This window comes from Streptomyces sp. NPDC059248, assembly GCF_042753905.1.
In the GTDB taxonomy this organism is placed as follows: Bacteria; Actinomycetota; Actinomycetes; order Streptomycetales; family Streptomycetaceae; genus Streptomyces.
Genome location: NZ_JBHYZV010000040.1, coordinates 1 through 42,502, shown reverse-complemented (window position 1 = coordinate 42,502; position 42,502 = coordinate 1). Strand labels below are relative to the sequence as shown.

General features: G+C 72.6%; 33 protein-coding genes. 9 read left to right on the top strand and 24 right to left on the bottom strand.

What is annotated here, in order from left to right:
- Positions 1 to 74 precede the first annotated feature (74 nt).
- From infB to rimP, 4 genes are all read right to left on the bottom strand, one after another.
- Positions 75 to 3,224: a translation initiation factor IF-2 gene (gene infB, locus ACFXG1_RS18835; RefSeq protein ID WP_384743676.1), complete on the bottom strand. Its 3,150-nt coding sequence runs from the start codon at positions 3,222 to 3,224 to the stop codon at positions 75 to 77.
- Positions 3,225 to 3,371: 147 nt separating this feature from the next.
- Positions 3,372 to 3,668: a YlxR family protein gene (locus ACFXG1_RS18830; RefSeq protein ID WP_384717876.1), complete on the bottom strand. Its 297-nt coding sequence runs from the start codon at positions 3,666 to 3,668 to the stop codon at positions 3,372 to 3,374.
- A gap of 133 nt (positions 3,669 to 3,801) precedes the next feature.
- Positions 3,802 to 4,815: a transcription termination factor NusA gene (nusA, locus tag ACFXG1_RS18825; RefSeq protein ID WP_384717874.1), complete on the bottom strand. Its 1,014-nt coding sequence runs from the start codon at positions 4,813 to 4,815 to the stop codon at positions 3,802 to 3,804.
- Between the two features lie 2 nt (positions 4,816 to 4,817).
- Complete coding sequence (rimP, locus tag ACFXG1_RS18820) at positions 4,818 to 5,315, bottom strand: ribosome maturation factor RimP (protein WP_384717872.1); 498 nt, start codon at positions 5,313 to 5,315, stop codon at positions 4,818 to 4,820.
- Positions 5,316 to 5,574: 259 nt separating this feature from the next.
- On the opposite strand from rimP, the gene ACFXG1_RS18815 reads away from it, so the two are divergent.
- Genes ACFXG1_RS18815 through ACFXG1_RS18805 form a run of 3 tightly spaced genes read left to right on the top strand, consistent with a single transcriptional unit; the run spans position 5,575 to position 7,432 of the window.
- Positions 5,575 to 6,051, top strand: coding sequence for a hypothetical protein (locus ACFXG1_RS18815; RefSeq protein WP_384743672.1), 477 nt, complete (start codon positions 5,575 to 5,577; stop codon positions 6,049 to 6,051).
- Entirely contained in the window at positions 6,048 to 6,506 is a 459-nt protein-coding gene (locus tag ACFXG1_RS18810; RefSeq protein ID WP_384717869.1) for a ferritin-like domain-containing protein, read from the top strand. The genes ACFXG1_RS18815 and ACFXG1_RS18810 overlap by 4 nt, the downstream gene beginning before the upstream one ends.
- Before the next feature lie 17 nt (positions 6,507 to 6,523).
- The gene (locus ACFXG1_RS18805; RefSeq protein ID WP_384743669.1) at positions 6,524 to 7,432 is read left to right on the top strand and encodes an aminoglycoside phosphotransferase family protein; all 909 of its coding nucleotides are present in this window, start codon (positions 6,524 to 6,526) and stop codon (positions 7,430 to 7,432) included.
- A gap of 471 nt (positions 7,433 to 7,903) precedes the next feature.
- Here the strand turns inward: ACFXG1_RS18805 and ACFXG1_RS18800 are convergent, their stop codons facing one another.
- The 11 genes from ACFXG1_RS18800 to ACFXG1_RS18750 all read right to left on the bottom strand — a co-directional run bounded on the left by ACFXG1_RS18800 (position 7,904) and on the right by ACFXG1_RS18750 (position 24,616).
- Positions 7,904 to 9,601: a proline--tRNA ligase gene (locus ACFXG1_RS18800; RefSeq protein ID WP_384743666.1), complete on the bottom strand. Its 1,698-nt coding sequence runs from the start codon at positions 9,599 to 9,601 to the stop codon at positions 7,904 to 7,906.
- A 78-nt stretch (positions 9,602 to 9,679) separates the two neighbouring features.
- Entirely contained in the window at positions 9,680 to 10,249 is a 570-nt protein-coding gene (locus ACFXG1_RS18795) for a GNAT family N-acetyltransferase (protein ID WP_384712816.1), read from the bottom strand.
- Between the two features lie 85 nt (positions 10,250 to 10,334).
- Positions 10,335 to 11,180 (bottom strand): GNAT family N-acetyltransferase, encoded by an 846-nt coding sequence (locus ACFXG1_RS18790; RefSeq protein WP_384712813.1) that lies wholly within the window; start codon positions 11,178 to 11,180, stop codon positions 10,335 to 10,337.
- Between the two features lie 249 nt (positions 11,181 to 11,429).
- The gene (gene ispG, locus ACFXG1_RS18785) at positions 11,430 to 12,587 is read right to left on the bottom strand and encodes a flavodoxin-dependent (E)-4-hydroxy-3-methylbut-2-enyl-diphosphate synthase (protein WP_384712810.1); all 1,158 of its coding nucleotides are present in this window, start codon (positions 12,585 to 12,587) and stop codon (positions 11,430 to 11,432) included.
- A 177-nt stretch (positions 12,588 to 12,764) separates the two neighbouring features.
- Positions 12,765 to 14,066, bottom strand: a complete 1,302-nt coding sequence (locus ACFXG1_RS18780) for a M50 family metallopeptidase (RefSeq protein ID WP_384712807.1) — start codon at positions 14,064 to 14,066, stop codon at positions 12,765 to 12,767.
- Positions 14,063 to 15,319 carry a 1-deoxy-D-xylulose-5-phosphate reductoisomerase gene (gene dxr, locus ACFXG1_RS18775; protein ID WP_384712804.1) on the bottom strand — a complete coding sequence of 419 codons (1,257 nt, stop codon included), beginning with the start codon at positions 15,317 to 15,319 and terminating at the stop codon, positions 14,063 to 14,065. Before dxr ends, ACFXG1_RS18780 begins: the two co-directional genes overlap by 4 nt.
- Positions 15,320 to 15,476: 157 nt before the next feature.
- On the bottom strand, positions 15,477 to 17,426 hold the full coding sequence (locus ACFXG1_RS18770) for an acyl-CoA dehydrogenase family protein (RefSeq protein WP_384712801.1): 1,950 nt from the start codon (positions 17,424 to 17,426) through the stop codon (positions 15,477 to 15,479).
- Positions 17,427 to 17,685: 259 nt separating this feature from the next.
- Entirely contained in the window at positions 17,686 to 19,131 is a 1,446-nt protein-coding gene (locus ACFXG1_RS18765) for an aldehyde dehydrogenase family protein (RefSeq protein ID WP_384718526.1), read from the bottom strand.
- A 215-nt stretch (positions 19,132 to 19,346) separates the two neighbouring features.
- A complete protein-coding gene (locus ACFXG1_RS18760) occupies positions 19,347 to 20,321 on the bottom strand; it encodes an EamA family transporter (RefSeq protein ID WP_384718528.1) in 975 nt (324 codons plus the stop codon).
- Positions 20,322 to 20,473: 152 nt separating this feature from the next.
- Positions 20,474 to 22,057 (bottom strand): PucR family transcriptional regulator, encoded by a 1,584-nt coding sequence (locus tag ACFXG1_RS18755; protein WP_384718530.1) that lies wholly within the window; start codon positions 22,055 to 22,057, stop codon positions 20,474 to 20,476.
- Positions 22,058 to 22,240: 183 nt separating this feature from the next.
- The gene (locus tag ACFXG1_RS18750; RefSeq protein ID WP_384743659.1) at positions 22,241 to 24,616 is read right to left on the bottom strand and encodes an ATP/GTP-binding protein; all 2,376 of its coding nucleotides are present in this window, start codon (positions 24,614 to 24,616) and stop codon (positions 22,241 to 22,243) included.
- A gap of 377 nt (positions 24,617 to 24,993) precedes the next feature.
- On the opposite strand from ACFXG1_RS18750, the gene gabT reads away from it, so the two are divergent.
- On the top strand, positions 24,994 to 26,328 hold the full coding sequence (gene gabT / locus ACFXG1_RS18745; RefSeq protein WP_384743656.1) for a 4-aminobutyrate--2-oxoglutarate transaminase: 1,335 nt from the start codon (positions 24,994 to 24,996) through the stop codon (positions 26,326 to 26,328).
- A gap of 477 nt (positions 26,329 to 26,805) precedes the next feature.
- On the top strand, positions 26,806 to 27,393 hold the full coding sequence (locus tag ACFXG1_RS18740; RefSeq protein WP_384714289.1) for a phosphatase PAP2 family protein: 588 nt from the start codon (positions 26,806 to 26,808) through the stop codon (positions 27,391 to 27,393).
- Here the strand turns inward: ACFXG1_RS18740 and ACFXG1_RS18735 are convergent.
- The 8 genes from ACFXG1_RS18735 to ACFXG1_RS18700 form a co-directional block, all read right to left on the bottom strand.
- Positions 27,344 to 29,158 (bottom strand): chitinase, encoded by a 1,815-nt coding sequence (locus tag ACFXG1_RS18735; protein ID WP_384714307.1) that lies wholly within the window; start codon positions 29,156 to 29,158, stop codon positions 27,344 to 27,346. The two genes, ACFXG1_RS18740 and ACFXG1_RS18735, sit on opposite strands and share 50 nt — an antisense overlap.
- Positions 29,159 to 29,348: 190 nt before the next feature.
- A complete protein-coding gene (locus ACFXG1_RS18730; RefSeq protein ID WP_384714292.1) occupies positions 29,349 to 29,867 on the bottom strand; it encodes a hypothetical protein in 519 nt (172 codons plus the stop codon).
- Positions 29,868 to 30,107: 240 nt separating this feature from the next.
- A complete protein-coding gene (locus ACFXG1_RS18725; protein ID WP_384714295.1) occupies positions 30,108 to 31,559 on the bottom strand; it encodes an NAD(P)/FAD-dependent oxidoreductase in 1,452 nt (483 codons plus the stop codon).
- 93 nt (positions 31,560 to 31,652) lie between these two features.
- Entirely contained in the window at positions 31,653 to 32,453 is an 801-nt protein-coding gene (locus ACFXG1_RS18720; RefSeq protein WP_384714311.1) for an ABC transporter permease, read from the bottom strand.
- A 5-nt stretch (positions 32,454 to 32,458) separates the two neighbouring features.
- Positions 32,459 to 33,421, bottom strand: a complete 963-nt coding sequence (locus tag ACFXG1_RS18715; RefSeq protein ID WP_384714298.1) for an ABC transporter permease — start codon at positions 33,419 to 33,421, stop codon at positions 32,459 to 32,461.
- The gene (locus tag ACFXG1_RS18710) at positions 33,418 to 34,629 is read right to left on the bottom strand and encodes an ABC transporter ATP-binding protein (RefSeq protein WP_384714301.1); all 1,212 of its coding nucleotides are present in this window, start codon (positions 34,627 to 34,629) and stop codon (positions 33,418 to 33,420) included. The genes ACFXG1_RS18715 and ACFXG1_RS18710 overlap by 4 nt, the downstream gene beginning before the upstream one ends.
- A 123-nt stretch (positions 34,630 to 34,752) precedes the next feature.
- The gene (locus ACFXG1_RS18705) at positions 34,753 to 36,000 is read right to left on the bottom strand and encodes a spermidine/putrescine ABC transporter substrate-binding protein (RefSeq protein WP_384743650.1); all 1,248 of its coding nucleotides are present in this window, start codon (positions 35,998 to 36,000) and stop codon (positions 34,753 to 34,755) included.
- A 44-nt stretch (positions 36,001 to 36,044) separates the two neighbouring features.
- Positions 36,045 to 37,550 carry a gamma-aminobutyraldehyde dehydrogenase gene (locus tag ACFXG1_RS18700; protein ID WP_384743647.1) on the bottom strand — a complete coding sequence of 502 codons (1,506 nt, stop codon included), beginning with the start codon at positions 37,548 to 37,550 and terminating at the stop codon, positions 36,045 to 36,047.
- Between the two features lie 276 nt (positions 37,551 to 37,826).
- Between ACFXG1_RS18700 and ACFXG1_RS18695 the strand changes: the two genes are divergently transcribed.
- The gene (locus ACFXG1_RS18695; RefSeq protein ID WP_384720225.1) at positions 37,827 to 38,459 is read left to right on the top strand and encodes an NADAR family protein; all 633 of its coding nucleotides are present in this window, start codon (positions 37,827 to 37,829) and stop codon (positions 38,457 to 38,459) included.
- Between the two features lie 141 nt (positions 38,460 to 38,600).
- On the opposite strand, the gene ACFXG1_RS18690 is transcribed toward ACFXG1_RS18695, so the two are convergent.
- Positions 38,601 to 39,161: a DUF4190 domain-containing protein gene (locus ACFXG1_RS18690; RefSeq protein ID WP_384743644.1), complete on the bottom strand. Its 561-nt coding sequence runs from the start codon at positions 39,159 to 39,161 to the stop codon at positions 38,601 to 38,603.
- A 352-nt stretch (positions 39,162 to 39,513) separates the two neighbouring features.
- On the opposite strand from ACFXG1_RS18690, the gene ACFXG1_RS18685 reads away from it, so the two are divergent.
- The 3 genes from ACFXG1_RS18685 to ACFXG1_RS18675 all read left to right on the top strand — a co-directional run bounded on the left by ACFXG1_RS18685 (position 39,514) and on the right by ACFXG1_RS18675 (position 42,379).
- Positions 39,514 to 40,548, top strand: coding sequence for an adenosine deaminase (locus ACFXG1_RS18685; RefSeq protein WP_384720219.1), 1,035 nt, complete (start codon positions 39,514 to 39,516; stop codon positions 40,546 to 40,548).
- Between the two features lie 132 nt (positions 40,549 to 40,680).
- Positions 40,681 to 41,469, top strand: a complete 789-nt coding sequence (locus ACFXG1_RS18680; protein WP_384743641.1) for a glycerophosphodiester phosphodiesterase — start codon at positions 40,681 to 40,683, stop codon at positions 41,467 to 41,469.
- Between the two features lie 85 nt (positions 41,470 to 41,554).
- Positions 41,555 to 42,379, top strand: a complete 825-nt coding sequence (locus ACFXG1_RS18675) for an SAM-dependent methyltransferase (RefSeq protein WP_384717188.1) — start codon at positions 41,555 to 41,557, stop codon at positions 42,377 to 42,379.
- The last annotated feature ends 123 nt before the right edge of the window (positions 42,380 to 42,502 follow it).

Below are 42,502 nucleotides of genomic sequence, written 5' to 3'. Positions count from 1 at the left end.
CCCTACCCCGCCGGGCCGGGGCCCCCCCGCCGTAAATATACTTCCGTCGACCGGCCCCGGCCGACCGCACGGCATCAGCCGCGCGGCTTCTCGCGCATCTCGTACGTCGCGATGACGTCGTCGATCTTGATGTCGTTGAAGTTGCCGAGGTTGATACCGCCCTCGAAGCCTTCGCGGATCTCGGTGACGTCGTCCTTGAAGCGGCGCAGACCCTCGATGTTGAGGTTCTCGGCGACCACCTTGCCGTCGCGGATGAGACGGGCCTTGGTGTTCCGCTTGACCTCGCCGGAGCGGATGAGAACACCCGCGATGTTGCCCAGCTTGGACGAGCGGAAGACCTCGCGGATCTCCGCCGTGCCCAGCTCGACCTCTTCGTACTCCGGCTTGAGCATGCCCTTGAGGGCCGCCTCGATCTCCTCGATGGCCTGGTAGATCACCGAGTAGTACCGGACGTCGACGCCCTCGCGCTCGGCCATCTGCGAGGCCCGGCCGGCCGCGCGGACGTTGAAGCCGATGACGATCGCGTCGGAGCCCATGGCCAGGTCGATGTCCGACTCGGTCACGGCACCGACACCGCGGTGCAGCACCCGGATGTCGACTTCCTCGCCGACGTCCAGCTGGAGCAGCGACGACTCCAGCGCCTCCACCGATCCGGACGCGTCGCCCTTGATGATCAGGTTGAGCTGCTGGATCTCGCCCGCCTTGAGGACCTTGTCGAGGTCCTCCAGCGACACGCGGCGTACCCGCTTGGCGAACGCGGCGTTGCGCTCACGGGCGGCGCGCTTCTCGGCGATCTGGCGGGCGGTGCGGTCCTCGTCGACGACGAGGAAGTTGTCGCCCGCGCCCGGGACGTTGGTGAGGCCGAGGACGAGGACCGGGGTCGAAGGACCGGCCTCCGCCACGTTCTCGCCCTTGTCGTCGAGCATGGCGCGCACCCGGCCGTAGGCGTCGCCCACGACCATCGTGTCGCCGATACGGAGCGTTCCGCGCTGGACCAGGACGGTCGAGACGGCGCCGCGACCGCGGTCGAGGTGCGACTCGATCGCGATGCCCTGCGCGTCCTGGTCCGGGTTGGCCCGGAGGTCGAGGGACGCGTCGGCGGTGAGGACGACGGCCTCCAGCAGCTCCTCGATGTGGAGGCCCTGCTTGGCGGAGATGTCGACGAACATGGTGTCGCCGCCGTACTCCTCGGCCACCAGACCGAACTCGGTGAGCTGACCGCGCACCTTGGTCGGGTCGGCGCCCTCGACGTCGATCTTGTTCACCGCGACCACGATCGGCACATCGGCCGCCTTGGCGTGGTTGAGCGCCTCGATCGTCTGGGGCATCACACCGTCGTTGGCCGCCACCACGAGGATCGCGATGTCGGTCGACTTGGCACCACGGGCACGCATGGCGGTGAACGCCTCGTGACCCGGGGTGTCGATGAAGGTGATCCTGCGGTCCTCGCCGTTGACCTCGGTCGCGACCTGGTAGGCACCGATGTGCTGGGTGATGCCACCGGCCTCGCCCGCGACCACGTTGGTCTTGCGGATCGCGTCGAGCAGTCGGGTCTTTCCGTGGTCGACGTGACCCATGACGGTGACGACCGGCGGACGGGAGACCAGGGACTCCTCGCCGCCCTCGTCCTCGCCGAACTCGATGTCGAAGGACTCCAGCAGCTCGCGGTCCTCCTCCTCCGGGCTGACGATCTGAACCGTGTAGTTCATCTCGCCGCCGAGGAGCTGGAGGGTCTCGTCGGAGACCGACTGCGTGGCCGTGACCATCTCGCCGAGGTTCATCATGACCGCGACCAGGGACGCCGGGTTGGCGTTGATCTTCTCCGCGAAGTCGGTGAGGGACGCACCGCGCGACAGGCGAATGGTCTCGCCGCCGCCGCGGGGCAGCATCACGCCGCCGACCGACGGGGCCTGCATGGCCTCGTACTCCTGGCGCCTCTGCCGCTTCGACTTGCGGCCACGGCGAGCCGGGCCGCCGGGACGGCCGAAGGCGCCCTGTGTGCCACCACGGCCACCGGGGCCGCCGGGACGGCCACCGAAGCCGGGACGACCGCCGAAGCCGCCGCCACCGCCGCCGGGGCCACCGCCGCCGGGACGACCGGCGAAGCCGCCGCCGCCACCGGGACGACCGCCGCCACCGCCACCGCCGGGACGGCCGGCGAAGCCGCCGCCACCGCCACCGGGACGACCAGCACCGGCACCGCCGGGACGACCGCCGCCGGGACCGCCGGGACGACCGCCACCGCCGCCGGGACCCGGACGGGGGCCCGCGGCCGGACGCTGCGGCATCATGCCCGGGTTCGGGCGGTTGCCCGCGGGACCGCCGCCGGGGCGGGGAGCCTGCGGACGCGGCATCGCGCCGGGCGTGGGACGGGCACCGCCCTGGCCCTGCGGACGCGGGGCGCCGCCGGGGCCGCCCTGCGGGCGGGGAGCGCCACCGGGCGCGGGGGCACCGCCGGGACGGGCGCCGCCGGGACGGGGCGCCTGCGGGCGCGCCATTCCGGTGGAGCCGCCGGAGGTGAAGGGGTTGTTGCCCGGACGGGGACCGGCCGGACGGCTGCCGCCGGGGCGCGGGGCGCCCTGGCCGGACGCGGGACGTCCGGGGCGGTCGCCGCCGCGTCCGCCGTCACGTCCACCGTCGCGTCCGCCGTCACGCTGACCGCCGGACTGGCCGGGGCGGGCGCCGGGACGCGGGCCGGGAGCTCCCGGCCGCGGACCGGACTGGCCGGACGGAACGGGCTGACCCGACGGGGCGGGCTGCGCGGACGGCTGCGCCGGGGCCGGGGCGGAGAACTCCGCCGCGGGGACGGGCGCGACCGGCCGGGCCGCGGGCTTCGGTCCCGGGCGCGGGCCCGGGGCCGCCGGGGCGGCCGGAGACGCGGTGGTGTCGGGGGCCTCGGCGGCGGCCGGCTTGGGGGCCGGGGCGCCGGGCTTGGGGGCACCCGGACGGGGCGCGGCCTGCGAGGGCGCGCCGGGGGTGGGGCCGCCCGGACGGGGCGCGGCGGGGGTGGGCGCGGCCTTGCGGGGCGCGCCGGGCTTCGCAGCGGTCTTACCGGCACCCGAGCCGGACCCCTGCAACGCGTCAGTCAACTTGCGCACAACCGGCGCCTCGATCGTCGAGGACGCCGAACGGACGAATTCACCGAGTTCCTGGAGCTTGGCCATGACGACCTTGCTCTCAACTCCGAACTCCTTGGCGAGTTCGTATACCCGGACCTTAGCCACTTCGCTCCTTTTAGGTCCGGTTACCGCCGGACCGTCGCTACTTCATGGGCGTACTCATCGCGTACTCATCGAGTGCTCATCGCAATCTCGACCTACTTCCGACTCGCGAGGTACCTGACCGCACGGGGTCCCGTGCCGTACTTCTTCTTACACATCCTGCTCCGCCGCCCGTTCCGTCTCCGATACGCGAAGGCGCAGTCCGGCCGTGTCGAGCGGTCCCCCGACCCGGAAGGCCCGGAGGAACGCCCGGCGTCGTACCGCCAGATCGAGACAGACCACAGCGGGGTGTACGTACGCACCCCGGCCGGGCAGCGTACCGCGATCATCGGGGACGCATTCGTCCCCGATCCTCACGATGCGCAGCAGATCACTTTTGGCCGCCCGCTTGCGGCAACCCACACACGTGCGCTCTGGGCATACGCCGTCACGCGTCCGGCCAGACACGGCTAAGTCTACCTCCCCGTAGCGACCTCACCCCTTTGGGGCAAAAATCGAACACTCATCTGTCTTGATCGGCTACGACGGGTGGCCGTGCGACCCGGTGAACGCGCCCGGCGCACGCGGCGCGCGCGCCGGGTCAGCGGGCGTTCGGCTCCCCGGACGCGTCGCCGGTCTGCTCGGTGTCGGGACGGATGTCGATCCGCCAGCCGGTGAGCCGGGCGGCGAGGCGGGCGTTCTGGCCCTCCTTGCCGATGGCCAGGGACAGCTGGTAGTCGGGGACGGTGACCCGCGCCGAGCGCGCGCCCAGGTCCACGATCTCCACCTTGCTGACCCGGGCCGGGGAGAGCGCGTTCGCCACCATCTCGGCCGGGTCGTCCGACCAGTCGACGATGTCGATCTTCTCGCCGAGCAGTTCGGCCATCACATTGCGCACCCGGCCGCCCATCGGGCCGATGCAGGCGCCCTTGGCGTTCAGCCCCGGCCGGACCGAGCGGACCGCGATCTTGGTGCGATGACCGGCTTCCCGGGCGATCGCGGAGATCTCCACACTGCCGTCCGCGATCTCCGGGACCTCCAGCGCGAAGAGCTTCTTCACCAGATTGGGGTGGGTACGCGACAGGGTGACGGAGGGACCCCGTACCCCCTTGGCCACCCGGACGACATAGGTGCGCAGCCGCAGTCCGTGGGTGTACTGCTCGCCGGGGACCTGCTCCTGCACCGGCAGGATGGCCTCCAGCTTGTCGTCCAGCTTGACCAGGACGTTCTTCGGGTCCTTGCCCTGCTGCACCTGGCCGGAGACGATATCGCCCTCACGGCGGGCGTACTCGCCGAACGTGACGTCGTTCTCGGCGTCCCGCAGCCGCTGCTGGATGACCTGGCGGGCGGTGGTGGCGGCGATCCGGCCGAAGTCGGTGGGGGTGTCGTCGAAGTCCTTGGGCTCCTGCCCCTCCGGCACGTCCGACGGGTCCTCCTTGGCCCAGACGGTCACATGGCCGGTGTCGCGGCTGAGCACCACCCGGGCGTGCCGGCGGCTGTCCGGAGTGCGGTGGTACGCGATGAGGAGGGCCGACTCGATCGCCTCGACCAGCAGGTCGAACGGAATCTCCTTCTCCTGTGCCAAGCCCTTCAGGAGTTTTACGTCGATGTCCACGGCTACGCCTCCTCTTCCTTCTTGTCCTTGCGGTTGAACTCGATCTCGACACGCGCCTTCTCGATCTCGCCGAAGGCGATCCGGCGGGCGGTCGGCTTGCGCCCCTTCACCCCGGGGACCTCCGTGTCCAGCCCCTCCTCGTCGACGACGAGCACCCGGGCGGCGAGGTCGCCGCCGTCGTGCAGCCGGAACCTCACCAGCCGGCCGGTGGCGCGGACGTAGTGGCGGAGCTGGGTCAGGGGGCGGTCGGCACCGGGGGAGCCCACTTCGAGGGTGTACTCCTCGTCGCCCATCACATCGGACTCGTCGAGCCGGACGGAGATCTCACGGCTCAGCTCGGCACAGGCGTCGAGGGTGAGGCCCTCGTCGGAGTCCACGACGATCACCAGCTGGCGGCGGCGGCCCGCACGGGATACCTCGATCCCTTCCAGATCCAGTCCCGCGGCGCTGACGAGCGGTTCCAGCAGCCCGCGCAGCCTCTCGCTCTGGGTGGTGCTCATCCGGGTGACTCCTCGGCCGCGTGTGCTGTTGTGGGTCCGTCGCGTCCGTGTCGGGTGCCGTCACGGATGGTCGCGTGTCAGATCAAAGGGTATCCGGTCCGGAAGGGTGTTGCCGTCCATCGCGGGGGCCGCCGCGGGTACGCTCGCCTGCGGCGATGATCATGACGAAGCCGCCCGCCGAACGAGGGAGAGACGCGTGAGACCCCCGGGTACGACGAGACGGCGTGCGCTCGCTGTGACGGGCGCGGCAGCGGGTGCGGTGGCGACAGGGGCGCTCACCGGCTGTTCGGGTGAGCCGTCGGAGACCGGCGGGCGCGACCGGGCGCGAGGTGCGCAGGGGGCGCGCGAACAGGCGAACGCGCCGGACGCACGGCTGCGGAAACGGTTGGCCTCGTCCGGCGGGGTCCTGCGGGACCGCTACGACGCGGTGCTCGCCGCGCATCCGGCGCTGGCGGCCCGGCTCACGGACCTCAGGACCGCGACGGCGGCCCACGTCACGGCCCTCGGCGGCGCCGCGCCCGGCGCCGCCGGGACCGCGCCCGCGGTCCCGGCCGACCCCGCGCGGGCGCTGGCGGAGCTGGCCGCCGCGGAACGCCGGTCCTCCGCCGCGTACACCGCAGCCCTGGAGGGCGCGGGCCCCGAGCTGGCCCGGCTGCTGGCCTCCGTCGCCGCGGCCGGCGCGGCCCACGCCTATCTACTCTCCCGGCCCACAGGCGACCCGGGGACGGGCCGATGAGCGGGGGCGGCCGGGAGCCGCTGACCGCCCTCCAGGCGGCGCTCTCCGCCGAGCACGCGGCCGTGTACGGCTACGGGGTCGTCGGCGCCCGCGTCGCCGCGGGCCGGCGGGCCGAGGCGCGGGAGGCGTTCACCGCCCACCGGGCCCGCCGGGACGTCCTGATCCGGGCGGTACGCGACCTGGGCGCGGCCCCCCTCGCCGCCGCGCCGGGTTACGCGCTCCCGTTCCCCGTACCGGACGCGGCGGCGGCTGTCCGGCTCGCCGCGCATCTGGAGGACCGGGTCGCGGGCGCCTGCTCCGATCTCGTCCGGGCCGCGCGGGGGCCGCAGCGTACGGAAGCCGCGGCGGCGCTGCGGGAGGCGGCGGTGCGGTCCGTCCGCTGGCGGGGCACCGGCGTAGCCTTTCCTGGGCTCGCCGAGCGGTCGGCGACGACCGGCCGACCGGCCGACCAGTGAGAGGAAGTCGCGTAGGCATGGATTTCGAAGCGCCCCGGCGTCTGGTGCGGGCGCTCGCCGAGGACGGCCGCGCGCGGGAGGACGGGCCCTGGCTCGACGAGTTGCCGAAGCTCCTGGCTGCGGCGGTCGACCGGCGGGGCCTGGAGGTGGAGCGGGTGGTGGCACCCGGGGGCCGCGGCAGCCTCGTCGTCCTCGTACGCCTCCCCGACGGCACCCCGGCCGCGCTGAAACTGGCACCGCCGTCGGCCGGGCCCGCCCTGGAGCTGGCGGCGCTGGAGCGCTGGGACGGTTTCGGCGCGGTCCGCGCGCTGGGCCCGGTGGACGGGCCCGGGGCCGGTCTGCTGCTGGAGCGGCTCCACCCCGAGGTGTCCGTACGGTCCCTGCCCGAGGCGAAGGCCGTCCTGGAGGCGGCGGGCACGCTCCGCAGGCTCTGGGTCGAACCGCCCGCGGACCACGGCTACGGCTCCGTCGCGGACCGTACGGCCGCGGCGGCCGCACGGCTGCGGGCGGGCGCTGACGGTGATGTCGTGGCACCGCTCGCCGCGGCGGCGCTGGAGGTACGGGACGGGCTGCTGGCGGACGCCCCGGACGAGGCTTATCTGCTGCACGGCTGCTTCCACCAGGGCAAGGTCCTGGCGGGCGACCGGACGCCGTGGCTGGCGGTCGGGCCGGCGCCGCTGGTGGGCGAGCGCGCCTACGACCTGGCGCGGCTCGCCCGGGACCGCGTGGAGGACCTGGTCGCGGTCTCCGCGGGCGCGACGACCGGACGACGGCGGGTGGCCCGGCTCGCGGACTCCCTGGACGTCGACCCGGAGCGGGTACGGGGCTGGACGCTGTTCCGCGCGGTCGCATCGGCGGTCTACGCCCTCGACGCCGCCCGCCCGCACTCGGCGGAACCCCTCCTGGAGTTCGCCTCCTGGCTGTAGCCCCAGCCGGGCGCCCGACCCCCCGCCTTGGCCACCCGTGGCCGGGGCCAGGACCGGACGCGTCCGGCGCCCTCATCTAGTTTTCGGCCCGCGGCCCGGTGGTGGGCTTGTCGCGCAGTTCCTCGCGCCCCTGGATGCCCATGTGATCGCCCCCGCAGAGGCATCGCCCTCCGGGCGGGGCTTGCTCAAGACATCTCCGGCGGACCGGGCCCCTAAAAGATCTCGGGCTCGCCGGTCATGTCCGTCGTCGTGCGGAGGGTGGATCCGGGGTGGCCCCCGCAGCCGTCGGCGGGATGCAGCGGTCAGCGCCGCCAAGGCCCCGAGTTCCGCCGACGGCGAGGAGGTGACCCCGGAGTCGCCCGACCTACCCGCGCCGCACAGGCAACCCGCAGGGTCCTGGAGCAACGCCCAGCCGACAAGAAACACCAAGCCCCCGCGCCCGAAACCCCCTGGCCCCCCAGCGGGAGGCGGTCAGGCGGTCAGGCGGGCGATCGCCTCCGCGAGCGGCAGCTCCTCCCGCTCCCCCGTGCGGCGGTCCTTCAGTTCCACGACACCCTCGCCCACGCGCCGCCCCGCGACCAGGATCTTCGGGACCCCGATCAGCTCCGCGTCGGTGAACTTGACGCCCGGCGAGACCCCGGCGCGCTCGTCGACGAGGACCCGCAGGCCCGCCGCCGCGAGCTGGTCGGCCGCAGCGAGGGCGAACTCGATCTGCGCGGCCTTGCCCGCGGCCACCACGTGGACGTCGGCGGGGGCGATCTCGGCGGGCCAGCACAGGCCCTGCTCGTCGGCGGTCTGCTCGGCGAGGGCGGCCACGGCGCGGGAGACCCCGATGCCGTACGAGCCCATGGTGACCCGCTCCGGCTTGCCGTTGCGGCCGAGGACGTCGAGCTGGAAGGCGTCGGCGTACTTGCGGCCGAGCTGGAAGATGTGCCCGATCTCGATGGCGCGGTCCAGCTTGAGGCCGGTACCGCACTTGGGGCAGGGGTCGCCGTCCTCGACGACGACCACGTCCACGTACTCGTCGATCTCGAAGTCGCGGCCGGCGACGACGTTGCGGGCGTGGAAGCCCTGCTTGTTGGCGCCGGTGATCCACGCGGTGCCAGCGGCGACGCGCGGGTCGGCGAGGTAGCGGACCTTGTCGAGGCCCTGCGGGCCGACGTAGCCGCGGACCAGGTCGGGGCGGCCGGTGAAGTCGTCGGCGGTGACGAGTTCGACCTCGGCCGGGGCGAGGTGCTCGGACAGCTTGCCGAGGTCGACCTCGCGGTCGCCGGGGACGCCGACGGCGACGATCTCGCCGTCGACCTTGACGAGGAGGTTCTTCAGAGTGGCGGCGGCGGGGACCCCGAGGTGCGCGGCGAGGGTCTCGATGGTCGGGGTGTCGGGGGTGTCCAGCTCCTCGACGCCCGGGTGCTCCACGGAGCCGGCGGCGGGGGCGGTGAAGGTGACGGCCTCGGTGTTGGCGGCGTAGTCGCAGGCGGGGCAGTCGACGAAGGTGTCCTCACCGGCCGCGGCGGGCGCCAGGAACTCCTCGGACGCGGAGCCGCCCATGGCGCCGGAGACGGCGGAGACGATCCGGTGGTCGAGACCGAGCCGCCGGAAGATCTTGATGTACGCCTCGCGGTGCAGCGCGTACGACTCGGCCAGGCCCTCGTCGGTGGTGTCGAAGGAGTACGAGTCCTTCATCAGGAACTCGCGGCTGCGCAGGATGCCCGACCGGGGGCGCGCCTCGTCGCGGTACTTCGTCTGGACCTGGTAGAGGATCACCGGCAGGTCCTTGTAGGACGTGCACTGGTCCTTGACCAGCAGGGTGAAGATCTCCTCGTGCGTGGGCCCGAGCAGGTAGTCGCCGCCCTTGCGGTCCTTCAGGCGGAAGAGCTCGGCGCCGTACTCGGACCAGCGGCCACTGGCCTCGTAGGGCTCCCTCGGCAGCAGGGCCGGCAGGGATACCTCCTGGGCGCCGACGGCGTCCATTTCCTCGCGAACGACCCGGGCGATGTTGTCGAGGACGGTCTTGCCCAGGGGCAGCCAGGACCAGATCCCGGCCGCGTTCCGCCGGACGTAACCGGCGCGGACCAGGAGTTTATGGCTGAGGGTCTCCGCGTCGGCCGGGTCGTCGCGCAGTGTCTTGACCATCAGGCGGGACATGCGCTGGACCTGGGCTGTCATGGAAATCTCCTGCGTGAACGACCTGCGTGAAGAAGGTGATGTGCAGGAGGTTAGCCGGGGTGCGGGGGCGGACGGTAATCAGTCGCCCCGCGACAGCGGCAGCACCGCGCCCATCACGGCGTACGGACTGGGCGCGCTCGGGAAGACGACGCGGCGCGCGAGGTCGTGGTAGCCGAGGCTCCGGTACAGCTCACGGGCCGGGGATTCGGTGTCGACGGCGGAGAGGATGGAGCGGGGTTCGGCGGCGGCGTCGGTGATCGTGGTGATGAGCCGGCGGCCGATGCCGCGCCCCTGGAAACGGGGGTGGACATGGAGTTCGGTGATCACGAACGCGTCGTCGAGCCAGCCGACGCCGCCGTTGCGGCGCAGATACGGTTCGACGACGGTGGACCACCAGTGGGAGCGGTTGTTGGGCATCCCGTAGACGAAGCCGACGAGCCGCCCGGTGTCGGTGAGGGCGGCCAGGGCGCGGGCGCCGGGCTGGCGCAGATGGCGCTGGACGATCGGGCGGCGTACCTCGATCTCCGCGTGGGTGAGACCGAAGGCGAGGGACTGCACCATGAGGGCCTCGTCGAGGCGGGCGGCGAGGTCGACCGGTCCGACGGTGACGACGGGAAAGTGCGGGACGCCTCCGAGGTCTGATGCCATGCGCGCACCTTAACCGGCCGTCACGGACGGCGGGCCGCCGCGGGGCCCGGCCGCGCCCCGCGCCGGAGGACGCGTCGCGGCGCGTTCAGAACAGGACGCTCATGAAGGCCCCCACCTCGCGGAAGCCGACGCGCCGGTAGGCGGCCCTGGCGGGGGTGTTGTAGTCGTTGACGTACAGGCTGACGACGGGGGCGACGTCGGCGAGGGCGTAGCGCAGGACGGCCGCCATCCCGGTCTCGGAGAGTCCCCGGCCGCGATACTCGGGATCGACCCAGACCCCCTGGATCTGGCAGGCCTGGGTGGTGGCGGCTCCGATCTCGGCCTTGAAGACGACCCGGCCGTCCTCGACGCGGGCGAAGGAGCGGCCCGAGCCGACCAGTTCGGCGACCCGGGCCTGGTAGAGGAGGCCGCCGTCGCCGGCGAGCGGGGAGATCCCGACCTCCTCGGTGAACATGGCCACGCAGGCGGGCATGATCACCTCCATCTCGTCCTTGCGGACGCGGCGGACGTACGGATCGGGCTCGATGTCGCCCGCGGGGCTCTCGGTCACCATCAGGGGCTGGCGGGGGCGGATGTCGCGGGCGGGGCCCCAGCCGGGTTCGAGGAGCCGCCACAGCTGGGCGGTGGGTCCGGCGGGGCCGACGATGGAGGAGCAGCGGCGGCCGGTGCGCCGGGCGCGGTCGGCGAAGGCGCGGACGGCTTCGGGGGTGGCGCAGACGGGGACGAGGTTGGCGCCGGAGTAGCAGAGGGAGCGGAGCCGTCCTTCGGTGTACCAGCCCCACATCTCGCCGCCGAGCCGCCAGGGGTCGAGCCCCGCGATCTGGACCCGGGAGGTGACAAAAGCATTCTCCACGGGCTCGCTCTCGAGGACTGCCAGCGCCGCTCCGAGGTCGCCGGGCTCGAGGACCCGGGTGGTGGTCTGCGTCAACACGAAGGGGCCTCACCGTACGGTCTGCTGATCTCCGCACTGTACCCGCCGGGTGGGCCGGGTGCCGAGCGCACGAACGGGCCCCGCGGGCACTGACGCCTGCGGAGCCCGCCGACGGGGGCCGTTGCCGTGGTACGGGGCCGTGGCCCCGGTCCCGTACGGCTCGGGCCCCGGTCGAAGGCGCCTCGCAGGCCCCTCGCAGGCCCCGGTCAGGGGCCCCTCAGGGCCCCGGGTCGGGGCCCCCGGCCGGCGTCACGCGCCGATCGACACCGACGGCTCGCCCGAGGGCACGCCGTCCTTCTCCATCTGCTCGGCGATCTTCATGGCCTCTTCGATGAGGGTCTCCACGATCTTCGACTCGGGGACGGTCTTGATGACCTCGCCCTTGACGAAGATCTGGCCCTTGCCGTTGCCGGAGGCGACTCCGAGGTCGGCCTCGCGGGCCTCGCCGGGGCCGTTGACGACACAGCCCATGACGGCGACGCGCAGCGGTACCTCCATGCCGTCGAGTCCGGCGGTCACCTCGTCGGCGAGCTTGTAGACGTCGACCTGGGCGCGACCGCAGGAGGGGCAGGAGACGATCTCCAGCCGGCGCTGCCGCAGATTGAGGGCTTCGAGGATCTGGATGCCGACCTTGACCTCTTCGACGGGCGGGGCGGAGAGGGAGACCCGGATGGTGTCGCCGATGCCCTCGCTCAGCAGGGCGCCGAAGGCGACGGCGGACTTGATGGTGCCCTGGAACGCCGGTCCGGCCTCGGTGACGCCGAGGTGGAGCGGGTAGTCGCTCTGGGCGGCCAGCTGCCGGTAGGCGTTGACCATGATCACGGGGTCGTTGTGCTTGACGGAGATCTTGATGTCGCCGAAGCCGTGTTCCTCGAAGAGCGACGCCTCCCAGAGCGCGGACTCGACCAGCGCCTCGGGGGTGGCCTTGCCGTACTTCTCGAGCAGTCGCCGGTCGAGGGATCCGGCGTTGACGCCGATCCGGATCGGGGTGCCGGTGGCCCCGGCGGCCTGGGCGATCTCCTTGACCTTGTCGTCGAACTGCTTGATGTTGCCCGGGTTGACGCGGACCGCCGCGCAGCCCGCGTCGATCGCGGCGAAGACGTACTTCGGCTGGAAGTGGATGTCGGCAATGACCGGGATCTGCGACTTCCGGGCGATCGTGGCGAGCGCGTCGGCGTCGTCCTGGGTCGGGCAGGCGACCCGGACGATCTGGCAGCCGGACGCGGTCAGCTCCGCGATCTGCTGCAGGGTGGCGCCGATGTCGGACGTCCTGGTGGTGGTCATGGACTGGACCGATACGGGTGCGTCACCGCCCACGGCAACCGATCCGACCTGGATCTTCCGGCTGACGCGGCGGTCGGAGAGCTTGGTGGGAACAGAAGGCATACCGAGAGAAATCGCGGTCATCAGCAGTGCAACCCCATGGTGTGGACGTGGCCCCGAGGTACGGCGGGCTCAGGCCATCGAGGTTACGGCACGGGTGTCGGGCCGAGCACATCGCGCGCGCGAACCGCCCGAAGGTGACGGCGACCGAGCGCCTGTACGCCCGGTCGCCGTGGCCGGTTTTCGGTGGTCAACCGCCGATCAGGTGATTTTGACCGGATTGACGATGTCGGCGACCAGAACCAGCAGGGTGAAGCAGATGAAGACGCCCGCGACGACATAGGCGACGGGCATCAGTTTGGCCACGTCGAAGGGGCCGGGGTCGGGCCGGCGGAAGATCCGGGCGACGTTGCGGCGCAGGGACTCCCACAGGGCTCCGGCGATATGCCCGCCGTCCAGGGGCAGCAGCGGCAGCATATTGAAGAGGAAGAGGGAGAGGTTGAAGCCGGCGAGCAGCATCAGGAACATCGCGAAGAGGTTCTGCGCGGGTGCGTCGAGGGTCATCACCTCACCGCTGATCCGGGCCGCGCCGACCACGCCGACCGGGGAGTCGTCGGCCCGTTCGGCGTCCCCGAAGGCGGCGTTCCACAGGTCGGGGACCTTGGAGGGCAGGGCGATGATCGACTCCACCCCGTTCTCGATCATGCCGCCCATGCGGTCCACGGAGTCGACGAAGGAGAGCGGGAGGATCTCCGTACTGGCGGCGAAGCCGAGGTATCCGGCCGGGATGTACTCGCCGGGGACGACCTCCCCGTCGGCGTCCTTCTTGGCGACCATGTTCTCGCGCAGGGTCGCGTTCAGGACGATTTCCCGGCCGTCGCGGTCGACGGTGATGGTGGCCGGCCCGATGGTGTCGCGGATCCGGTCGGAGAGGGTGGCCCAGTTCTTGACCGGCTCGCCGTTGAAGGCGGTGATGGTGTCCCCGGCCTGCAGCCCGGCGGCCCGGGCGGGCGAGACGGGGTCGGAGGGGGCGCAGGTGTCACGGTTGGCGCTCTGCGAGATCACACACTTCTGCACCCCGGCGACCTGGGTCGTCTGGGTGGAGAAGCCGAAGCCCATCGCGACCCCGAGGAAGATCGCGACGGCGAGGATCAGGTTCATGAAGGGCCCGGCGAACATCACGATCACGCGCTTCCACGGCTTGCGCGTGTAGAACAGCCGGGTCTCGTCGCCGGGACGCAGTTCCTCGTAGGCGGCGGTCCTGGCGTCCTCGATCATGCCTCGCCAGGGGGAGGTGGAACGGGCCTCGATCCGGCCGTCGGCGCCGGGCGGGAACATCCCGATCATCCGGATGTAGCCGCCCATCGGGACGGCCTTGATGCCGTACTCCGTCTCGCCCTTCTTCCGGGACCACAGGGTGGGGCCGAAGCCGACCATGTACTGCGGTACCCGGATGCCGAAGAGTTTGGCCGTCGACAGATGGCCGAGTTCGTGCCAGGCGATGGAGAACAGCAGGCCGACGGCGAACATCACGATGCCCAGAACCGTCAACAACATCGTCATGCGCGTGCCTCCGCCGTGGCCTTCGCCGCCAGTTCCCGGGCCCTGGAGCGGGCCCAGCCCTCCGCTTCGAGGACGTCCTCGACCGTGAGCCGGGTTCCCCGGCCGGGGGTCCCGTGTTCGGTGACGACTTCCGTGACCGTATCCATGATTCCGTTGAACGGCAGCCGGCCGGCGAGAAACGCGTCGACGCACTCCTCGTTGGCGGCGTTGAAGACGGCGGGGGCGGTGCCGCCCGCCTCACCGACATGGCGGGCGAGCCCGACGGAGGGGAACGCCTCGGTGTCGAGGGGGAAGAACTCCCAGGTGGACGCCTTGCTCCAGTCGAAGGCCGGGGCGGCGTCCGGGACCCGCGCGGGCCAGCCGACGCCGATGGCGATGGGGCCGCGCATATCGGGCGGGGTGGCCTGGGCGAGGGTGGAGCCGTCCGTGAACTCGACCATGGAGTGGACGTACGACTGGGGGTGGACGACGACCTCGATACGGTCGAACGGGATGTCGTACAGCAGATGTGCCTCGATCACCTCCAGGCCCTTGTTGACCAGGGTGGCGCTGTTGACGGTGATCACCGGTCCCATGGCCCAGGTGGGGTGGGCGAGGGCGTCGGCGGGGGTGACGGCCGCCAGTTCCTCGCGGGTACGGCCCCGGAAGGGGCCGCCGGAGGCGGTGACGACGAGCTTGCGCACATCGGCGCGGTTCCCGGCGGCCAGCGCCTGGAAGAGCGCGGCGTGCTCGGAGTCCACGGGGATGATCTGGCCGGGCCGGGCCAGCTCCTTGACCAGTGGTCCGCCGACGATGAGGGATTCCTTGTTGGCGAGGGCGAGGGTGCGTCCCGCCGTCAGCGCGGCCAGGGTCGGCGCGAGCCCGATGGACCCCGTGATGCCGTTGAGCACGGTGTGGCAGTCGGAGGCGGCGAGCTGGGCGGCGGCGGTGGGCCCGGCGAGGATCTCGGGCCGCCGGTCCGCGCCGTACTCGGCGGCGAGCGCCTCGCGCAGGGCCGGTACGGCGTCCTCACGGGAGACCGCGACGGCCTTCACCCGCAGCCGCCTGGCCTGCTCGGCGAGGAGTCCGGGCCGGCCGCCCGCCGCGGAGAGCGCGGTGACGCGGAACCGGTCGGGATTGCGCAGGACGAGATCGACGGCCTGGGTGCCGATGGATCCCGTGGCACCGAGGACGACGAGGTCCCGGGGGCCGGTGCCCGATTCGGGCGCGAAGACGGTGTGCGGGTCCGCGAGGGGGGATGGGCTGTCGCTCATCCCCCCATTGTGTCGCCAACCGCTGTGTACCGGTGAGGCCCGGGTCGGCCTCGGGCGCGGCGGGGCCCGTACCGGGGTCGTACCGGCCCCGTACCGCCGGTGTACCGGGCCCGAACCTCCCGTGTACCGGCCCCGTATCGCTGTCGTACCGGTCGGGTCAGGGGATCGGTCGGTGGACGTTCTCCCGGCGGGACGGGCCGGGGGTGGCGTCCGCGATCCACGGGGCGTCGCCGCTGGGGTCGACCACGCCCTCCTCCAGCCAGGTGTACGCCCCCGAGAGCACCCGCTCGACGACCTTGCGGTCGATGTCGTCGGTATTGGTCCAGAGCCGGTCGAACAGCTCCTCGACCCGGATCCGGGACTGCCGGCAGAAGGCGTCGGCGAGCTGGTACGCCTCCCTGCCGTGCCCGTCGCCCTCGCCGCGCAGCAGTTCGGCGCGGACGCACGCGGCGCTCATCGCGAACAGTTCGGCGCCGATGTCGACGATCCGGCCGAGGAAGCCCTGCTTGGTCTCCATCCGGCCCTGCCAGCGGGCCATACCGAGGAAGGTGGCGCGGGCCAGCCTGCGGGAGGCGCGTTCCACGTACCGCAGATGGGTCGCGAGGTCGCGGTGGCCCGAGGGATGGAATTCCTGGTACGAGGTGGGGAGCCGGCCGGGACCCGCGACCAGCTTGGGCAGCCAGCGGGCGTAGAAGGCCCCCGCGTGCGCCCCCGCCCGCGCCTTGTCGCCGAGGGATTTGTCGGGGTCGATCAGATCCCCGGCCACCTTCAGATGGGCGTCGACGGCCTCCCGGGCGATCAGCAGATGCATGATCTCCGTGGAGCCCTCGAAGATCCGGTTGATCCGCAGATCGCGCAGCAGCTGTTCGGCGGCGACGGCCCGCTCGCCGCGGGCGGCCAGCGACTCGGCGGTCTCGAAGCCCCGGCCGCCGCGGATCTGGACCAGTTCATCGGCGATCAGACAGGCCATCTCGGAGCCGTAGAGCTTGGCGAGCGCGGCCTCGATCCGGATGTCGTTGCGGTCCTCGTCGGCCATCTGGGAGGCGAGGTCGACGACGGCTTCGAGGGCGAAGGTGGTGGCGGCGATGAAGGAGATCTTCGCGCCGACGGCCTCGTGGCGGGCGACGGGCCTGCCCCACTGCTCCCGGACGGCCGACCATTCGCGGGCGATCTTCAGACACCACTTGCCCGCGCCGACGCACATCGCGGGCAGCGAAAGACGGCCGGTGTTGAGGGTCGTGAGGGCGATCTTCAGACCGGCGCCCTCGGCCCCGATCCGGTGGGTCGCGGGCACCCGGACGCGGTGGAAGCGGGTGACGCCGTTCTCCAGTCCGCGCAGGCCCATGAAGGCGTTGCGGTGCTCGACCGTGATGCCGTCGCTCGCCGCCTCGACGACGAAGGCGGTGATCCCGCCGGGGTGGCCTTCCGACTCAGGCACCCGGGCCATGACGACGAGGAGATCGGCGACGACGCCGTTGGTCGTCCACAGCTTCACCCCGTCGAGGACGTAGTCGTCGCCCTCGGGTACGGCGGTGGTGGCCAGCCGCGCCGGGTCGGAGCCCACATCCGGCTCGGTGAGCAGGAAGGCCGAGATGTCGTGGCGGGCCAGCCGGGGCAGGAACTCGTCCTTCTGCTCCCGGGTGCCGAAGATCTTCAGCGGCTGCGGTACGCCGATGGACTGGTGGGCCGAGAGCAGCGCGCCGATCGCCGGGCTCGCGGAGCCGATCAGGGCGAGCGCCTTGTTGTAGTAGACCTGGGTGAGGCCGAGGCCGCCGTACTTGCGGTCGATCTTCATCCCGAGGGCGCCCAGCTCCCGCAGCCCGTCGATCACCTCGTCGGGGATCCTGGCCTCCCGTTCGATCAGCGCGCCGTCGATCGACGACTCGCAGAAGGCGCGCACCTTGGACAGGAACTCCTCGCCGCGCCTGGCGTCCTCGCCGGACGGCAGGGGGTGGGGGTGGATGAGGTCGAGCCGGAACCGTCCGAGGAACAGCTCCTTGGCGAAGCTGGGCTTGCGCCAGTCCTGCTCGCGCGCGGCCTCGGCGACCTGCCGGGCCTCGCGCTCGGTGACCTTGGGGGGCCGGTTCTTCTCCAGTGGTGCGGTCATGAGGTCCACCTCGCCGCGGATCGGTTGCGGGCGTCTGGGTCGTGGCTGCACGGCGCCCGTCTCCGGGCGCGGCCGGGCACGGTTCGTACTACCGGCCGGTGCTACTCACTCGTACCCCTTCGTACTACCCGATGCCCGGCGCCCGCACCATCCCTCCGGACCCGGTGGAGGTACCGCCGCGGATGTGGACCGGAAACACACGGCGGCCGGAGCCCCCGCACAGCAGGGCTCCGGCCGCCGGGCCTCGGTACCGGGTGGGTCAGAGGGCAAGACCGGTGAGGACGAGGACGCGCTCGTAGGTGTAGTCGGCCATGGCGTACGCGACGCCCTCGCGTCCGACTCCGGACTGCTTGGCACCGCCGTACGGCATCTGGTCGGCGCGGTACGAGGGGACGTCGCCGATGATCACGCCGCCGACCTCCAGCGCGCGGTGGGCGCGGAAGGCGGTCTGCACATCATGGGTGAAGACGCCCGCCTGGAGGCCGTACGGGGAGTCGTTGACGGCGTCGAAAGCGGCTTGCTCGCCGTCGGCGCGGGCGACGGTGAGGACCGGCCCGAAGACCTCCTCGCAGGAGATCGTGGTGCCGGCCGGGACGTCGGCGAGCACGGTCGGCGCGTAGGTGGCGCCGTCGCGCTTGCCGCCGGTCAGCAGGGCGGCACCGGCGGCGACGGCCTCGTCGACCCAGGACTCGACGCGTCGTGCGGCGTCCTCGCTGACCAGCGGGCCGACGTCGGTGGCGTCGTCCGAGGGGTCACCGGTGACCTGGGCCTCGACGGCGGCGACGATCCTGGGGAGGAGCCGGTCGTAGACGGAGGCGTCCGCGATGACCCGCTGGACGGAGATGCAGGACTGGCCGCCCTGGTAGTTGGAGAAGGTGGCGATACGGCTCGCGGCCCAGTCGAGGTCGGCGTCGGACGACCAGTCGGCGAGGACGACGGCCGCGCCGTTGCCGCCCAGCTCCAGGGTGGTGTGCTTCCGGGGCACCGAGTCCATGATCGCGTAACCGACCGGTCCCGATCCGGTGAAGGAGATCACCGGCAGCCGCTCGTCCCGCACCAGGGCGGGCATCCGGTCGTTGGGGACGGTCAGCACGGACCAGGAACCGGCCGGGAGGTCGGTCTCGGCCAGCAGCTCGCCCAGGACGAGGGAGGAGATCGGGGTGGCCGGGGCGGGCTTGAGGATGATCGGCGCGCCCACGGCGATGGCGGGGGCGACCTTGTGGGCGCTGAGGTTCAGCGGGAAGTTGAACGGCGCGATGCCCAGGACGACGCCCTTGGGGACGCGCCGGGTGAGCGCGAGCCGCCCGACGCCGCCGGCGTCGGTGTCCAGCCGCTGCGCCTCGCCGCCGTTGAACCGGCGGGCCTCCTCGGCGGCGAACCGGAATACGGAGACGGCCCGGCCGACCTCGCCGCGGGCCCACTTGATCGGCTTGCCGTTCTCGGCCGAGATCAGCCGCGCGATCTCCTCGGTGCGCTCGGCGAGCCGGCGCGAGACGTGGTCGAGCGCGGCGGCCCGGACGTGTGCGGGGGTCGCGGCGAACTCGTCCCGTACCGCGTGGGCGGCGGCGACGGCTTCCTCGACCTGCGCCTCGGTCGGTACGGAGACCGTGCCGACGAGCCGTCCGTCCCACGAGTTGTGGACGTCGAACGAGGTCTCACCGGTGGCCTGGCGGCCGGCGAGCCAGAAGGCGTGGGTGGAGGTCATGTCCCGGCCCTTCCGAGGTAGGAGATGGGGTGTGCGGTTGGTGACCCCACGGTAGGTCCGAAGGGGGGCGAGGTCGTTTGTCCGGGGTGGAGTGGTCGCCGCCGGGGACGCGACACTTCGGCGCTTCGGGGCTTGAGCGTTTGGGCGCTTGAGCGCTTCGGGGCTTCGGCGCTTCGGGGCGTCTCCGTTGGGTACGTCTCCGGCGGCGCGGAGGGTCAGCCGCGCCGCTCGGTGCTGACGATCAGACAGACGGCGGCCACGACGATGCCGCCGCCGAGCAGGATCGGCCAGGTCACGGGCTCGCTGAGGAACATCGCGCCGAGGAAGACGGCGACGACGGGGTTGACGTAGGCGTAGGTCGCCACGAGGGAGAGCGGGGCGGAGTGCAGCAGCCAGGCGTAGGCGGTGAAGGCGACGAGCGACCCGAAGACGATCAGATAGGCGAGGGCGACCCAGGAGCGGGTGGAGACCTCGCCGGCGGAGAACCCGATGTGCTCGCTCCGGCCGAGTCCGACGAGGGCGCAGCCGATACCGCCCGCGACCATCTCGTAGGCGCTGGCCGCGAAGGGGTTCCGGGGCATCGGGAGCCGGGACGAGAAGAACGACCCGACGGACCAGCTGACGGTCGCGGCGATCACGATCAGGACGCCCCAGAGCCGGACGTCGCCGCTGAGGCCGGGCAGGGTGAGGACGGCGAGCCCGGCGAGCCCGATGGCCACACCGGCGTACGCCCGGCCGCCCGGCCGCTCGCCGAAGCCCCGGCGCAGGACGACGACCCAGGCGGGCACGATGGCGACCAGCAGGGCGGCGAGGCCCGAGGGGATGGCGGTCTCGGCGAGGACGACGAGGCTGTTGCCGCCGAGCAGCAGGAGCAGTCCTATGAGCACGGCGGAGCCGAGTTCGGCCCTGGTGACCTTGAGGGCGGCCGGGCCGGCGCGCCAGGCGACGATCGCGCCCAGCAGCAGTCCGGCGACGGCGAACCTGGCCCCGGCCGACAGGAACGGCGGCATGGTCTCGACGGCGACGGCGATCCCGAGGTAGGTCGACCCCCAGACGACGTACACGATGGCGAGCGCGCCCCATACGGCCCCGCTGATCCGCCGCCGGGACGCGGCGGGCACGAGCGGTTCGAGGCCGGTGGTGGTGGGCGTGGCCGCCGGCGACGGGGAGGCGGGCGCGGGTCTGGTCATCGAGGTCCTTCACGGGCACCGGAACGGAGTCCGGCCGACCACCACGGGCCGGCCGTCAGCAACGAACAGGACTGTAGGTACTGACGCCCGCCGTTGCCAAGATGTTTGCCCGCGATCGGTCCCGCCCGGCGGTCACCGTCCCCCGACGAGCCCTACGGCTGCTCCGCCTTCAGCGCCAGCCACAGCTCCATCCGGACGTCCGGATCGTCGAGGGAGCGGCCGAGGATCTCCTCGACGCGCCGCATCCGGTAGCGGAGCGTGTGCCGGTGTACGCCCAGGTCCGCGGCGGCCGCGTCCCACTGCCCGTGCCGGGAGAGCCAGGCCCGCAGGGACTCCACGAGGTCGCCGCGCCCGGTGGCGTCGTGGGCGTACAGCGGGCGCAGCAGCCCGTCGGCGAAGGCACGGACCGCCTCGTCACCGAGGAGCGGCAGGACCGATCCGGCGACGACCTCGTCGTGTTCGATCAGGGCCCGGCCGCGCCGCCGGGCGACGGACAGCGCCTGTTCGGCCTGCCGGTACGCGGCCGGCGCGGCGGCGGGACCCGCGCCGGCGGCGGTGGCGGCGGACAGCCCGATCCGCAGCGGCCCCGGATCGGCGTCGGGGTCGGTGTGCGGACCGGCCCCGGTGGCGTAGGCGTCACGGCAGGCGGCCACCACCGCTCCCCCGTCGGCGGCCAGGACCACCAGCCGCCCGTCCTCCTCCGGTACGGCGAGTACCGGCTCGCCCGCCCGCGCGGCGGCCGATTCCAGCGTCTCGGTCAGGGCCCGCCGGGAGTCGTCGTCGCCCCCGGGCGGCCCCGCGGCGATCAGCAGCCGGTAGGGGCTGTCCAGAAGGGCCCCGTAGAGGTCGCCCGCGACGGTACGGGCGTGGTCGGCCTCGCCCGCCAGCAGCATCCGCAGCACGGCCGCGCCGATCCGCTGCTCGGCCCGCTGGAGGGAGCGGGAGCGCTCGGTGGCGAGGGTGAGGAGGGCGACGGCGGAGTGGACGGCGTACCGCTCGGCGGTCCCGAGGGGGGCGGCGGTACCGACGGCGAGCGTGCCCCGTACCCGGCGGCCCGCGCCCAGGGACTGCAGTTCCACCCGGTCGTCGCCGGTGCCGGTGTCCGCGACGACGGCGCTCGCGGGCGCGGAGCCCTCCCGCAGCCGCTCCACCTCGGCGGTGTACCGGACGGCCCGCCGCGCCGCCCAGTCCGGGGAGACGGCGACGACGGCGCCGGAGGCGTCGTACAGGGCCGCCCAGCCGTCGACGTACCCGGCGAGCCGGGCGACGATCCCGGCGGAGCCCTCGGCGAGCGCGGCCCGCGTCAGTTCCCGCTGGGCGGCGAAGCCCGCCGTCACGGCCCGGTACTGGTCGGCGGCGATGGCGGCGGAGACGGCCTTGCTGATGGCCAGGAAGGGCGTTCTGCGCGGCACGGCCAGCAGGGGGAAGTCCGCGTCCCGGGCCGCGGCCAGCAGCGCGTCGGGCACGTCGTCGTGGTGCACTCCGACGGCGAATCCGAGCCCGACCACCCCGGCGTCCGCGAGCCGCCGTACATAGCGCCGCATGGCCTCCGGGTCGTGTACGTCGAGGGTGATGGCCGTGACGAGCAGCAGTTCGCCGCCCTCCAGATACGGCACGGGGTCGGCCAGCTCGCTGACGTGCGCCCACCGCACCTCCCGCCCCAGCCGGTCCTCCCCCGCCCGCACGGTGAGCTTGAGGGCGGAGTGCTGGACGAGCGTGGCGAGCGTGGGGGGCATGCGGGGCCCTTCGAGTGGGGGGCGCCGGCGGTGATATCGGTGCCGTACGGACATCGGTGCCGTACGACGACCGGCGATACGCCGTCGCGTATGAACGGCCACCCCCGATTCTGCCATCCCGTAGCAGTCGGGGCAGTCCGGACAGTCGGGACGGCCGGGCCGACGGGCGGGCCCGGACGCCGCTCAGGTCCGCAGATCCACCAGGAGGGGTGGCACGTGGTCGCCGCCGACCGTGGTCAGGGACAGCACCGCGTGGCCCGCCGGGACCTGGTGGGCCAGGTCGGACGCGGACCAGCGGGCCCGCTCCACGTCACGGACGGTGACCGCCTCGGCGGTCGCGGCCCGGCCCGTGACCAGACGGCGCATCGTATGGAGCGCCTTCGTCAGCGGCTCGTCGGAGATGATCTGCCGGTTGGTGACGTCCCGGGTCTGCACCCACTCCGTGCCCCATGCCTCCGCGAACCGGTTGCCGTCCCACGGCGCGACACCGGAGAACGCCATCCGGCACCCCACCGCGCCGAGCAGCGGCCCGCGCAGCGGCTCCGGGACGTCCTCCAGGGTGCGCAGCGCCAGGACGACCCCGGCATTGGCGGAGCGCAGCCGCTGGACGGCGCGTACCGAGTCCGCGGTGACGGTGTACGTGGCGTCGTCGAGGACGAGCGCGGCGAACAGCGACCGGTCGGACCGGGCGAGGGCGGCCTCCGTGAACTGGGCGAGCACCAGCCGCGCCACGATCCGCGACGCCTCGGCGTGGCCGCGTTCCGGCAGGTCGATCCGGACCCGCAGCGGATGCTCGACGGCGCGCAGGGAGAACTGGCGGCCGGTGCCGTCGGTACGGAAGAAGCCGGTGAAGGCGGGCCGGTCGAGGAAGGCGACGCGCTCCGCGAGCAGCACGCCGATGTCGTCGGCGCGCGCCGACTGCCGCTCACGGGCGGACAGCTCGCGCAGCTGGGCCGCGTCGGCGGGTCCTCCGCGCTCCTCCAGCGCCGTCCGCAGCGCGTCGAGGGCGCCGGGCGCGCCGCCGAGCAGTTCGCGCAGTTCGGGGACGGCGGGGAATCGGTGGTGGACGCTCCGGAACGGGCCGATGAGCTGGGCGAGCGCGGTCGCGGCCCGGCGGCTGTCGCCGCCGGGGAGGGTGGCGGCGAGATCACCGACGAGGGCCTCGGCGAGGGTGCGGGCCGCCTCGTCGGGGTCCTCCGCGCCGCCGTACAGATCGAGGTCGTGGCTCGATTCCGGCCTGCCGACGCCGATGACGAGGTCGAAGGCGTCGTCGGGGGCGACACCGGAGCCGTACGCGGTCACCGCGACGACGGCCGCGCGGTTGGCGAGGGCGTGCAGGCAGAGCGACTCCACGACGGGCCGGACCAGCCGGACGCTCTTGCCGGAGCCGGAGGGGCCGACGGCCAGGAGGGACGTACCGAGGAGTCCGGGGTCGAGGGCGACGCCGGTGGTGCGGCGCGGGTACGGGTTGCGGGCGGTGTCGACGGCCGTGCCGATCCGTACCTGGCCGGTGGCGAGGTCGTGGAGGGCGCTGCGGACGGGCAGGTCGCGGACGCCTGAGGGGTGGGCGCAGGCGGCGGGTCCGTGCGCGCGGACGGTCTCGACGAACGCGGCGAGCCGGTCCGGGCGAGCGCTCACCCCCTGCCAGCCGCGCCGGATCCGGGCGTAGTCCACATCCCCGAGCGCCCCGCTGTCCACCGCCAGGGTCAGGCTCTCGGCGGCCTCCCCGAGCCCGGCGGCCCGCAGCTCGGGCCAGGTGGCGGGGTCGTGACGGGGCTGGGCGGCCGTCGGCTGCGGCGGGGTGCCGTCCAGCTTGCGCCGGACGGCGGGCCAGGTGCCGATACGGCCCACGACGGCGACGGCCGTCGCCACGAGGAGGACGTAGTAGAGGTTGGAGACCCAGGTGAGCCAGCTGATCCGGGGCATCTCGCGCCAGACGCCCTGGACGACGAAGAAGAGCGGCCAGACCGGTACCCCGTACCGCTGCCAGACCTCGGTCCAGTTGCCGACCCGGCCCATCGCGACGGCGATACCGCCGACCACCAGGGCGTAATAGAGATATGTGATCGCCACGTACAGCTCGAACCGGGCATGGCGGGGAGCGTTCCACGCATCGGGTACGAGCCACTCCATCGGCAGCTCCCACCAGCCGGTGACGAAGAGCCACCACCCCTCCAGGAACCCGTTCCACAGCAGCGACCACAGCAGCCACCCCACCAGGAACGCGATCAGCGCCCCGCTGAGGAGCTGGCGGCCGGGGACCTGGTCGGGCTCCTCGTCCGGGCGGGGGATGTGGCCAGGGCGCCAGATGCCGGGGGCGGCGGCCGGGCGGGGGGTGCGCAGCCAGTCGGCGACCGCCGGGCGGGTCACCGGGGCGTGGCCCGGGACGGCGGGGACGGTCTGCCGCGGCACGGCGGGCCCGCCGGGGCCCTGTGCCGCCGGTGCCGGTACGGGCCCCGGTGGCCGCTCCGGCATCGGCGGTGGCACCGGTACGGCCCCCGGACGCGCGCCGTGCGCGTCGTACGGGCCCGCGGAATCCCTGTCCGTCCAAGCATCCATCTGAACCGCTGCCCCCTGACCAGCCAGGCCCGCCTCTGTGCACGGCCAATCTAGTGCCCCCGGGCGGGGAGTTCACCGTTACGCCCCACGCCGTCCGCGCCTTCTCCCGCGCCCCGCACGGCCCCGCTCCCCGGTACGCCTGCCCGTACACCTCGCACCCGCCCTATGTCCGGCGCGGACAAGGAGCCCGCCTCCAACACTCCCGAACGGCGTATGCCCGCTCCCCACCACCGCGCCTAACCTGCGAAGGAGAGGAGAGCGGAACGGCAGACGGCCGCGGACGACACCGGCCGCCGCGCTCGGCACAGCCCTCGACGAACTCGACACAGCAGGCCCCCGAAAGCCCCCCGAAGGCCACGAACACCCAGGAGCCCCTCATGACAGCGATTCCGCAGGAGCGCCGCATCGTCACCGCCATCCCCGGCCCGAAGTCGGTCGAGCTGCAGGCGCGCCGGACCGCCGCGGTCGCGGCCGGCGTCGGCTCCGTGCTGCCGGTGTTCACGGCCCGCGCGGGCGGCGGCATCATCGAGGACGTGGACGGGAACCGGCTGATCGACTTCGGCTCCGGTATCGCCGTCACCAGCGTCGGCGCCAGCGCCGAAGCGGTCGTACGCCGGGCCTCGGCCCAGCTCGCCGACTTCACCCACACCTGTTTCATGGTGACCCCGTACGAGGGGTACGTCGAGGTCGCCGAGGCGCTCGCCGAGCTGACCCCGGGCGACCACGCCAAGAAGTCCGCGCTCTTCAACTCCGGCGCCGAGGCCGTCGAGAACGCGGTGAAGATCGCCCGCGCCTACACCAAGCGCCAGGCCGTCGTCGTCTTCGACCACGGCTACCACGGCCGGACCAACCTCACCATGGCGCTGACGTCGAAGAACATGCCGTACAAGCAGGGCTTCGGCCCGTTCGCGCCCGAGGTCTACCGGGTGCCGGTGGCCTACGGCTACCGCTGGCCGACCGGTGCCGAGAACGCGGGGGCCGAGGCGTCCGCGCAGGCCATCGACCAGATCAGCAAGCAGATCGGGGCCGAGAACGTGGCCGCGATCATCATCGAGCCGGTCCTGGGCGAGGGCGGCTTCATCGAGCCCGCCAAGGGCTTCCTCCCGGCGATCGAGCGGTTCGCCCGGGACAACGGGATCGTCTTCGTCGCCGACGAGATCCAGTCCGGTTTCTGCCGCACCGGCCAGTGGTTCGCCTGTGAGGACGAGGGCGTCGTCCCGGACCTGATCACCACCGCCAAGGGCATCGCGGGCGGTCTGCCGCTCGCCGCCGTGACGGGCCGCGCCGAGATCATGGACGCCGCGCACGCGGGCGGCCTCGGCGGCACCTACGGCGGCAACCCGGTCGCCTGCGCCGGCGCGCTCGGCTCGATCGAGACCATGAAGGAGCTGGACCTCAACGCCCGGGCCCGCCGGATCGAGGAGGTCATGAAGGGCCGCCTGGCGGCGATGGCCGACAAGTACGAGGTCATCGGCGACATCCGCGGCCGCGGCGCCATGATCGCCATCGAGCTGGTCAAGGACCGCGACACCAAGGAGCCGGACGCCGCGTCGGCGGGCGCGCTCGCCAAGGCGTGCCACGCCGAGGGCCTGCTGGTCCTGACCTGTGGCACCTACGGCAACGTGCTGCGCTTCCTGCCGCCGCTGGTGATCGGCGAGGACCTGCTGAACGAGGGCCTGGACATCCTGGAGCAGGCGTTCGGCACGCTCTGATCCCACCGGTGGAAAGGCCCTGGCGGGCCCGGCTCGCCAGGGCTTTTCCGCAACCGGCAGGGCCTGTGAAGAAGCTGTGGCGGGATGGCGATCCGGCTGTCCGTCAGCCGTCCGACTGCCGTACGGTTTTCGCAGATGAGAGAAGTAACCAGCCCGCGGTTCGCCGCGGGTGATCCTGGATCGGCGCATCCCCGGCGCCGTCCGGGAAGTGCCTTGGCACACAGCCCCGGAGCCTTCGGCTCCGGAACTCCTCACCGATCGGATGGCCGCTCGCCCCAAACCCCCCGGGGCGCGCGGCGGCCCGGTCCTGTCGGCCGGCCCGGAACTACCCCCCCTGTTCCGGGACGGCCGACTTTCGCATGTCCACCGCGTCTGCGACATCTGCCATGTCCACCGCGTCTGCCGCACCTGCCCCATCTGCCGCGTTTTCGGGGACGGTGGTACGCGGCCCTCGCCCTCGTCACCCTCTTCGCCCTGGTGACCTGGCAGATCGCCGTCGAAGGACCGCTGCGCGCCCTCGACGAACGCTGGTCGCGCGCGGTCGCCGGCCGGGGCCCCGAGCCGCTCACCGAACTCCTCGCCGACCTCGGCAATCCGGAGGTGGCGCTGCCGGTGCTCGTCGCCGCCGCCGGATACGCGTGGTGGCGCGGACGCGGCGACGGTGCGTGGCGGTACGCCGCACCCCGCGCCGCCCTCGCGATCGTCGCCGTACCGTCAGGGGTCGTCCCCCTGAAAGCGCTGCTCGACCGGCCGGGACCGCTCACCGACGCGTCGGGCTACTACCCGTCCGGGCACGCGGCGACCGCCGTGGTGGCGTTCTGCGCGGCGGCCGTCCTGGTCCGCCGGGCGCTCCCGGCGCGGGCCGCTCTATGGGCGATGCCCGCCGCCTGGGTGCTGACCCTGGCGACGGGCATCGGTCTGGTGCTGCGCGGCTACCACTGGCCGCTGGACGTCATCGGCAGCTGGTGCCTGTTCGGCGCGCTGCTCCTGGTGCTCTTCGGCGGGCCGCCGGAGGTCAGCTCCAGCGGTAGGCGTCGAAGTTCCGGGAGAACTCGAACTGGTTGAAGCGGTCCCAGTTGATCGACCAGGACATCAGTCCGCGCAGGGCGGGCCAGGTGCCGTGGGTCTGGTACGAACCGCAGTTCACCCGCTTCGTCAGACAGTCCAGCGCCTTGTTGACCTCGGCGGGCGCGGTGTGGCCGTTGCCCGCCTGGGTGGACGCGGGCATCCCGATGGCGACCTGCTCGGGGCGGAGCGGCGGGAACATCCGTGCCGTGTTCCCGGCCACCGGGAAGCCGGTGAGCAGCATGTCCGTCAGGGCGATATGGAAGCTCGCGCTCCCCATGGTGTGGTACTGGTTGTCGAGGCCCATGATCGGCCCGGAGTTGTAGTGCTGGACGTGGAGCAGGGTCAGATCGTCCCGCAGGGCGTGGATGACCGGCAGATACGAGCCGGCCCGCGGGTCCTGTCCGCCCCAGGGCCCGGAGCCGTAGAACTGGTAGCCGAGCTGGACGAAGAAGGTCTCCGGCGCCATGGTGAGCACGAACTTGGCGCCGTACTTGGCCTTCAGGGTCTTCACCGCGGAGATCAGGTTGACGATCACGGGTGTGGTCGGGGCGCGGAAGTCGGTGTCGCCGGTGTTGAGCGAGAGGGAGTGGCCCTCGAAGTCGATGTCGAGACCGTCGAGGCCGTACTCGTCGATGATCCGGGAGACCGAGGTGACGAAGGCGTCCCTGGCGCCGGTGGAGGAGAGCTGGACCTGCCCGTTCTGGCCGCCGATGGAGATCAGGACCTTCTTGCCCGCGGCCTGCTTCGCCTTGATCGCGGCCTTGAAATCGGTCACGGACTCGACGTTGGGGCACTGGGCCACCGGGCAGAGGGAGAAGCGGATGTCGCCCGATGTGACGGAGGTCGGCTCGCCGAACGCGAGGTTGATGACGTCCCAGGAGTCGGGGACATCGGCCATCCGGGTGTAGCCGGAGCCGTTGGCGAAGCTGGCGTGGAGATAGCCGACGAGCGCGTGCGGCGGCAGTCCGCCGTCGCCGCCCCCGCCGCTCGTGGTCGTCACCCGCACGGCCGGCGACCGCGGTGACTCACCGGCGCTGTTCACGGCGGTGACCTCGAAGTCGTAGGTCGTGGACGGGGTCAGTCCGGTGACGTACGCGGACGCCGAGGCGCTGGAGGCGACCCGGTCGGCGCCCCGGTAGACGTGGTAGCCGGTGGCCCCGGAGACGGGGTTCCAGGCGAGCGGGACGGAGGTGGAGTTGGGGGATCCGGCGGTCAGCCCGGTGGGGGCGGTGGGTACGACGATCGGGCCGCCGCCGGGGCCGAAGAGGGAGATGTCGTCGGCGTGGTAGGCGGGGGTGCCGTACCAGCCGTGGGTGTAGATGGTGACCGAGGTGGTGGCGGGGCCGGTACGGAAGGTGGTGGAGAGCTTCTGCCAGCTCGAAGCCGACGGGGTCCAGGTGGCGACGTCGGTGGTGCCGGTGCCGGTGACGCCGAGATAGACATAGCCGCCCTGCACCCAGCCGCTGAGGCTGTAGGCCGAGCCGGGCTGGACGTTGACGGTCTGGCTGCACCGGGCGTTGTCGGAGCCCGCGGGCGCGGCCTTGAGCGCGCCGGTGCCGGTACGGACCGGGGTGGTGACGGCGGTACCGGAGTTGGCGGAGCAGCTCCAGCCGCCGAGTCCGGCCTCGAATCCGCCGTTGACGGCGAGTTCGGAGTCGGCGGCGCTCGCGGGCGTCGCGCCGGCGACCAGTCCGGTGACGGTGAGGGCGGTGGCCGCCGCGGCGGCCAGGAGTCTGCCGAACCGGGTCCTGGCGGTGCGGATCCGGCTGGTGCCCCGGGCGGCCCCGGGACTTCTCGTCCCGGTGGTGCGGCGGTTCCCGGTGGATCTGACGCGTACCACAACTGCCTCCAGGAAGTGGGGGGTTGGAAGCGGGGCGGGGGAGGCACAATTTGGTCCAGACCAATAGCCTTGTCAAGGCTTCCGACAAGGGCGCCGCCGCCCGCGCCCGGTCTCACCGTCGTCCCTCGGGCGCCGAAGGGCCCGGTCCCCGGCCCGGCCGGGAACCGGAACCGCCGCGGGCGCCGCGCGCCGGACCCGCCGCGGCCTCGTGCAGCGCCAGCTCCAGCAGCGCCGGATCCGTCAGCGCCCCGGAGCCGTCGGGCGCCACCAGCCAGCGGACCCCGCCGCCGGTGACCCGTTCCGGGTACGGGACCACGATCCAGGTGCCGCGCCCGGCGGCCCGTACCCCGGTACCGATCCAGCGGGCCGCGGTCCCTGCGGGGACGAAGAACCCGGTCCGGAAGGCGCTGTGGTCGGCGAGTACGGGCCCCGGACGGTCCGTCAGCCTGATGAGGACATCGAGGGCGGGGTAGCCGAGGTCCCCGGGCACAATCAGCACGTCCCAGCGGCGGCCCGCCGGGAGCAGCGCGACGCCCAGGGGGTTGCGTTCCCACTCCCATCGGCAGGTGTCGGGGTCCGAAGCCGCCGTCACCAGCCACTCCACCGCCGTCCTGCCCCGTGTACCGGTCATAACGCCACCGCCCTCTCGTGTCGGGTCCCGCTGTCACGAGGGAGAGGGGGCGGGGCGCCGGCTATGACGCGACTTTGGCTACCAATCAGTAGTGAACTGCGTCACCCGCCGCGCCGGGCCGCCGAATCCGACCCGGCGGCGTACGGAACAGGCGGCGTCAGCGGGCCCGGTACGTACAGGTACACGTACACGTGCATGTGCACGTACCTCGGAAACGCCGGGCACCGGGAGTGTCCGGCGTCAGCTGTCGAAGCCGAGCCCCAGCCGGTCCATGGTCCGCAGCCACAGGTTCCGCCGCCCGCCGTCGGCGTCCGCGCGCGCCAGGGACCACTTGGTGATCCCGATCCCGGCCCAGGCCACCGGCTCCGGCGGGAACGGCAGCGGCTTCGTCCGCACCATCTCCAGGGCGGTCCGCTCGGTCTCCCGCCCGCTCAACAGGTCGAGCATCACCTCCGCCCCGAAGCGGGTCGCCCCGACACCGAGGCCGGTGTATCCGGCGGCGTACGCCACCCGTCCGCCGTGGGCCGTGCCGAAGAAGGCGGAGAACCGCGAGCAGGTGTCGATCGCCCCGCCCCAGGCATGACTGAAGCGGACCCCCTCCAGCTGGGGGAAGTAGTGGAAGAAGTGCCGTGCGAGCTTGAGATACGTCTCGGGCCGCTGGTCCAGCTCGGCGCTGATCCGGCCGCCGAACGGGTAGATCGCGTCGTAGCCGCCCCACAGGATCCGCCGGTCGGCGGTCAGCCGGAAGTAGTGGAACTGGTTGGCCGAGTCGCCGAGGCCCTGCCGGCCGCGCCAGCCGATCGCGTCGAGCTGGGCGTCGGTCAGCGGCTCGGTCGTCAGGGCGTAGTCGTAGACCGGGACGGTGTACGGGCGTACCCGCTTGACCAGCGACGGGAAGACATTGGTCCCGAGCGCGACCCGGTCGGCGAGGATCCGGCCGTAGGGGGTGCGGACGGCCATATGCGTTCCGGCACGGGCGGCGGCGAGTTCGAGGCCCCGGGTGTTCTCGTAGATCCGTACCCCCCGCTCCAGACAGGCCCGCTTCAGCCCCCACACCAGCTTGGCGGGGTGCAGCATGGCGGTGCCGCGCCGGTCGAGGAGCCCGCCGAGGAAGAGCGGCGAGTCGACCTCGGCCCGGGTGGCGGCCGCGTCCAGCAGCTCCAGGCCCTCGATCCCGTACCGCCGTGCCTCCTCGTACGCCGCCGCCAGCTCCGCCACCTGGTACGGCTCGGTCGCCACATCGAGGGCGCCGGTGCGTTCGAAGTCGCAGTCGATGCCGTAGCGCCCGACGGCCTCCTCGATCGCGTCGAGATTGCGCGCCCCCAGCTCCTCGAGACGGTCGATCTCCGCCGGCCAGCGGGCGATGCCGTTGCCGAGGCCGTGGGTGAGGGACGCGGCGCAGAAGCCGCCGTTGCGGCCGGAGGCGGCCCAGCCCGTCTCGTTCCCCTCGATCAGGACGACGTCCCACTCGGGGTCGCGCTCCTTGGCGATCAGGGCCGTCCACAGTCCGCTGTAGCCGCCGCCGACGACCAGCAGATCGCAGCGTTCGTCGCCGGTGAGCGCGGCCTCGGCGGCGGGGCGGCCCGGGTCGTCCAGCCAGAACGCCGCGGGCCGGGCGTCGGCGAGCGACTCCGCCGCCCGGGCGGTGGCGGCACGGTCGGACGATGCTGCGGTCATGGCGCCTGGGGCCATGGTTTCCACTCCTCGGAAGGTGGTGCGGTGGTGGTCGGGCTCATCCGTTTCACCCGGCCCGGCCGGTACGTCCGGCCCGGCCGGTTCATCGGGTCACTCGGTCCTGCGCCGTCTGCCGGCCACGATCTGGCCGACGACCACGATCAGTACGGCGATCGCGAACATGGCCGTACCGATGACATTGATCTGTACGGGTGTGCCCCGCTGGGCCGAACCCCAGACGAACATGGGGAAGGTGACGCTGTTGCCCGAGGTGAAATTGGTGATGATGAAGTCGTCGAAGGAGAGGGCGAAGGCGAGCAGGGCGCCCGCCGCGATCCCGGGCGCCGCGATCGGCAGGGTCACCCGGAGGAAGGTCTGTACGGGCCCCGCGTACAGATCCCGCGCGGCCTCCTCCAGACGGGGGTCCATCGACAGCACCCGGGCCTTCACCGCGACCACCACGAAGCTCAGACAGAACATCGTGTGGGCGATCAGGACGGTCGTCGGGCCCAGCTCCGCCCCCAGGTTGAGGAAGAGGGTGAGCAGCGACGCGGCCATCACGACCTCGGGCATCGCCATCGGCAGGAAGATCAGGGAGTTGACCGCGCCGCGGGCCCGGAAGCGGTAGCGCACCAGGGCGAAGGCGATCATCGTGCCGAGGACGGTGGCGGCGAGGGTGGCGAGGAAGGCGATCCGCAGCGAGAGACCGAGTGAGCCGCAGAGGTCGGCGACACCGCACGGGTCCCGCCAGGCGTCGGTGGAGAACTCCCGCCAGGCGTAGTTGAACTTCCCGGCGGGTTTGTTGAAGGAGAAGACCATCACGACGACGTTGGGCAGGATCAGATAGGCGAGGGTGGCGAGCCCCGCGAGGACCACGAGGTTCCGGCGGAGCCAGCCGGCCGCCTTCGTCAGGGGGGTCACAGCAGGTCCTCCGTTCCGGCCCGCCTGATGTAGACCGAGACCATGATCAGCACAACGGCCATGAGAAGGAACGACAACGCGGCGGCGGTCGGGTAGTCGAGCACTCTCAGGAACTGCGACTGGATGACATTGCCCACCATCTTGGTGTCGGTGGAGCCGAGGAGTTCGGCGTTGATGTAGTCGCCGCTGGCGGGGATGAAGGTCAGCAGGGTGCCGGAGACGACACCCGGCAGCGACAGCGGGAAGGTGACCTTGCGGAAGGTGGTCGCCGGGGTGGCGTAGAGGTCGCCCGCGGCCTCGTGGAGCCGGGGGTCGATGCGCTCCAGGGACGTGTAGAGCGGCAGGATCATGAACGGCAGGAAGTTGTACGTCAGCCCGGTGACGACGGCGAGCGGGGTGGCGAGCACCCGGGAGCCGTCGGTCATGCCGAGCCAGTCGGTGACGGCGAGGAAGCCGACGGTGTCGAGGACGTCCACGACGGGCCCGCCGTCGGCGAGGATCGTCTTCCAGGCCAGGGTCCGGATCAGGAAGCTGGTGAAGAACGGCGCGATGACCAGGACGAGCAGCAGATGGCGCCAGCGCCCGGCCCGGAAGGCGATCAGATACGCCAGCGGATAGCCGAGCAGCAGACACAGCAGCGTCGCGGTGCCCGCGTACAGCACCGAACGGACGAAGTGCGGCCAGTACTCGGCCAGGGCGTCGGTGTAGGTGGCGAAATGCCAGGTGACCTGGAAGCCCTCTTCGAGGGAGCCGGTCTGGACCGAGGTCGACGCCTGGTAGACCAGCGGCAGGGCGAAGAAGACCAGCAGCCACAGGATGCCGGGAAGCAGCAGCCAGTACGGCACGAGACGGCGGCGTACGGACCGCTTGTGCGGTACCGGCCCGGCGGTGGCGTCCGGCCCGGCGGCTTCCGGCCCGTCGGGCGGGGACCCGGTGGTGGGGGCGGTGGCGGCGCTCATCCGGCGGCCTCCGCGGCCTTGGCGCCCTTCGCGGCGTCCGGGGCCTTCGCGGCCTTCGCGCCCTCCGGGGCGTCCGGGGCGCCCTCGTCGGCGGGGCGGTCGGTGTCGAGTCCGAAGGTGTGGGCGGGGTTCCAGTGGAGGACGACCTCGGCGCCGGGCGCGAGCCTGGAGTCCCGTTCGAGGTTCTGGACGTAGACGTCGAGGACGCCGCCCGCCGGGCTGTCGACGACGTACTGGGTGGAGACCCCGATGAACCCGGCCGCCCTGATCGTCCCGGTGAAACGATTCCTCGCGCCATCGATCCCGGCCGCGTCATCGGCGTGGACCAGGGATATCTTCTCCGGCCGCACCCCGACGAGCAGTTTCCGTCCGGCGGCGGGCGCGGTGGCGCAGCGCTCGGCCGGCAGCCGCAGGACGGTGTCCCCGACGGTGACGGCGGCCACTCCCCCGGTCACCGACGCGACCTCGGCGCCGATCAGGTTGGAGCTGCCGAGGAAGTTGGCGACGAAGGGGGTGCGCGGGGCCTCGTACAGTTCGGCCGGGGCGCCCAGCTGCTCGACCCGGCCGCCGTTCATCACCGCGACCGTGTCGGCCATCGTCATGGCCTCCTCCTGGTCGTGGGTGACATGGACGAAGGTGATCCCGACCTCGGTCTGGATGCGCTTCAGCTCCAGCTGCATCCTCCGCCGGAGTTTGAGGTCGAGGGCGCCCAGGGGTTCGTCGAGGAGGAGGACCTGCGGGTGGTTGATCAGCGCGCGGGCGACCGCGACCCGCTGCTGCTGGCCGCCGGAGAGCTGGTGCGGTTTGCGGTGGGCGAAGTCGCCGAGCTGGACGAGGTCGAGCATCTCGCCGACCTGCTTCTTCACCGAGCGGATACCCCGGCGGCGCAGCCCGAAGGCGATGTTCTCGAAGATCGTCAGATGCGGGAAGAGGGCATAGCTCTGAAAGACCGTGTTGACGGGGCGTTTGTGCGGCGGCAGGCCCGTCACATCGCGGTCGCCGAGCCGGACGGTCCCGGTGGTGGGGTCCTCAAGACCGGCGATCATCCGCAGGGTGGTCGTCTTCCCGCAGCCGGAGGCGCCGAGGAGGGCGAAGAAGGAGCCGTGCGGGACGGTCAGATCGAGCGGGTGGACGGCGGCGAAGGATCCATAGGTCTTGCTGATCCCGGTGAGGCGGACATCGCCGCCGGTGGGGTCGGTGTCTGTCATGGGTGGCGGTCCCAGGGGGTCGTCGGAGGGAGCGGGGAGCACGGGCCCCGGCCGGGGCGGACGGGCCTCGGGCGGGCCGGGCGGGCCTCGCGAAGGCCGGGCCGGCCTCGGGCGGCGGGAGGGTCAGGCGCCGATGAGTTTGGCGAACTTCTCCTCGTACGCCTTCTCCTCCTCGTTGCTGAGGGAGCGGAAGGCGTGGGACTTCGCGGCCATGGCCCGGTCCGGGACGATCAGCGTGTTCCGGGCCAGCGCCGGGTCGATCTTCGCGAGTTCGGCGCTGACGCCCTCGACCGGGCAGACGTAGTTGATGTACGCGGCGAGCCGGGCGGCGACCGGGCGCTCGTAGTAGTAGTCGATCAGCCGGGTGGCGTTGGCCCGGTGCCGGGCCCCGGCCGGGACCAGGAGGTTGTCGGTGGAGGTGATGTAGCCGGCCGCGGGGATGGCGTACCGGATGTCGGGGTTGTCGGCCTGGAGCTGGATGACGTCCCCGGCCCAGGCGACACAGGCGGCGATATCGCCCTTCGACAGGTCGGAGGTGTAGTCGTTGCCGTGGAAGCGGCGGATCTGCTTGCGGTCGACACCCTTCTGGAGCCGTCCGACGGCCTCGTCGTAGTCGGCGTCGGTGAACTTCCCGGGGGTTTTGCCGAGGTCGAGCAGGGTCATACCGACGGTGTCGCGCATCTCGGTGAGGAAGCCGACCCGGCCCTTGAGCGCGGGGTCGTCGAGGAGCTGGCTCACCGAGTCGACCTTCTTCCCGCCGGTCGCCTTGATGTTGTAGGCGATGACGGCGGAGATCCCGGTCCACGGGTACGAGTACGCCCGGCCCGGGTCCCAGTCGGGGCGGCGGAACTGCGGGGAGAGATGGGCGTAGGCGTTGGGCAGCAGGGACGGGTCGAGTTTCTGCACCCAGCCGAGACGGATCATCCGGGCGGCCAGCCAGTCGGTGAGGTTGATCAGATCGCGGCCGGTCCCCTGGCCCGCGGCGAGCTGGGGCTGGATCTTGCCGAAGAACTCGACGTTGTCGTTGATGTCCTCGGTGTACTTGACCGATATCCCGGTCCGCTTCGTGAAGGCGGCGAGGGTGGGCCGGGACTTCTTGTCGTCGCCGGTGTCCATGTACTCGGTCCAGTTGGAGAAGACCACCGTCTTCTCCTTCGCCGAGTGGTCGTCGGAGTCCGCGGCGCCGCCCTCCCGTTTGGCGGGCGGGATGCCGCAGGAGGTGAGGGCCGCGGCGCCCGCGGCGGTGAGTACCCCGGCGCCCAGGGCCCGCAGGGTGGAGCGGCGGGTCAGGGCGCCCCGGCCGCTCGTCAGCGTGCGCCGTATCGCCGCCAGCTGGGCGGCGGACAGGCCCTCGGGCTTGTGATGGTCCATGCGCTGTGCCCTTTCACCGTGGGTCGGCCGCGTCCGGCGGCCGGCTATCTGTCGCCGAAGACCGTGCGGTGCCAGTCCTTGCGGGCCACCGCCGTGTTGTCGAACATGACGTGCTTGACCTGGGTGTACTCCTCGAAGGAGTACATCGACATGTCCTTGCCGAAGCCGGACGCCCGATATCCGCCGTGCGGCATCTCACTGATGATCGGAATGTGGTCGTTGATCCAGACGCAGCCCGCCGCGATCTCCCGGGTGGCGCGGTTGGCGCGGAAGACGTCCCGGGTCCAGGCGGAGGCGGCGAGGCCGTACGGGGTGTCGTTGGCGAGGGCGATGCCCTCGTCGTCGGAGTCGAAGGGCAGGATCACCAGGACCGGCCCGAAGATCTCGGCCTGCACGATCTCGCTGTTCTGCGCGGCGTCGGCGATCAGCGTCGGCAGGTAGTACGCGCCCTCGTTCCCGGGGGCCTTGCCGCCGGTGACGACGGTGGCGTACGCCCTGGCCCGCTCCACGAACCCGGCGACCCGGTCGCGCTGCGCGTGGGAGACCAGCGGGCCGAGGTCGGTGGCGGGGTCGAAGGGGTCGCCGAGCCGGACGCCCGCCATGGTGTCGGCGATACCCTCCAGCACCCGCCGGTACAGCGGTCGCTGGACGTAGACCCGGGTGGCGGCCGTGCAGTCCTGGCCCGAGTTGATCAGGGCCCCGGCAACGGCGCCCTGGATCGCGGCGTCCGGGTCCGCGTCGTCGAAGACGACGAACGGCGCCTTGCCGCCGAGTTCGAGATGGAGCCGTTTGACGGTGTCGGTGGCGAGGGCGGCGACCCGCTTGCCGACGGCGGTGGAGCCGGTGAAGGAGACCATGGCCACGCCGGGGTGGCCGACCAGGCGTTCCCCGGCGTCGCGGCCGGTGCCGGAGACCACGTTGACGACCCCGGGGGGCAGCCCGGCGTCGGTCGCGGCTTGCGCGAACATCACCGAGGTCAGCGGGGTGATCTCGGCGGGTTTGAGGACGACCGTGTTCCCGGCGGCGATCGCGGGGAGGATCTTCCACGCGGCCATCTGGAGGGGATAGTTCCAGGGGGCGATCGAACCGACGACCCCGATCGGCTCCCGGCGGACGTACGAGGTGTGGTCCCCGCTGTACTCGCCCGCCGACTGGCCCTGGAGATGACGGGCCGCGCCGGCGAAGAAGGAGGTGTTGTCGACCGTGCCGGGGACGTCGAACTCGGTACAGAGCTTGATCGGCTTGCCGCACTGGAGGGATTCGACCCGGGCGAAGTCGGCGGCCCGTTCGGCGAGGACGGCGGCCAGGCGGTGCAGGGCGTCGGAGCGTTCGGCCGGGGTGGCCCCGGCCCAGCCCGGCAGGGCGGACTCGGCGGCGGCGACGGCCGCGTCGACATCGGCGGGCCCGGCCGTCTCGTACCGGTACACGGTGTCGCCGCTGGCCGGGTCGACGATTCCCTGAACCGTCCCCGAACCGCCCGTACGCACCTGTCCGCCGATGAACTGCGCGCCGTCCGCGAAGCGGTCCAGCACCTGGAATCGGTTCCCCATGACGCTCTCCGTAGTCCCGGCCAGAAATGCCGTCGAGTGAATACCGTCGGTTCGTAGGCGTGCAATTGCACGCGGTCGGTCCGCCGTTGTCCACTCCATCACCGCTCGAATGTGGAACAAGCGGGAGGTGAGTGCCGATCCTGACAGAGCCCTCCGGCACCAACAAGGGATTCCGTAGTTGCCTTTTGATTACGCGACGGATTCGGTCGACCATGTGTCGCGTCGGGCGGCTCATACCGCTACGAAGTGTCAGTGGTGGCTGCCACACTTGCGTGTATGGACAGGGAGCAGCTGATCGCGCAGGTCAGGCAGGGTGAGCTACGGAAATTCATCTTCTTCTGGGGGAACACCCCACGCCGGGACGGACGGATCGCGGCGAGCTGCCTCAGCCAGTGGTGGCCGTCACCCTTCGTGGTCGACGGGGTGCGTTATGCGACAGCGGAGCACTGGATGATGGCGTCGAAGGCGCGGCTGTTCGGGGACGCCGCCGCCGAGCGGCTGGCCCTGGACGCGGGGCATCCGGCCGAGGCGAAGCGCGCGGGCGGACTGGTGCGCGGCTTCGACGAGGAGGTGTGGCGGCGGGAGCGGTCCGGGATCGTCCGGGCGGGCAATCTCCACAAGTTCGGCCAGGACCCCGGGTTGCGGGCGTATCTGCTGGGGACGGGCGACCGGGTGCTGGTGGAGGCGAGCCCCAAGGACCGGATCTGGGGCATCGGGCTCACGGCGGACGACGAGCGCGCGGCGGACCCGGAGCGCTGGCGGGGGCTGAATCTCCTCGGCTTCGCGCTGATGGCGGCGCGGGAGGAGCTGCGGATCGCGGAATCGGGCCCGGCGCCGGAGCCGGCGCGGGGGACGGCGCGGGGGACGGCGCGGGGGACGGCGCGGGGGACGGCGCGGGCGGCCGAGTGACGCATCCGGGGGTACGGAGGCAGGGGCCCGGCTGCGCCGTGGGCGGGGGATACGACGGAGGGGACGTCGGAGGAGGCCGCGGCGGGAGACGGCGAAGGCCCGGCCGGAGATCGGTCCGGCCGGGCCCGTAACGGCGTTCGTTCAGCGGCCGGGGACTCCGGCGGCCGGGGCTCCCTCGACGGGGGCGGCGACAGGGGCGGTGACGGCGGCCGGGGCCGGTGCGCCCTTCTCCTCACGCGCGCCCTCGTCGTCACCCGCCCAGATGGCCGCCGCGAAGACGAGGGCCCCGAGCAGCATCCCGAGGGCGCCGAGGACGATGCCCGCGGTCGCCTGGCGCCCGTTCTCGGCCTCGCCCCGGGCCACCCGCTTGCGGCCGATGATCCCGAAGACCACGGCGAGCAGGCCCATCACCACGTTCAGCCCCAGGACGCAGAACATCGCCAGGGAGCAGAGCCCCAGCACCAGCGCCGCGACACCCATCCCGCTCCGCTTCGGCCCGATGGGCGCCCAGCCGAAGGAGCCGGGGATCGCGGGCTGGAGGGGGTGGACGGGCGGGGCGACGGGGGTGGGGGCCCGGTAGCCGGAGTCCGGGGTGTACGCGCCGTAGGGGTCGGGCGCTCCCCCGGTGCCGTACGGGCCGCCGGCCTGTCGGCCGTACACGCCGGACACGCCCGGCGGCGGTACGGTTCCCGCGGCGGGCATGGAGGTCACCGTCGGCAGGTCGTGCGTCCCCCGTCCGGGTGGTCGTGCGCCACCGGTCGTGCCACCGGCCGGGGCGCCGCCCGGATCCGTCCCGCGGCCGCCGTTCCCCCGTGCCGCACTGTCCTTCGGCGCCGCCCAGGGGTTGTCGTCCCCCGGCTTCCGGGCGCTCGGCCGTTCGGTCATGGCTCCCCCCGATCTCCCCGTGCGCACCGGTGCCCGGGCGCCCCTCGGATCTTCGTACGGCCATGGTACGGGCGTCGGGCTCCCGGCCGACGGGCGGTAGGCCGCCTACCATGATCACGGGCCTCCGGGCCGTCCCACCGATCAGCCGATCACAGGAGAAGTAGCGCCGATGTCCGATCTGCGCCCGTTCATCGCCGGGCTCCCCAAGGCCGAGCTCCATGTCCACCACGTCGGGTCGGCCTCCCCGCGCATCGTCGCCGAGCTGGCCGCCCGCCACCCGGACTCCCGGGTCCCCATCGATTCCGGGGCCCTCGCCCGCTACTTCACCTTCACCGACTTCGCGCACTTCATCGAGGTCTATCTCTCCGTGGTGGACCTGGTCCGCACCCCGGAGGACGTCCGGCTGCTGACCTTCGAGATCGCCCGGGACATGGCCCGGCAGAACATCCGCTACGCCGAGCTGACGATCACCCCGTACAGCTCGGTGAGCCGCGGCATCGACGAGAAGGCGTTCATGGAGGCCATCGAGGACGCCAGGCTCGCGGCCGAGACCGAGCTGGGCGTGGTCCTGCGGTGGTGCTTCGACATTCCCGGCGAGGCGGGCCTGGAGGCCGCCGACGAGACCGCCCACCTGGCGATCGACCTGCGGCCGGAGGGGCTGGTCTCCTTCGGGCTCGGCGGGCCCGAGATCGGGGTGCCCCGCGCCCAGTTCAAGCCCTATTTCGACCGGGCGATCGAGGCCGGGCTGCACTCGGTGCCGCACGCGGGCGAGACCACGGGTCCGGAAACCGTCTGGGACGCCCTGACCGAGCTGCGCGCCGAACGGATCGGCCACGGCATCAGCGCCGTACGGGATCCGCGTCTGCTGGCCCATCTCGCCGAGCACCGGATCCCGCTGGAGGTCTGTCCCACCTCCAACATCGCCACCCGGGCCGTCACCGACCTCGAACGCCATCCGATCCGGGAGCTGGTGGCCGCCGGGGTGCCGGTGACCGTGAACAGCGACGACCCGCCGATGTTCGGTACGGATCTCAATACCGAGTACGAGGTGGCGGCGCGGCTGCTCGGCCTCGACGAGCGGGGCCTGGCCGATCTGGCCAAGAACGCGGTGACGGCGAGCTTCCTCGACCCGGCGGGCAAGCACCGGATCGCCGGGGAGATCGACGCGTACACCAGCGCCTGGCTCGCGGCCCCCGGCGCCTGACCGATGGGAGCCGACATACCGCGCCCGGACGGCGCCCGCCGGACGCCCCCGGCGGGCCGCGCCACCGGCCCGGCCGCGCCCGGTCCCGTACCGGAAGAACCGGCGGCGGACGGACCCGTACCCGAAGGACCGGTGGCGGAACGACCCGTACCGGACGGACTCGTATCGGAAGGGCCGGTACGGGGCGGACCCGGCCCGGACGGGTCGGCGCGGCCGGTCGTCGCGGTCGCGCACCGCGGCGATCCGTACCGCGTCCGGGAGAACACTTTGCCGTCGCTCCGTTCGGCCCTGGCGCGCGGCGCGGACGCCGTGGAGATCGATGTACGGCTCACCTCCGACGGGGTCCCCGTCCTGCTGCACGACGCCACCCTGAAACGGCTCTGGCGGTACGACACCCCGCTGTCCGCGCTCACCCGGGCCGAGGTCGCCGAGGTCACCGGCGGCGGGGTGCCGGACCTCGCCGAGGCGCTGGAGGTGATCACGGCCGCCGGCCGCCGGGTGATGCTGGATCTGCCCGGCGCCGACCGGGCGGCGGTACGCGCGGTGGTCGGCGCGGTCCGCGATGCGGGCGCGGCGGAGTCCGCGTACTACTGCGCGGGCCCGGTGACGATGCTCGCGGTCCGGGAGGCCGACCCGGGCGCCGAGATCGCCCTGACCTGGACGACGCTCGCCCCGCCCCGGCCGGTCCTGCTGGCCGCCCTGCGGCCCCGGACGCTGAACTACCGCTTCGGTCTGGTGAGCCGGGCCCTGACGGACCGGCTGCACGGCGAGGGGCTGCTGGTCTCGGCGTGGACGGCGGACACCCGCCGCACCATGCGGCGGCTGGTCGCCGCGGGCGTGGACTCGGTCACCACCAACCGGGTCGCCGTGCTCCGTTCCGTCCTCGGCGGACCGCCGGGACGGGCCGCGGGTCGGGCATGATGACCGTCCGGCCGCGCGCCGGATCCGCCGACGGACCCGGATCCGCCGGTGGGCACCGACCGCACCGATCGCACGGAGGAGCGCCATGAGCACGGACGACCCCCGGGGACCGCAGGGTCCGACGGGTGACAGCCGGATCCGTACGGATGTGGCGCACAACGCCCGGGTGTGGAACCACTGGCTGGGCGGCAAGGACAACTATCCGGTGGACCGCGCGGTCGGCGACCATGTCACCGGGCTGTTCCCCAGCATCGGCGAAGTGGCCCGCGCCGACCGGGAGTTCCTGGGCCGGGCGGTGACGTTCCTGGCCGCCGAGGCGGGGATCCGCCAGTTCCTCGACATCGGTACCGGACTGCCGACCGCCGACAACACCCACGAGGTCGCCCAGCGCGTCGCGCCGGACTCCCGGATCGTCTACGTCGACAACGACCCGATCGTGCTGACGCACGCCCGGGCGCTGCTGACCTCGTCGCCGGAGGGCCGGACGGAGTATCTGGACGCGGACGCCCACGACCCGGCGGCCATCGTGCGGTCGCTGCGGCCGACGCTCGACCCCGGCCGTCCGATCGCCGTGATCATGCTGGGCATCCTGAACTTCGTGCTGGACACGGACGTGGCGCGTGCCGTGGTGCGGACGCTGATGGACGCGGTGCCGTCCGGCAGCTATCTGGTACTCACCCATCCGACGACGGAGCTGGGCGGCGAGGCGAACGCCGAGGCCATGGCCTTCTGGAACGAGAACGCCACCCCGCCGATCACGGCCAGGCCGGGTGCGGAGATCGCCTCGTTCTTCGCCGGTCTGGAGCTGCTGGAGCCGGGGCTCGTCTCCTGCTCCCGCTGGCGGCCCGCGGCCGGGGACACCGAGCCTCGGGTGGTGGCGCAGTACGGGGCGGTGGCCCGCAAGCCGTAGGACGTCTCCGGAGGCGTACGGACAAACCAAAGGGGCGGGCGGCGTACGTGGCGCGCCCCAACGGGGGGTCCCGGGCCCGCGCAGGGACAGGGCGCCGGGGGGGTATTAAAAAAAGAAGCAGGC

Coding starts and splice junctions, on each gene's coding strand:
- ispG (WP_384712810.1), bottom strand. CDS start 12,587: ATGACCGCGATTTCTCTCGGTATGCCTTCTGTTCCCACCAAGCTCTCC.
- ACFXG1_RS18705 (WP_384743650.1), bottom strand. CDS start 36,000: ATGGACCATCACAAGCCCGAGGGCCTGTCCGCCGCCCAGCTGGCGGCG.
- rimP (WP_384717872.1), bottom strand. CDS start 5,315: ATGAGCACCACCCAGAGCGAGAGGCTGCGCGGGCTGCTGGAACCGCTC.
- dxr (WP_384712804.1), bottom strand. CDS start 15,319: ATGAGCGACAGCCCATCCCCCCTCGCGGACCCGCACACCGTCTTCGCG.
- ACFXG1_RS18780 (WP_384712807.1), bottom strand. CDS start 14,066: ATGACGATGTTGTTGACGGTTCTGGGCATCGTGATGTTCGCCGTCGGC.
- ACFXG1_RS18715 (WP_384714298.1), bottom strand. CDS start 33,421: ATGAGCGCCGCCACCGCCCCCACCACCGGGTCCCCGCCCGACGGGCCG.
- ACFXG1_RS18795 (WP_384712816.1), bottom strand. CDS start 10,249: ATGGCATCAGACCTCGGAGGCGTCCCGCACTTTCCCGTCGTCACCGTC.
- ACFXG1_RS18770 (WP_384712801.1), bottom strand. CDS start 17,426: ATGACCGCACCACTGGAGAAGAACCGGCCCCCCAAGGTCACCGAGCGC.
- ACFXG1_RS18755 (WP_384718530.1), bottom strand. CDS start 22,057: ATGCCCCCCACGCTCGCCACGCTCGTCCAGCACTCCGCCCTCAAGCTC.
- ACFXG1_RS18810 (WP_384717869.1), top strand. CDS start 6,048: ATGAGCGGGGGCGGCCGGGAGCCGCTGACCGCCCTCCAGGCGGCGCTC.
- ACFXG1_RS18700 (WP_384743647.1), bottom strand. CDS start 37,550: ATGGGGAACCGATTCCAGGTGCTGGACCGCTTCGCGGACGGCGCGCAG.
- ACFXG1_RS18805 (WP_384743669.1), top strand. CDS start 6,524: ATGGATTTCGAAGCGCCCCGGCGTCTGGTGCGGGCGCTCGCCGAGGAC.
- ACFXG1_RS18760 (WP_384718528.1), bottom strand. CDS start 20,321: ATGACCAGACCCGCGCCCGCCTCCCCGTCGCCGGCGGCCACGCCCACC.
- ACFXG1_RS18750 (WP_384743659.1), bottom strand. CDS start 24,616: ATGGATGCTTGGACGGACAGGGATTCCGCGGGCCCGTACGACGCGCAC.
- ACFXG1_RS18690 (WP_384743644.1), bottom strand. CDS start 39,161: ATGCCCGCCGCGGGAACCGTACCGCCGCCGGGCGTGTCCGGCGTGTAC.
- ACFXG1_RS18685 (WP_384720219.1), top strand. CDS start 39,514: ATGTCCGATCTGCGCCCGTTCATCGCCGGGCTCCCCAAGGCCGAGCTC.
- ACFXG1_RS18695 (WP_384720225.1), top strand. CDS start 37,827: ATGGACAGGGAGCAGCTGATCGCGCAGGTCAGGCAGGGTGAGCTACGG.
- ACFXG1_RS18675 (WP_384717188.1), top strand. CDS start 41,555: ATGAGCACGGACGACCCCCGGGGACCGCAGGGTCCGACGGGTGACAGC.
- ACFXG1_RS18725 (WP_384714295.1), bottom strand. CDS start 31,559: ATGGCCCCAGGCGCCATGACCGCAGCATCGTCCGACCGTGCCGCCACC.
- gabT (WP_384743656.1), top strand. CDS start 24,994: ATGACAGCGATTCCGCAGGAGCGCCGCATCGTCACCGCCATCCCCGGC.
- ACFXG1_RS18800 (WP_384743666.1), bottom strand. CDS start 9,601: ATGACAGCCCAGGTCCAGCGCATGTCCCGCCTGATGGTCAAGACACTG.
- ACFXG1_RS18710 (WP_384714301.1), bottom strand. CDS start 34,629: ATGACAGACACCGACCCCACCGGCGGCGATGTCCGCCTCACCGGGATC.
- ACFXG1_RS18730 (WP_384714292.1), bottom strand. CDS start 29,867: ATGACCGGTACACGGGGCAGGACGGCGGTGGAGTGGCTGGTGACGGCG.
- ACFXG1_RS18765 (WP_384718526.1), bottom strand. CDS start 19,131: ATGACCTCCACCCACGCCTTCTGGCTCGCCGGCCGCCAGGCCACCGGT.